The sequence below is a fragment of the Anaerolinea thermophila genome, from assembly GCF_020723905.1.
In the GTDB taxonomy this organism is placed as follows: Bacteria; Chloroflexota; Anaerolineae; order Anaerolineales; family Anaerolineaceae; genus Anaerolinea; species Anaerolinea thermophila_A.
This window is the reverse complement of sequence record NZ_DYHZ01000003.1, coordinates 57,672-115,342: the sequence shown is the minus strand read 5'-3', so window position 1 is coordinate 115,342 and position 57,671 is coordinate 57,672. Positions and strand designations below refer to the sequence as shown.

At 47.9% G+C, this 57,671-nt stretch carries 45 protein-coding genes (2 of these 45 cut by a window edge); 18 read left to right on the top strand and 27 right to left on the bottom strand.

Annotated features, from left to right (window positions below; translation table 11 throughout):
* The 7 genes from alaS to LHF31_RS05265 all read right to left on the bottom strand — a co-directional run.
* On the bottom strand, window positions 1-1,891 hold the 5' portion of the coding sequence (gene alaS, locus LHF31_RS05295; RefSeq protein WP_298009106.1) for an alanine--tRNA ligase. Its footprint begins 845 nt before the window's first position; only the first 1,891 of its 2,736 coding nucleotides appear in the window; its start codon is at window positions 1,889-1,891; its stop codon lies off the left edge, out of view.
* 155 nt (window positions 1,892-2,046) lie between these two features.
* Entirely contained in the window at window positions 2,047-4,674 is a 2,628-nt protein-coding gene (locus tag LHF31_RS05290) for a C25 family cysteine peptidase (protein WP_298009103.1), read from the bottom strand.
* The gene (locus tag LHF31_RS05285) at window positions 4,671-9,965 is read right to left on the bottom strand and encodes a tetratricopeptide repeat protein (RefSeq protein WP_303773761.1); all 5,295 of its coding nucleotides are present in this window, start codon (window positions 9,963-9,965) and stop codon (window positions 4,671-4,673) included. Before LHF31_RS05285 ends, LHF31_RS05290 begins: the two co-directional genes overlap by 4 nt.
* A 9-nt stretch (window positions 9,966-9,974) precedes the next feature.
* Window positions 9,975-10,298: a hypothetical protein gene (locus LHF31_RS05280; protein ID WP_298008581.1), complete on the bottom strand. Its 324-nt coding sequence runs from the start codon at window positions 10,296-10,298 to the stop codon at window positions 9,975-9,977.
* Window positions 10,299-10,360: 62 nt separating this feature from the next.
* Entirely contained in the window at window positions 10,361-11,530 is a 1,170-nt protein-coding gene (locus LHF31_RS05275; RefSeq protein WP_298008578.1) for a sigma-54 dependent transcriptional regulator, read from the bottom strand.
* Window positions 11,527-13,404, bottom strand: coding sequence for a nitrogen regulation protein NR(II) (locus LHF31_RS05270; protein ID WP_303773760.1), 1,878 nt, complete (start codon window positions 13,402-13,404; stop codon window positions 11,527-11,529). Before LHF31_RS05270 ends, LHF31_RS05275 begins: the two co-directional genes overlap by 4 nt.
* 85 nt (window positions 13,405-13,489) lie before the next feature.
* Window positions 13,490-14,893 carry an RNA polymerase sigma-54 factor gene (locus tag LHF31_RS05265; RefSeq protein ID WP_298008573.1) on the bottom strand — a complete coding sequence of 468 codons (1,404 nt, stop codon included), beginning with the start codon at window positions 14,891-14,893 and terminating at the stop codon, window positions 13,490-13,492.
* 101 nt (window positions 14,894-14,994) lie between these two features.
* On the opposite strand from LHF31_RS05265, the gene trmFO reads away from it, so the two are divergent.
* The 6 genes from trmFO to LHF31_RS05235 are packed head-to-tail and all read left to right on the top strand — an operon-like array spanning window position 14,995 to window position 21,338.
* Complete coding sequence (trmFO, locus tag LHF31_RS05260) at window positions 14,995-16,362, top strand: methylenetetrahydrofolate--tRNA-(uracil(54)-C(5))-methyltransferase (FADH(2)-oxidizing) TrmFO (RefSeq protein ID WP_298008571.1); 1,368 nt, start codon at window positions 14,995-14,997, stop codon at window positions 16,360-16,362.
* Window positions 16,359-17,270, top strand: coding sequence for a M28 family peptidase (locus LHF31_RS05255; protein WP_298008568.1), 912 nt, complete (start codon window positions 16,359-16,361; stop codon window positions 17,268-17,270). Before trmFO ends, LHF31_RS05255 begins: the two co-directional genes overlap by 4 nt.
* A gap of 46 nt (window positions 17,271-17,316) precedes the next feature.
* Entirely contained in the window at window positions 17,317-18,558 is a 1,242-nt protein-coding gene (locus LHF31_RS05250; RefSeq protein ID WP_298008566.1) for a sensor histidine kinase KdpD, read from the top strand.
* Between the two features lie 31 nt (window positions 18,559-18,589).
* On the top strand, window positions 18,590-19,765 hold the full coding sequence (locus LHF31_RS05245) for an LL-diaminopimelate aminotransferase (protein ID WP_298008563.1): 1,176 nt from the start codon (window positions 18,590-18,592) through the stop codon (window positions 19,763-19,765).
* 5 nt (window positions 19,766-19,770) lie between these two features.
* Entirely contained in the window at window positions 19,771-21,126 is a 1,356-nt protein-coding gene (hflX, locus tag LHF31_RS05240) for a GTPase HflX (protein ID WP_298008561.1), read from the top strand.
* On the top strand, window positions 21,126-21,338 hold the full coding sequence (locus LHF31_RS05235) for a hypothetical protein (protein WP_298008558.1): 213 nt from the start codon (window positions 21,126-21,128) through the stop codon (window positions 21,336-21,338). The genes hflX and LHF31_RS05235 overlap by 1 nt, the downstream gene beginning before the upstream one ends.
* 71 nt (window positions 21,339-21,409) lie before the next feature.
* Here the strand turns inward: LHF31_RS05235 and rpmF are convergent, their stop codons facing one another.
* Complete coding sequence (gene rpmF, locus LHF31_RS05230; RefSeq protein ID WP_298008556.1) at window positions 21,410-21,598, bottom strand: 50S ribosomal protein L32; 189 nt, start codon at window positions 21,596-21,598, stop codon at window positions 21,410-21,412.
* A 177-nt stretch (window positions 21,599-21,775) separates the two neighbouring features.
* On the opposite strand from rpmF, the gene LHF31_RS05225 reads away from it, so the two are divergent.
* The 6 genes from LHF31_RS05225 (at window position 21,776) to LHF31_RS05200 (ending at window position 29,533) form a co-directional block, all read left to right on the top strand.
* Window positions 21,776-22,762, top strand: coding sequence for a D-glycerate dehydrogenase (locus LHF31_RS05225; RefSeq protein ID WP_363324784.1), 987 nt, complete (start codon window positions 21,776-21,778; stop codon window positions 22,760-22,762).
* Between the two features lie 64 nt (window positions 22,763-22,826).
* Window positions 22,827-24,284: a glycoside hydrolase family 13 protein gene (locus LHF31_RS05220; protein ID WP_303773757.1), complete on the top strand. Its 1,458-nt coding sequence runs from the start codon at window positions 22,827-22,829 to the stop codon at window positions 24,282-24,284.
* A gap of 8 nt (window positions 24,285-24,292) precedes the next feature.
* Entirely contained in the window at window positions 24,293-25,141 is an 849-nt protein-coding gene (locus LHF31_RS05215; RefSeq protein WP_303773755.1) for a fumarylacetoacetate hydrolase family protein, read from the top strand.
* Between the two features lie 26 nt (window positions 25,142-25,167).
* Window positions 25,168-27,171 (top strand): beta-galactosidase, encoded by a 2,004-nt coding sequence (locus tag LHF31_RS05210; RefSeq protein ID WP_303773753.1) that lies wholly within the window; start codon window positions 25,168-25,170, stop codon window positions 27,169-27,171.
* 15 nt (window positions 27,172-27,186) lie between these two features.
* Window positions 27,187-28,164, top strand: coding sequence for a DMT family transporter (locus LHF31_RS05205; RefSeq protein ID WP_298006476.1), 978 nt, complete (start codon window positions 27,187-27,189; stop codon window positions 28,162-28,164).
* A complete protein-coding gene (locus tag LHF31_RS05200) occupies window positions 28,124-29,533 on the top strand; it encodes an alpha-amylase family glycosyl hydrolase (RefSeq protein WP_298006478.1) in 1,410 nt (469 codons plus the stop codon). The genes LHF31_RS05205 and LHF31_RS05200 overlap by 41 nt, the downstream gene beginning before the upstream one ends.
* On the opposite strand, the gene LHF31_RS05195 is transcribed toward LHF31_RS05200, so the two are convergent.
* From LHF31_RS05195 to LHF31_RS05180, 4 genes are read right to left on the bottom strand one after another with little or no spacing between them, the layout of a single operon-like run.
* Window positions 29,530-30,669 (bottom strand): DegT/DnrJ/EryC1/StrS aminotransferase family protein, encoded by a 1,140-nt coding sequence (locus LHF31_RS05195; protein ID WP_303773750.1) that lies wholly within the window; start codon window positions 30,667-30,669, stop codon window positions 29,530-29,532. The two genes, LHF31_RS05200 and LHF31_RS05195, sit on opposite strands and share 4 nt — an antisense overlap.
* Complete coding sequence (locus LHF31_RS05190) at window positions 30,648-31,382, bottom strand: sugar phosphate nucleotidyltransferase (RefSeq protein WP_298003727.1); 735 nt, start codon at window positions 31,380-31,382, stop codon at window positions 30,648-30,650. The genes LHF31_RS05195 and LHF31_RS05190 overlap by 22 nt, the downstream gene beginning before the upstream one ends.
* An 11-nt stretch (window positions 31,383-31,393) precedes the next feature.
* Window positions 31,394-32,392: a GDP-mannose 4,6-dehydratase gene (locus LHF31_RS05185; protein WP_298003724.1), complete on the bottom strand. Its 999-nt coding sequence runs from the start codon at window positions 32,390-32,392 to the stop codon at window positions 31,394-31,396.
* Window positions 32,373-34,040, bottom strand: coding sequence for a sugar transferase (locus LHF31_RS05180; protein ID WP_298003722.1), 1,668 nt, complete (start codon window positions 34,038-34,040; stop codon window positions 32,373-32,375). The genes LHF31_RS05185 and LHF31_RS05180 overlap by 20 nt, the downstream gene beginning before the upstream one ends.
* A 217-nt stretch (window positions 34,041-34,257) precedes the next feature.
* Here LHF31_RS05180 and LHF31_RS05175 point away from each other — a divergent pair, with 217 nt between their 5' ends.
* Entirely contained in the window at window positions 34,258-36,021 is a 1,764-nt protein-coding gene (locus tag LHF31_RS05175) for a polysaccharide biosynthesis tyrosine autokinase (RefSeq protein ID WP_303773747.1), read from the top strand.
* Window positions 36,022-36,080: 59 nt separating this feature from the next.
* Here LHF31_RS05175 and LHF31_RS05170 read toward each other — a convergent pair whose 3' ends face one another.
* From LHF31_RS05170 to LHF31_RS05140, 7 genes are all read right to left on the bottom strand, one after another.
* Complete coding sequence (locus LHF31_RS05170; RefSeq protein ID WP_298003885.1) at window positions 36,081-36,269, bottom strand: hypothetical protein; 189 nt, start codon at window positions 36,267-36,269, stop codon at window positions 36,081-36,083.
* Window positions 36,270-36,350: 81 nt separating this feature from the next.
* Window positions 36,351-37,553, bottom strand: coding sequence for a sugar ABC transporter permease (locus LHF31_RS05165; protein WP_298003888.1), 1,203 nt, complete (start codon window positions 37,551-37,553; stop codon window positions 36,351-36,353).
* A 25-nt stretch (window positions 37,554-37,578) separates the two neighbouring features.
* Window positions 37,579-39,114, bottom strand: coding sequence for a sugar ABC transporter ATP-binding protein (locus LHF31_RS05160; RefSeq protein WP_298003891.1), 1,536 nt, complete (start codon window positions 39,112-39,114; stop codon window positions 37,579-37,581).
* A 79-nt stretch (window positions 39,115-39,193) separates the two neighbouring features.
* The gene (locus LHF31_RS05155) at window positions 39,194-40,318 is read right to left on the bottom strand and encodes a D-xylose ABC transporter substrate-binding protein (RefSeq protein WP_298003894.1); all 1,125 of its coding nucleotides are present in this window, start codon (window positions 40,316-40,318) and stop codon (window positions 39,194-39,196) included.
* Window positions 40,319-40,415: 97 nt separating this feature from the next.
* Window positions 40,416-42,026 (bottom strand): ATP-binding cassette domain-containing protein, encoded by a 1,611-nt coding sequence (locus LHF31_RS05150; protein ID WP_298003897.1) that lies wholly within the window; start codon window positions 42,024-42,026, stop codon window positions 40,416-40,418.
* The gene (locus LHF31_RS05145; protein ID WP_298003900.1) at window positions 42,023-43,033 is read right to left on the bottom strand and encodes a sugar-binding protein; all 1,011 of its coding nucleotides are present in this window, start codon (window positions 43,031-43,033) and stop codon (window positions 42,023-42,025) included. The genes LHF31_RS05150 and LHF31_RS05145 overlap by 4 nt, the downstream gene beginning before the upstream one ends.
* A gap of 5 nt (window positions 43,034-43,038) precedes the next feature.
* Window positions 43,039-44,076 carry an ABC transporter permease gene (locus LHF31_RS05140; protein WP_298003903.1) on the bottom strand — a complete coding sequence of 346 codons (1,038 nt, stop codon included), beginning with the start codon at window positions 44,074-44,076 and terminating at the stop codon, window positions 43,039-43,041.
* 88 nt (window positions 44,077-44,164) lie between these two features.
* Between LHF31_RS05140 and LHF31_RS05135 the strand changes: the two genes are divergently transcribed.
* Window positions 44,165-45,232, top strand: coding sequence for a response regulator transcription factor (locus LHF31_RS05135; protein ID WP_298003905.1), 1,068 nt, complete (start codon window positions 44,165-44,167; stop codon window positions 45,230-45,232).
* Here the strand turns inward: LHF31_RS05135 and LHF31_RS05130 are convergent.
* The 4 genes from LHF31_RS05130 to LHF31_RS05115 form a co-directional block, all read right to left on the bottom strand.
* Complete coding sequence (locus LHF31_RS05130) at window positions 45,224-45,604, bottom strand: MoaD/ThiS family protein (RefSeq protein ID WP_298003909.1); 381 nt, start codon at window positions 45,602-45,604, stop codon at window positions 45,224-45,226. The genes LHF31_RS05135 and LHF31_RS05130 overlap by 9 nt on opposite strands.
* Window positions 45,601-45,846, bottom strand: a complete 246-nt coding sequence (locus LHF31_RS05125) for a MoaD/ThiS family protein (RefSeq protein WP_298003912.1) — start codon at window positions 45,844-45,846, stop codon at window positions 45,601-45,603. The genes LHF31_RS05130 and LHF31_RS05125 overlap by 4 nt, the downstream gene beginning before the upstream one ends.
* A gap of 9 nt (window positions 45,847-45,855) precedes the next feature.
* Window positions 45,856-47,043, bottom strand: coding sequence for a tungsten cofactor oxidoreductase radical SAM maturase (locus LHF31_RS05120; protein WP_298003915.1), 1,188 nt, complete (start codon window positions 47,041-47,043; stop codon window positions 45,856-45,858).
* Between the two features lie 75 nt (window positions 47,044-47,118).
* Window positions 47,119-48,882, bottom strand: coding sequence for an aldehyde ferredoxin oxidoreductase family protein (locus LHF31_RS05115; RefSeq protein WP_298003918.1), 1,764 nt, complete (start codon window positions 48,880-48,882; stop codon window positions 47,119-47,121).
* Window positions 48,883-49,254: 372 nt separating this feature from the next.
* Between LHF31_RS05115 and LHF31_RS05110 the strand changes: the two genes are divergently transcribed.
* A complete protein-coding gene (locus tag LHF31_RS05110) occupies window positions 49,255-50,370 on the top strand; it encodes a LysM peptidoglycan-binding domain-containing protein (RefSeq protein WP_303773741.1) in 1,116 nt (371 codons plus the stop codon).
* A gap of 75 nt (window positions 50,371-50,445) precedes the next feature.
* On the opposite strand, the gene trxB is transcribed toward LHF31_RS05110, so the two are convergent.
* Together trxB and LHF31_RS05100 are read right to left on the bottom strand one after the other, a co-directional pair.
* Complete coding sequence (gene trxB, locus LHF31_RS05105; protein ID WP_303773739.1) at window positions 50,446-51,420, bottom strand: thioredoxin-disulfide reductase; 975 nt, start codon at window positions 51,418-51,420, stop codon at window positions 50,446-50,448.
* 63 nt (window positions 51,421-51,483) lie between these two features.
* On the bottom strand, window positions 51,484-52,836 hold the full coding sequence (locus LHF31_RS05100) for an aminotransferase class III-fold pyridoxal phosphate-dependent enzyme (protein WP_298008140.1): 1,353 nt from the start codon (window positions 52,834-52,836) through the stop codon (window positions 51,484-51,486).
* A 77-nt stretch (window positions 52,837-52,913) separates the two neighbouring features.
* Here LHF31_RS05100 and LHF31_RS05095 point away from each other — a divergent pair, with 77 nt between their 5' ends.
* Together LHF31_RS05095 and fabL are read left to right on the top strand one after the other, a co-directional pair.
* Window positions 52,914-53,354 carry a DUF309 domain-containing protein gene (locus LHF31_RS05095; protein ID WP_298008142.1) on the top strand — a complete coding sequence of 147 codons (441 nt, stop codon included), beginning with the start codon at window positions 52,914-52,916 and terminating at the stop codon, window positions 53,352-53,354.
* On the top strand, window positions 53,351-54,127 hold the full coding sequence (gene fabL / locus LHF31_RS05090) for an enoyl-[acyl-carrier-protein] reductase FabL (protein ID WP_298008144.1): 777 nt from the start codon (window positions 53,351-53,353) through the stop codon (window positions 54,125-54,127). Before LHF31_RS05095 ends, fabL begins: the two co-directional genes overlap by 4 nt.
* Window positions 54,128-54,133: 6 nt before the next feature.
* Here the strand turns inward: fabL and LHF31_RS05085 are convergent, their stop codons facing one another.
* Window positions 54,134-55,810 (bottom strand): CapA family protein, encoded by a 1,677-nt coding sequence (locus LHF31_RS05085; RefSeq protein WP_298008197.1) that lies wholly within the window; start codon window positions 55,808-55,810, stop codon window positions 54,134-54,136.
* A 2-nt stretch (window positions 55,811-55,812) separates the two neighbouring features.
* Entirely contained in the window at window positions 55,813-57,477 is a 1,665-nt protein-coding gene (locus LHF31_RS05080; RefSeq protein ID WP_298008150.1) for a CapA family protein, read from the bottom strand.
* Between the two features lie 116 nt (window positions 57,478-57,593).
* Here LHF31_RS05080 and LHF31_RS05075 point away from each other — a divergent pair, with 116 nt between their 5' ends.
* Window positions 57,594-57,671: the 5' end (the start) of a thiolase domain-containing protein gene (locus LHF31_RS05075; RefSeq protein WP_298008152.1), read on the top strand. Its footprint extends 1,080 nt past the window's final position; the window shows 78 of its 1,158 coding nt (coding positions 1-78); the start codon lies at window positions 57,594-57,596; the stop codon falls past the right edge of the window.

The following is a 57,671-nucleotide window of genomic DNA, read 5'->3' as shown; positions in this document are numbered from 1 at the left end:
GATGGGTGAAATCAAAGCGCAAACGATCTGGAGCAACCAGAGAGCCTGCCTGGCGAGCATGTTCACCCAGTACTTCCTGCAATTCTGCATGAAGCAAGTGGGTGGCCGTGTGATTGCGCATGATATCCCGCCGACGTTGAACATCAACCCGGGCAATAGCGATATCCCCAACCGAAGGAGTCCCTCGGACAACTTCTCCAACGTGAACAATCACGCCCGCCGCAGGCTTCCGCATATCGGTAACACGAATTTCCCAGCGCGGCTCGCTGGCAGATACAATCGTGCCTGCATCTGAAACCTGTCCGCCTGCCTCCACATAAAAACCCGTACGGGGTAACAGGACTTCGACATGATCCCCTTCAGAGGCTGAGGAAACTCGTTCACCTTCGCGGAAAAGTGCCAGGAGTTCACCTTCCACTTCCAGCCATTCATAAGGGTTGTATTCGACCCCTTCTTTCCCAATCTTTCCTTCGGCTTGCAGTTGCTCCAGGGCAGGACGATACAGATCAACATCTTCTCCACCAAGAGGTCCAAAGGCTTTACCAGCGCCAGAAGCAAGACGATGCTCTTCCATTGCATCTCGGAAGCCCTGTTGATCCACATCCAGCCCCTGCTCTTGAGCAATATCTCGGGTTAATTCGAGCGGCAAGCCGTGAGTGGCATACAGGTCAAAAGCCTTTCTACCGTCAAGAATTTTCTCGTTCTTTTGCTTCAATTCGTCCAGACTCGCCTGAAGTTCTCTCATTCCTGACTCAAGCGTTCTCTGGAATCGCTCCTCTTCTCGGGTCAAACCATCCAGAATGGCATTGCGATTCCGCACCAGTTCCGGATAAAAATCCCCGTAGTTTTGGATAACCACTTCAGCCACTTTAGCAAGGAATGGTTCCTTCAACCCAATTTTTCCGCCAAAGCGCGCCGCACGTCGGATGATCATTCGACATACATAATTTCTTCCCGTATTTCCCGGAACCACACCATCCGCAATCAGGAATGAAGCGGCACGAGCATGATCTGCGATCACCCGGTACGGGGTAATGTTGGCTTCCCGTTCCGCATCGGTATGACCTGTTAATTCCTGCGTTTTAAGCAGAAGAGGCCAGAGTAAATCGGTTCGATAGTTGGAATTTACCCCTTGCAACAGGGAAACCAGCCGCTCAAAACCCATCCCTGTATCCACATGACGAGAAGGTAAAGGTTCCAATTCAGATGGGCTCAAGCGATTATATTGAATGAAAACCAGATTCCAGATTTCCAGGAAACGTTTGCAATCCCCATTAACCCGGCAGACATGCCCAGGCACCCCTTTTTTATCGCATGCTTCAGGTCCACGATCAATATGGATTTCGCTGCAGGGACCACAGGGACCGGTATCAGCCATTTCCCAGAAGTTATCTTTTCTTCCAAAGAAAAGAACATGCTCGGGATTAAAGCCAGGTTGAGAACGCCACACCTCGGCGGCTTCGTCATCCGTTGGAATTTCTCCTTTTTCGTCCTTAAAACAGGTTGCGTACAATCGAGCAGGGTCCAGTTGATACACCTGAGTCAGCAATTCCCAAGCCCAGGCAATCGCTTCTTTTTTGTAATAATCACCAAAAGACCAGTTTCCCAGCATTTCAAAAAAAGTGTGATGGGTATCATCCCTTCCCACATCATCCAAATCGTTGTGTTTACCGGCAACCCGCATACATTTCTGGGAATTGACTGCTCTGGAATATGGACGATGGTCAGTACCTAAAAACACGTCCTTAAACTGAACCATTCCAGCGTTAGTGAATAAAAGGGTTTGATCACCACCCGGTACCAACGAAGATGAAGGGACAAAGGTATGCCCTCTTTCCACAAAGAAATCAATGAAAGTCTTTCGAATTTCAGCACCAGTCCATTTTTTCATAAAAACCCTGCTCCTGATATGGGTATTACCTGGAAGAGTATTATAAGCGAGCGTGCATGCCTTGACAATAAAATCTTTTTCCATTTAAGTCAGTTGGGCGAAAGTCAATGACTCTCGCCCAACAACCAAGAGAGGAGGCAACCCGTATTTTCCTGTTATCGAGACACTACCAGCTTAATGACTTTACCCTGCGAATCAATTGTGGCTTTAGCGTAGTGGCGATGGATAGATCGGGCATATGGAATTTCTTTGGACATGGCAACCACAAATTTTTCGCTTAACCGCGGTCCAGATCCTCCATTTTTGCTCTTTTGCGCGGGCAATTCCTCAGGAAGGGTGCAGGAGAGAATCTTCACTTCCGCACTCTCAATTCCCGGCAGGTATTCACGCACCATCTGTTTAACCTGAGCAACCACCTGCTCATTAACAGCAAGAGTTGTCCCGAAAATTTCAGTCTCCCCGGCAGTGCGAATCAGGGGGGATTTTTTCAAACGGAAAGCCGACTTTCTTCGAGGACTGGCGGCTTGCAAACGAACCAGTGGATCACCGTATAGGACGAAGGAGAGCAAAGTCTTCTGGTCTTCCGGGTCAAGGTATCCCTGACGTCGATTCATTTCCCGGGCAAGTTCAATCTTGGCTAACATCAATGCTTCTCCTACAGTTCTTCCATTGCGTAGTTCCTGCCAGAAGTAATTCCCCAGAAGATCAGCCGCGATTAATGGGGTATTGACCGAACCGTATGAAATCGCGGTTGAGGCAATCACAGCCAAAGTTCCCACAGAAAGGAATTTCAAAGTCAGTGCCTGATCCTCCGTTTTCCCCAAAATGTGTCCGCCGTAACACGCTTCGCTGAAAATCACCCGCGGAGCATGTCCATTGCGCTTCAGCAACGCAGGAGAAAGGGCTACCGGGTAATCCACATATTCGCCGGTCTCAAATGGATCCCGTTGCCCATACCATTCCCCGGTATCTTCCAAGCCATGAAGGTTATAGTACACCAGTTCAGGCTTGAGCAGGCGATCCACATTCAGACTGGTGGCATCCTGGGGCGGAGAAATGAGAATATGTTGAGGATTGCCAACAGGACGGAAAACAGCCACAGAGGATCTGCGCCATACAGCGGCTGAATACCCAATATTGGGTAAATTCTTCTGAATACCTATGAACCGCAGAAACGTTTTCCAAAAAGCCAGGAACGATGAACCATTTCCATTCGAGTTTCCACCTCGCTGATGATAGGCAATCAGGCTTCGGATTGAATCAATCAAAAGTCCAGCATCGGCTGTGGTATCAACTCCCGGTAAACGTCCAACAGGCCACTCAGGAATGAAATAATTAGAATCCAGGGTTCCATATGGATTGTCCGAATAAATGACCTGATCATAATCATCCGTGGGATTGGGCAAGGCATGGAAAGGAACGATATTTGCCCCTCCAACAATCAAGAGGGCGCCGATCATTTCACCTTTTTTTGCTAAAGCCTGGTCTAAATCGTGAAGCGCCAGTTTTAATGACCAGGGATCCCGGTTGGAAACAGGTTCCATCCCTAATGATTTTACCGATGGGGAATGATCGGGATAAAAAACTAAAAATCGCCAACCAGTTCTTTTCTGGATGACTTCCCCCAACCGATGAAGTTCCAGATCAATAATTTTTGTGGTCTGGGTGCCATATTGTTGCTCCAAACCTTTCCACGAAGAAAATATGACATACAGTGGAAACCGCCCATCTAACCGTGAGATCCCGCTTTTCTTTAAACGCCTGGCTACCCGATCCAGTTCCTGTTCAATGGCCTGTAATTCCTGATCCTGAAAAACATGCTCCCGTTCTTGCGAGGTGTGGTATTCGACTTTCTCTTCATGTGTCACACGTTTGTTCTCAGAATCCCTCTGGAAATAACTGGATTCCTCTACCTTTTTCTCTTCATCCTGTTCACATTGCTCTGCTACTGTCTCAGAAGAGGTATCTTTCATGAGAGTACCACTTTCGAGCCAGTTTCCGCGAAACCGCACAGCAACCCGAGCAGGAACGGGTAAATCAAATGGGATAGAAAGTTCACTCAACCAAAGGGAGCGGTAAGGGTGGTCATTTCCCCATAAGCGCTTAACGGTCTGCCCGGCAATATCCAGAGCCACACAGTGATGAAAAAGGGTTATGGCGTCTTCTTCTTTCCCTTGCTTCATCCATAAATCCGCTAAAACCAAACCAATCGGAACGCATTCTTCAAACTGTTGATGGTAATACTCCAACAAGGCTGTGGCAGTTTCCTGAGGGACGGCAGAAAGCAAGGTTTTCAAATGCATCCAGATTGCAATCAGGGGTAAACCTGCATGACGAAAGAGAACGCTTTGAGCCTCTTCACCGCCCAGTTTTGCCCCTTCTCCCATTTTGAGCAGGCTATAAGCAGGTAAAGCCCACTCCGCCAGTGGAAGAGAGGAAGGAATTTCATCTCCCAGTAAGTACAAAGCCGATACCGCTTCCCGGTATTCATCCGGGCTTTTATTTGCAGTGATCCGAGCCATTTCCCGATATGCTTCAAGGAACTCAGGATCAATGAGAACCAGTTTTTTCAACAATCCTACCGCCTGGTCAGTTTTTCCTTCCCCTGCCAGCATTTTGGCGTAAAAAAGGCGCACTTCCAGGTCACCCGGATAAACAGAAAGCCAGTGCAATGATGCCTGACGCCCAAACTGGTATGCTTCTGCATCCAGCGCAAGACGAAGTAAAAAGAGAAAAGTTGAACGTTGAACGATTTCAGGATTCCCATTGACGGTTGAGTTCATAAGGCGGCTCCTGCTTCCTGGGATTTATGAATGAGATTCAGTGCCATGACACTCACCAGTTGTCTGTGAATGGTGACATCATCTGGGGCTAGTTTTGCGGCATGTTGTAGCATCATTTCAGCGCCGGCAAAGTCCTTTCCATCCCGCAAGATCAATGCCGTACGGTAGTAACCGCGTGGATCCTGAGGAGCGATCCGGATAACATGGTGGAAAGTCTGCAAAGCAAGATCGTACTCACGCCGTTCAGCGTAAATCTCTCCAAGTTCGATGTAAAGGTCAATATTTTGTGGATCGAGTGTAATGGCTTGTGTAAGCAGATGTACTGCCTGATCCAGTTGTCCACCGTTTCTCTGCATCCTGACCAGTGAAAGGGTTAATTCCGGTTGGTTCGGTTCCTGCCGCAATGAACGGAATGCAAAACGCTCTGCCTGTTTGATATCCCCTAAGTCCGCTAAAACCCGGGCATGTAAAGCCAAACTGGCGGCATCCTCAGGAAACTCTGTTACCAGACGCAGAGTAAGCGGATATGCCGACTGTGCACCACGCAGTTGGTAAATGAGAGAAGCCTTTTCCAGATCAAGTTCCAGTACAGGCGGCATCTTTCCCTGCATGCTTTCCAGCATAGATAAACTTTGTTCGTCTTTTCCAAGGTGATGATAGACTTTCACCATTGCCATCAGGGCTTTCGGGTTCAACTCGTCCCTCTCTAAAGCCTTTTCAGCGTATTTCCGGGCGAGGTCTAGGTTCCCATTTTCCAGGGACAGCTCTGATGCCAGAATAAACCCCTGTATATGCGTCGGATCGACCTCGCTGGCGCGCAAAGCACATGTAATAGCGTCTTCAAAACGGGAAAGATGTTTATATACCTGGGCAAGATTGAACCAGATAGATGAATTAGAGGGTTCCATCTTTGTGGCTCGTAGCAAAATGGCAGCGGCTTTTTCATAGGATTCGCTCATCATGTATGCCCAACCCAACTCGAGCAGATAGTCAGAGCGTTCAGGTCGGAGAGAAACTGCTTTTTCCCAGTGGCTAACTCCATCTTCAAAATTCCCCAACTCAATTGCCAGTTCTGCCGCGAGAGCATACCATTCCGGTTCGTCCGGGTATTGAGCAATGGCGGACAAAATTGCCTGATAGGCTGAATCTGTCTCTCCCGCATCTCTGGCAAGGAATGAGAACAAAGCCTGATAAAGCGGGTGTTGTGGTTTCTCCTCAATTAATCCCCGGGCAATTTCAAATCCTTTAGATACGTCCTTACCCATGTAACAGAGGGCTTGCTGAAAACGAACAGCCTCATTTTTCAAATAAGGATGAGCAATCTGAAGAGCGGTTTGCAGGTTCCCTATCGCTCGCAATCCCTGGATCAGACAGGAAGCCTCTTCAGCTGAATGGACTGTCCCGGCAAGCATTTTCAGATGTTCTGGAGTGGGGTCGAAGGCTACCTTCAAGCGGATTGACCAGCCACGAAGTTCTTCTGAAACTACCAGCCCGGTCAACTTTTGAATCATCTGATCGGCTTTTTCCCAATCCAATTCGTCAACAATTGGAGAGAGTTCTCCACCAGTTTTCAACTTGAGCATCCGGCTCAATTGACTGATTTCCTTTCCAATGGTCACACACTTTACAAATTCCAGCATTCCCCATAAGTGCTCAGGATGCTCCTGAACAAATTCGCGAGCATGCTGCAAAGCAGTGGAGAAGCACAGACTCTCTCGTTCGGCGCTGATCTTCCATAAATTCCATTCTTTGTCCAATTCTGGCGGGATTGTTGACAGGATGTGTCTTGCCTCGTTGTATTGCCCGGCTTTTGCCAGGTAGCGGCTCTTAAGAAGTTTATACTCTGGCGATGTAATCCCGCCTTCTTCCAGCAATTGAAGAACCTTTTCCGTCTCCGCAGGTTGTTGAGTGAGAGAGAGATGTCCTTTGAGGATCAATGAGCTCACTCCATCCGTCTCAGAGAGCCACTCTTTTTCCAGAGGTACTGCCTGTACCCATTGCTGGGCTTTCTCCCACTGCAGGAGTGCGGTTGTCAGGAGACCTTGCAGATATTGCAAAGAAATCGACTGTGGATTCTCCAATAACCCCATCTCTGCATACATTAAACCGTTTAAAAAGTCTTCCTGCTTCCAGCAAATCTGGGCTAACTCTTTATGTATCGCCGAACGGAGGATGGGGTCACTGGCAGTTGGTAGCGATAACGCATGGAGAAGAGTGGTTTGAGCAAGCGTGTCTCGACCTAAGCGAGATAACAGGCGAGCATACTCAAGATGAACTTCAGGATCATCTTTGCCAGCACGGACTGCCATTTCCCCTGACCTGACGGCGTCATCCACTCTGCCCACCTGTTCATAAACCCTCATCAGAACTTTTAATAATTCAGGAGAAGGGTCAAGTGAGACTGCCAGCGCTTTTTCAAATGCCTGGATTGCCTGTGGTAATCTCTCCATGCTCAAATATAAATAGCCTGCTTTTCGTAAAAGGTCATCATCCAGGGTCTCGGCTTGAACCACACTTTCCAGTACTCCTGAAGCCTGATCAATCGCTCCAGTTTTTACCTGTAAACCTGCCAGGGCAAGTTTTAAGTCAAGGCGATGGGGTTCCACTTCAATTAACTGGGTGTACTTTTCAATGGCTAAAGTGGGCTTCTCCAACTGAATCGCCAGCCGGGCAAACCATTCTCCATTTTCCACGTCATTTGGGGTCAAACGACAAACCAGTTCTCCTACATTGATTGCCTCCTGATAAAGACGAGCCTTTACACAGGCTTCTGCATAATCTTTGAGCAGGATTGGATTCTCTGGTTGTCTGGTAATGGCATCCTTCAGGAAAACTACTCCGGCTTCGTGATCACCCATCTCCAAAAGAGTGACACCCAAACCATATAACACTTTCCATCCCAGGGCACTTTGTATAAATTCCGCGTTCTCGGCAAGTTGCGAGAATATGGCATGGGCTTCTTCCGTTTTACGGTTACGAACCAGCACTTCAGCCAGCAGGAGAAGCGTGAGTTCATCCGATGGAGACTGAGAAACCAAATTCCTGAGCAGAGTCTCGGCTTGCTCCAGCCGGAAATGGATTTGTTCACCGGGTAAATCAGCATGATCCAACAGAAACCGTGCATATTCAAAGATCCACTCTTTTTGAGGGTGTTCTGTGCGGACTGCCATTTCTAAAGCATCCAGAGCATTTTCATGGTCTTTTTGCTCAACGGCAATCCGGGAATACTCATAAGCCATTTCAGGGTGAACATTCCATTTCCCTTTCAAATTCTCCAATACCCGGCGTGCTTCCTGGAGATATCCCAAGCCATGGAGCGCCTGACACAACCGAAGAGCAATTTCTGGATTTTCCGGATGCAAAGCGGAGGCTTTTCTGAGATAAATCAATGCTTCAGATGTTTGATGTTGATGTAAAAGCAAATTACCCAAGTGGTAATAAATCGAACCACTTTCAGGAACTGCCATCACAGCAGACTTTAATGTGTTCAATGCGGATGGAATATCCTGTTTCGACAACCAATATTCCGCAAGAGATAGCCACCACCGCTCATCTTCAGGTAGCAACAGGGTGGCACGAGTGAGACAGGCAATACCATTTTCCCCGTCCTCCAGTTTTAAGTACGCCTTACCCAGCCAGCCATAAGCCTCACCACAATCCGGATATTGCTCAAGAATGACTTTACAGGTCTGGATAACTGTCTGGTGATCATCCGCAAAGAATGAGGAACGAACAAAAGAAAGATACAGATTGAGATTCTTGTTATCCACTGGAGCACAAGCAATCAACTTTTTCCACAGGGCTTGTGCTTCCTGCCATCGCCTCGTAGTTTCACAAACCTGTGCGAAGTGACGACATAAATCCACCTGGCCAGGCTCCAGTTCATAAGCCATTTTGCCAGCCTGGTAGGCTTGATCCTCATTCATCAGTCTGATGTGAATATCACTGACAAGCCGCAACAATTGTGTGTCCGCAGGACGTAAAGCCAGAAGTCCTTCGGCACAACGCAAGGCTTCGCTGGTAAGCCCCAGCTGGATCAGACCTTGTACGAAAACCTGCCAGTCCAGAGCAGAAAAGGAAATCGGGTGCTTTGCCCACGATTCCTTTAAGAAATTTTCAAATTGTTCAGTAGCCAGCCTTCCCAGTTCAAGCGCAACCGAAAGATTGCCTTGAGACAACTGTTTCTGTGCTTTTAGTAGCAGTAATACGGGCTCTTCAACATTTTCCAACGAATCGACAACTCCAAAGTGTTCTGCTTCAGGATGACTGAACAAAATACCGCCTAAAATTTGTTTTAACTTTTTTGAGGAAAGATTGGCAGAAAAAACTTTTTGAGCCAGATATTCCACCTGGGATGGATCGAGATCTTTGTGGCTCAAAACGACGTGTTGAAGAGTGCCTTCTAACTGCCAGTATTGCATAGCATGCTGAGCGGCTCTCAAAACCGATTCGGAAAGAGAATTGTTGCCAGCGAGAGAGGATAAAGTTGCTAATTGTTGAAGAGATAATGCGTACTGCAACAGTCCGGTTGATGTGAGACGATCCAAATCCACTTTGGAACGATAGCGAGACAGGAGCGGATGATTTTCTAATAAAATCCCCGCGACCTTCTGGCTCCATCCCTGATACCCCCTGGAAGAAAGACGTTGTAAAACCTCTATCTGAACTACCGCCGAGGCTTTTTCCAGTATCTCTGCGGTGATTTCAATCTTTTTATCCAGTGGCAGAAAACGCACGGATAGCCAGTGGATTCCCCACCCCAAAATTAACGGGTCGTCAAACTCAACAAAAAGGGTTTGCACCCATTGGAGAGGGTTTTCCTGCAAATCTCCACTGATCACAACGGCTGTCTTCCAAGAATGATAAAAATCGCGGATATCCCTGTTAAGGATTTCTTCAAATGTTCCTTTCCAGCCTTTGATCTCAGCGAGGTTTTTCAAGGCGATACCCAGCAATGCATACTCCTCAAGTGAGACAGGCTTTTTTCTTCTGGCGATAACGTCCTTGAGTAATTCCTCAGCACGATTGGCTGAATTCACGATCAATGATTGGAAGTCACTCTGACCAGAATTCTCTGTGAATTCCTGCCGGTACAGAGAGAATAAGGCAATTTTTCCAATTGACCAGGTTGTCGGGTCTTCCCCAAGAACATTCCTCAATAAAGGGAAAACATCACTGCCCTGCAGGAATTGTTCAAGCCATTCATCCTGACGAATTGCTGCCAAGACCCATGGAATTTGTTCCGCCGGGATAAATTGCTTTAGCCCATCAATGAATTGAGCATTATTCATGGGATCCTCCTAGGGCACCATGGTGACCAGTGAGTAAGCAGAAGCGAACAGCATAAAGCCAACCAGAATGAGAAAAACCCCCACACCAGATGTCGTGCGCACCAATTGATTGAGTGCTTCCAGAAGTGCAGAAGCGTTCCCCACCAGACCAGCGATATCCTCGGCAATCCCTTTTTGAGCCATACGTGCCGTCTGGCTGGCAAGTGTATGAATATCTTTTCCACCCACTCGAAAAGTCAGGATGAGAACCCCCGCCGCAAGAGAGATCACCCCCAGGACGAGCAGACTGACAGCCATAAGCATCAAGAACTGTTCGACATTGAGTTGAAACATGTTGCCTCCCGATTGAATACTCTCGGGAGGCAACGTTGCAAAAACTATGCCAGATAATTTTTTCAGGAAGAATGAATATTCAAGTCGGGAAGGTCGGGAAGGTCGATCACTTCACCATTACAGAATAGCATTGCTCGCTCAATAGAATTACTCAATTCGCGGATATTTCCGGGCCAGTGGTATTTCATGAGCACTTCCATCGCTCGTGGTGTCACATCACGAACGTTCATTCCCAATCTCATATTGTTTTGGCGAATAAAGAAAACGACCAGTTCTGGAATGTCTTCTTTCCTTTCTCTCAATGGTAATAAATGCAAATCCACAACCTTTAACCGATAATACAGGTCTTCACGAAAATGCCCATCTTTAATCATTTGGGTGAGATCGCGATTCGATGCGGCGACAATTTGAACATCCACTTTCACCTGATTCAAGCCCCCTACCCGCCGGAAAGCACGTTCCTCCAGCGCACGGAGCATTTTGGCTTGAATATCCATCGGCATAGAAGAAATTTCATCTAAAAAGAGAACCCCTTCATCCGCAACCTCCATCAAACCGTGTTTGCGTTTTTCTGCACCGGTAAACGCACCAGGTTCATAACCAAACAATTCCGCCTCCAGCATGGTATTCGGAATTGCCGCACAGTTAATCGGAACAAAGGGTTTATTCGCTCGAGGACCGCTCGCGTGGATATACTTTGCCAGTACTTCTTTGCCTGTTCCAGTCTCACCGGTAATGAGAACCGAAACGGATAATTCAGCGGCTCGCTTCGCCATCGCCAGAACAGATTGCATCTTTGGGTTCTTCCCAACAACAAAATTTTGGCTCTTTTGAGCCTGACGCAAGTGAAGTAACTCTCTCCGCATGGTTACAATTTCACTTGCCCGCTGAATTGATTTTTCTAACTGGTTGTATTGAACAGGTTTTGTCAGAAAATCATGGGCTCCATTGCGCATGGCATCTACAGCCATATCAATATCCCCGTATGCAGTAATGAGGATAATTGGCGGACGGAATGCCATTTGAGCAGTTTCGTAAAGCAGATTCGGCCCATACCCATCGGGCAATTGAACATCCAGCAGAACAATATCTGCCACGCCCTTGACCAGTGTCTCACGGGCTTCCTGTAAAGTGGAAGCGCCGATGACTTCATAACCTCGCGTTTCAAGGTAGCGCTCGGTATTCACTCGAAAGTTCTCTTCATCATCCACAACTAATATTGTCAGACTCATGTTGACTCTCCTGAATATGCCTGCAAAGTAACCTCAAAGACTGTGCCGCCAGGGAAGGAATTGACTTTGATGCTTCCATGATGGGCGGTAACAATTCTTTTTGTGATCGCCAACCCTAAACCGGTCCCGCTGGATTTCGTGGTTACAAAAGGCTCAAAGATACGGTCACGAATTTCATCAGGAATGCCCGGTCCATCGTCTAATACCGCAACCACAACCTCATTCCTTCCCGTAGGTCCAACTTTGGGCGAAACCTGAATGGTCAGGTGCCCGCCTTTTTTGCTCATTGCATCCACTGCGTTACTGACTAAATTGGTAAATACCTGCTCCAACGACCGGGGATCAGCAAAGGCTTTGGGAGTACCTTCCTGAACAAATAACTGGGCTTCCACATTCACCTTCCCAAAGCGCGGACGCCACCGATCTAAAATGCGTTGAAGGAAATCTTTTAAGTCTACAGGTTCAAATTTGTACTGGGTGTTCCTTGAGAAGTTGAGAACGGATTCCATTAAGTTATTCAATCGAACGCAATCCTGCTGTAAACGCGCCAGATGTTCCTGGGTAGCGTCTTCAGGTGGAAGCGTAGCCGAAAGCACCTGCAGCCCCGTGTAGAGATTATTAATGGGATTGCGTACTTCGTGAGCAAACACCGAAGTCACCTCTCCAAGCAAAGCACGCTGTTCCAGTTGTTGAGTACGAATTCTAATCGCTTCTCCTTCACTGATATCTGTAACCAGCACAACCAGGGCATTTACTTTTCCCTCTGCCGGCACCCTCACCACCTGAACGACCGCCGGGAAGGATACCCCATTCCGGCGATGAAGGGATAAATCCCCAATGGTGTGAATGGGGATCCCCTCCAACGCCGCCTCTAAAGCCGGGCGAAGGCGATCCGAACCGATCAGCACATTGTCAACAGGTACACCAATAATTTCATATTGGGCATAGCCGAACAACCATTCAGCGCTCTGATTTATCTTATCAATGCGCAGGTCAGGTTTGAGAATGAATATGCCTTCCTCCACTCCATTAATTGCGGCTTCCAGGACATCGAACTCCTGCTGAATTGCAAGTAAACGTTCCTGAATCACCTCAACCTTGAGATGATTTTCTAAAAATGCGCCAATCTGGCGTCTCAGCATCCGGAGGGTGGATAAAACCCTTTCTTCTCGAACTTCGCCTCTCCCTCCCAGGACCAGAAGACCAATCGCTCCGCCCGCATTTCCCAATGAAGCACTGGCAACAAAAGTAAGCCCCTGCTCCTGTCCATAACGATGAACCAGTGTTAAGGCGCGTCGTCCAGGAGTCCAGATTTGGATCCCCGTAAGACGTACCAGATCCGCCAGAGTCATGACTGGGGGAAAGATTTCTTGCACCCCACTATCGCAAATTTTGACCATTTGGGGAGAAAGCGGACTGACCTGATACAAAGCACAAGCCTCGACTTCGAGCAGACGAGAAACCATTGCGCAAATGTACTTAAGAGAATGCTGGAGAGAAGTTTCCAGCGAAATGCTGGAAATTTTTTCCATTACATCCAGCAAGCGATCCTCAAATTTCCTTTCTCGTTCTGCCCGGGGAGATGATTCGGGGGAAAAGAAGGCAATGGTATATCGTTTGCCATCGTGATCAACATCTGTCAGACGAACACGCGCAAGGTGTGGATCACGATGTTTACAACGGATATGAGTGAGGAAACCCTCTTCCCCATCACCCTTAGGAATGGTGGTTTCATTTAACAGCCAAATCCATTTATGACTCAGAATGTCTCCCAGGTCCCACCCGGTCCATTCCAGAAATGCGGAGTTGGCAAACAATAACTGTCCCGCTGGCTGAATGAATAAAACAGAGGGTTGATAAACCAGACTCAACAATCGGGTTAAATCTTCATAACCCTGGAGAGATTTTCCCCAAGGTGGACTTATGCGAAATCCTTTCTCGCTTGAATTCATACTTGTGTCAATAACACGCCCTTCTAAGGTTGGCTGGCAGTATTCCTTCCATTGCCCGGTACTTTGCAACGGTACGACGGGCGACCTCATAACCCCGTTGCGCCATCAGTTTCACCAGTTCTGCATCACTGAGGGGTTTGGTTTCGTGCATGATTAATTCTTTCAGAACTATTCGTGCTGAAAGACTTCGATCAAAAAAATCTGCCAACGGGATAATTTTACCTGAGGGCAATTGTACAGCCTTATTGGCTACGGCTCTCGAAACCGTAGATTCATGCACGCCTAATTCTTTGGCAATCTGCGCCCGGGTCAGGGGTTTTAAGAACTTGTCTCCCTTCAAGATAAAATCTTTTTGCCAGGCAACAATCCGCTGCATCAATCTTTGCATGGTGTGATTGCGCTGTTGAAGGCATTTCACAAAAAGAGAAGCGCGTTCCAAATCCTGACGCATATCTTCTTTCAATTCTTCATCAACTTCCTGGATTGCCTTACGATACAAGGGATTCACACGCAACGTTCCCCACAGTGGGAAGAGAATTTCGACAACCAGGACTTCTTGATCACCATTTGTGGATAAAGTAATCAAAATATCCGGTTTGTAAAAAACCTGCTGGTTGGCAATTCGTCCTCCTTTAGACTCTCCCCACGAAGATCGCCCCGGGTAAGGATTCAGATTCTTGCTGATAAAAGAGGCAATGCGTTGAATTTCCCCTACCGACACTTTCATCATGCGCGCCAGTTCATGGAACTGATGACGAGAGAGCAAATCCAAACCTTCCTCAATCATTTTTCGAGTCAGAGCCGGAACGGGTTGAGTCTCTTCCAGGAGACTGAGTTGCGCGAGAAGAGCCTCTTTAGGGTCAACACTTCCCACACCAACCGGATCAGCGCGTTGAATAACCCGCTGAATGTTTCGTACCCGTTCCACAGGAATGTGGTGATATGAGGCAATTTCTTGAAGAGAAATCGTCAACAGGCCATCCTCATTCAGATGGGTAAGCAGAAAAGCGGCGATTTTCCGATCTTCGGAAGGAATATCTGGAGCGATTTGACGAAATACATGTACGGCTAAACTTTCTTCTTCCAATGCTCCGTTATCTTCTCGATCCTCATCGTCCTGTGGCTCGCCAAACCCGGTGTACACCTCACGAGTAGAGACGAAAACCACTGCTTCTTCCCCCTGACTCAGCACAGGCTGACTGCAAACCGGACAAATTCCCTGCCTGGGAAGTTTTCTATGACAAACGGGACAACGCAGTTCATCCAGCATCTCCAGCGCCGGATTCGAGGCAAGTTCTGCCTCAATCTGTTCCTGTAATTCAGCGGCGGTCAAGCTCAACAGACTCATCGTCTGAGCCAGGTGTGCCGTTGTAAGCGGTTTAATGGTTTGCAGGGGAAGATGGTGAAGCATAGGTTTTCCCTCTTTCAGAGAGTATATATCATTTCTTGAAGGTTGCAAGTTTTATACCAGGTCCAATTGTTTTTTCTTCCTGCTTTGGTAAAATACATCCTATGGCAGATATCATCATCATTGGCGGCGGACTGGCAGGGTCAGAGGCTGCCTGGCAGGTTGCTCAGGCAGGTTTTAAGGTAGATTTGTTTGAAATGCGTCCCAGGCAAAGCACCGGGGCTCATACCACCCCATGGCTTGGGGAACTGGTGTGTTCAAATTCCCTGGGATCTAAACTGATTGATCGCGCTTCAGGACTGCTAAAAGAAGAGTTAAGGCTCCTGGGTTCTTTACTGCTTCAGATTGCTGAAGAATGTTCTCTCCCCGCTGGGGGCGCGCTGGCTGTGGATCGGGACCTGTTTGCCAAAACCATTACTGAAAGAATAGAGTCTCATCCCAACATTCGGCTCATCCGTGAAGAATATACCGACATCCCTTCACAGCCAGCCATTATTGCATCGGGTCCCCTGACCTCCCCGGCACTTTCGAAGGCAATCCAGGAACTGGCAGGAACCGAACACTTATTCTTTTACGACGCCATTGCGCCAATTGTACGCGCAGAAACGATTAACATGGAGAAAGCCTTCCGAGCCTCTCGATACCAGCGTGGAGTGGTTGAAGAAGGAGATTACATCAACTGCCCGCTGACCCGGGAAGAATATGAACATTTTATTGAAGCCCTTCTCTCTGCAGAACGGATTCCTCTCCGCGCATTTGAAGATGAAATCAATCTGGGGGTTCGAGCAGGCGCCCATGAATATTTTGAAGGGTGCTTGCCCATTGAGGTACTGGCATCACGTGGAAAGGAAGCGCTTGCCTTTGGTCCTATGCGTCCCATTGGACTGCGTGATCCCCATACAGGCAAACGCCCCTATGCGGTTGTTCAACTGCGTCAGGATAATGTTGCTGGAACTCTGTATAATCTTGTTGGTTTTCAAACTAATTTGACGTTCCCTGAACAACGTCGCGTCTTCAGAATGATCCCGGGACTGGAAAATGCCGAGTTTGTCCGCTATGGGCAGATGCATCGCAACACATTCATGGCTTCTCCAGTTCTTTTACACCCAACCTTACAATTTCATCAGAGATCGGATCTTTTCTTTGCCGGGCAGATCACGGGCGTAGAAGGGTACATGGGAAATATCGCAACGGGCTTACTGGCAGGAATCAATGCCGCCCGAGTCTTGAAAGGGGAGACTCCAGTCCCGCTCCCGGAAACAACTATGCTGGGAGCACTCTGCCACTATGTGACTCACGCTTCTCTTAAGGACTTTCAACCCATGAAAGCCAATTTTGGTATCCTACCTCCATTGCCTTCCCCGGCACCAGGAAAATCACAACGTGCGCTACAATATGTAGAGAGAGCATTAATTGATTTGAAAGTGTGGGCAGAAGAAAACCAGATTGCTCTCACAGACAGGGAGCCATGAATCAAAAAAAATTTCGCATCCTTCTGACCATCTTGCTTGCCACCCTTAGTATGATTTTGTTGCTGTGGGTGTTCCGCAAGCCTGTGCTCGCCCCAACCACATTTAATGCCGAGCGTGCATACCAGGATGTCCTAACCCAGGTCTCATTTGGAGCACGTCATCCAGGAAGCGATGGGCATCAACAGATGCTCACCTGGCTGAGCGACGAACTGAACCGGGCAGGCTGGTCTGTAGAAATTCAACAAGAGGGGACGCCAGAATTTCCTATCCTTAACCTGATTGCTCACCGTAATCAGGGTGAACCGCTGATTCTTTTAGGCGCTCATTATGATACCAGGGAATTTGCCGACCGCGATCCAGACCCCCAAAAACAAAACCTGCCCGTTCCTGGTGCAAACGATGGGGCATCTGGGGTTGCCGTATTACTCGAACTGGCAAGAGTCATCCCACCTGATTTACCCGTTGAAGTTGTTCTGGTGTTTTTAGACGCTGAAGATCAAGGGCAAATCCGTCAACAAGACTGGATTCAAGGCTCAACAGTCCTTGCCGAAACCTTATTGGAGAATCCCCAGGCAGTGGTCATTGTGGATATGGTCGGCGATACTGATCTGCGTCTTCCTCTTGAGCGAAATTCCACTCCAGAATTACAACAAACATTGTGGGAAATAGCACAGGAATTAGGTTACGGTTCTATTTTCGTTAACGAGCCGGGTCCGAGTCTGATTGATGATCACATTCCATTCATCCAAAAAGGCATTCCTGCTGTGGATATCATTGATTTTGATTATCCATACTGGCACACCACCAGCGATACCCCTGATAAAGTTTCCCCTAAAAGTCTTAAGGCGGTAGGAGATACCCTTCTGGAATGGTTAGTCAAATATCATGGAAATTTCCGTGAAGAATAACACATCAAATTGGCAAAACCAAAATCTGGGGGTAAACTATACCTGTATGCAAGAGATTGAACTGCTTCATGAAATCCGGCAACCCTGGGTGCAACGTTCACCCCAAGCCTTAGCGCGGGCAGCAAACATTCGGGAAGATTTACGTGAACAACTGGAGCAGTTCTTTGACCGGTTAGAAGTTTCACTGGAAACCGGGACTCATTCCTGGATGGATCCAATTCTCTCTGCATGGGCAGAGGCTTTACCCCAAACTGAATCACCAGATGTATCCAGCAGTCTGGTAGATTTTATCGGGGATTTGCTTCTCTTCACCAGTAAAATTTGCGAAGAACACTTAAAACCTGAGCAATCTATTGTCGTTCTTAGTGGTTTATTACCGATATTTCTGTACTGCTTTCGGCGCGCCTTCCAAATGGAAATGGAAGTACGGATTCGAGCCATATCCGAACAGTTACAACAGGTTCAACAGACTCTGGAAAAACTGGACCAGAGCAAGTCAGATTTCATTGCTGTTGCAGCGCATGAATTGAAAACCCCTCTCACACTGGTAGATGGGTATGCTGCCATGCTGAGAGACGCTTTAAACAGTCGCAATTTGACTGCTTATGAACTCGATTTATTGAATGGGATTCATAATGGAACAAGGCGTTTGAAAGCCATTATTGACGACATGATTGACGTATCGCTGATTGATAATAATTTGCTTTCCCTGAATTTCCAGCCTGTGTGGATCAACAGGATTCTCCATGTACTGGAAAATGAACTTCACGGTGTGCTTCAGGAAAGACAGCAAACTCTTACCATTCAAGACTTCCCCGGCAGTGGGGAAATGACCTTCGGAGATCCAGAACGCCTATTACAGGTCTTCCGAAATGTGCTTACAAACGCCATCAAGTACACCCCGGACGGTGGATCCATTACGGTAGATGGCAGAAAACTCCCTGGATTCATCGAAGTGATCGTTAAGGATACAGGGATTGGCATCGATCCTGAAGATCAGTTGCTCATATTCGATAAATTTGCACGGCTGGGAAAAACCGATCTTCATTCCAGCAGTAAAACCAAGTTTAAGGGAGGGGGACCCGGGCTGGGTTTGCACATTGCCCGGGGAATCGTGGAAGCCCACGGTGGAGCAATCTGGGTAGAATCTCCGGGATTTGATGAAAAAACCTGTCCCGGGTCGACGTTTCATATTCTTTTGCCGTTAATCACCCAACCACCCGATGAAAAAATGGCACGCCTTTTAGCCCCGCTCACAAATAAACCTGTAAAAAAATCGCTCTTTTAGGAATTTACTTACCATGACAGGATTCACACAAATGATGTTTAAACCGGCAGATCGTATTGCATCTTTCAAACCGTACTTCTTTGCCCAACTGAACCAAAAAATCAACGAACTTCGAGCCAAAAACGTCGATGTGATTCGCCTGGATATGGGGTCTCCGGATTTGCCTCCTGCCCCGTTTATCATTGAGGCACTGGTCAGTTCTGCACGACGCCATGACACTCATGGCTATACGCAAATGGGAGGTTCCCTTGCTTTCAAACAAGCCGTGGCTGACTATTATCAACACCGCTTTGGTGTATCTCTTGAACCACAATCCGAAATTTTGGCGCTGATCGGTTCGAAGGAAGGGCTATTCAACCTGGCACAGGTTATTCTGAATCCGGGTGATGTTTCTCTGGTTCCCGATCCTGCCTATCCGGTATATTCCAGCGCGAGCATCATTGCCGGAGCAGAGGTTTATCCTCTGCCTTTACTCGAGGAAAATGACTTCTTACCCGATTTGGATCGAATTCCTGAAGAGGTGCGGAAAAAAGCCAAAGTTATCTGGATTAATTACCCAAACAACCCCACCGGGGCAATTGCTCCAATGGAGTTTTATGAGAAACTTGTAGATTTTGCGCTCAAATATCACATTCTGATTGCCAATGATGCCCCTTATATGGATATTTGTTACGATGGGTATCAAGCCCCCAGCATCCTGCAAATTCCTGAAGCCAGGCAGGTTGCGGTAGAGTTCAACTCGCTCTCCAAAACCTATAACATGGCGGGGTGGCGTCTGGGCATGGCGGTAGGCAATCCTCAGGTGATAAAATACCTGCACACATACAAGAGCCAGGCGGATTCGGCGCATTTTCAACCGGTGATTGATGGAGCAATTGCCGCTTTATCAGGGGATCAATCCTGGCTGGAAGAACGGAACGCCATCTACCTGCAACGCAGAGACTTAATTGTTTCTACCTTGCGCGAGATCGGGTTCGAGGTTACCCCTCCCCCTGCTGCCATTTATGTCTGGGCAAAACTACCCTCTCCCCACCAGAATAGCGTGGAATTTTGTAATCGGCTTCTTGAAGAAACCGGGGTAAGTACTACGCCTGGAATTGTGTATGGAAAATACGGAGAGGGCTATCTCAGAATTTCTTTGGGAACCCCAACCGAGCGCATTGAAGAAGCCATGAAGCGATTAAAAAACTGGCTTGGAAAACGGTAAAATGCATGGCTAAGAAAGTTCCAGAACCCACTTCTCCACCTCGTGAAAGAGCATTCCTCGTCGGCGTAGAGTTGCGAAACGAGCGTTCTCTTTTACCTTTAGAAGACTCTCTTGAAGAACTGGCTCTCCTGGCAGAAACTGCTGGACTGGAAGTCGTAGGGCAGACAACACAGAAGCTGGATGCTCCTCATCCTGATACCTATATTGGATCAGGAAAAATTGAGGAAATCAAGATTCTGGTTGAGGAAACACTTGCCCAGGTGGTTTTGTTTGACAACGAGCTCTCTCCCCGTCACCTTCGAGAACTAGAAGAAAGGCTTGGTCCCAATGTGCGCATTCTGGATCGCACAGCCCTGATTCTGGACATCTTTGCCCAGCATGCCCGCACACGAGAAGGCATTCTACAGGTCGAACTTGCGCAATACGAATATCGTCTGCCTCGACTGACCCGCGCATGGACCCACTTGGCCCGCCAGGCTGGTGGAGGCGGTGGGAGAACTGGAAGCATGGGGGGAGTTGGTCTGCGTGGCCCGGGCGAAACCCAACTGGAGGTGGACCGGCGCGAAATCCGGAAACGGATTGCCACACTGAAAGCAGAACTGGAAAAAGTACGGGCGCACCGGATGCGCTATCGCGCACAACGACAGAGGTCTCAAATTCCTGTGGTTGCGCTGGTTGGGTATACCAACGCGGGTAAATCCACCCTGCTGAACCGACTGACAAATGCAGATGTTTACGTTGCAGATCAGTTATTTGCCACCCTTGACCCGACCACTCGCCGGGTGGAATTACCCGGAGGACATTTAGCCCTGTTTACGGATACGGTAGGCTTTATTCAAAAGTTACCCACCCAACTGGTAGCAGCCTTTCGGGCTACTCTGGAAGAAATTGCCGAGGCTGATTTGCTGTTGCATGTGGTAGATATTACCCATCCCAACGCTTTTGAGCAGGCGCAGGCAGTTCATGATACGCTGAAAGAAATCCAGGCAGACCATATCCCTGTCATTACACTTTTGAATAAAATTGACCGTCTACCTGATCCGAAAGCCGCAGAAGAAGTTCTCAAAAACTTTTCAGGTTCTGTATTAGCCATATCAGCCTTGAAAGGGATCGGCATTAACGAAATGCTTTCCCTCGTCAATCAGGAACTCTTTGAGACTTACCAGCCTGTTAAAGTTCGTATTCCGTATCAGGAAGGGAATCTCATCTCTCTGTTTCACGATCAAGGTCAGGTAAAACGAATTGAACATACTCGAGGTGGTGTTTTAATTGAAGGAAATTTACCGGGCAGGTTATTAGCCCGCTTCCAACCCTATTTATTCAACGAGGAAAAGCCTACGGCTAAAGAGGAAACTGTTTGATGTTGAACCTGTTTTCTAAACTGCTAGACCGTCTTTCCGAATTTCTTGCACCCCGTAAGGGACTTTTACCCCTCACAGGCATCTTGCTCATCGTATTGAATTTCCTTCTTAACGTCCTTGTACCTTCGGGATGGCTTGCACAGACCAATTTATTCCTGCACCTCGGCATCATTCTGGCGATTTTTGGGATTATGCTTGCCTGGGCACTGTAATGAATTCCTTAACACGAGCAAGCGCGGATAGTTTCTCCGCGCTTGCTCGTATCAGGAGGAAAAACGCCAGGCTATTTCTTGCTTTCCCGAGCGACCACTTCCACGCCTTTATAATGTCCGCAGTTTGGGCATACGGTGTGGGGGAGGCGCAGTTCACCGCAATTCGAGCAGGCAACCAGATTGGTGCTCTTCAACGTATCTTGTGAGCGACGACGATCGCGGCGTCCTTGTGAGTGTTTTCTTTTTGGATGAGGAACCATGCCAACTCTCCGATTTCTCAAATCTTTGGTCAATTTCTATACAAAAGCCGTCTAATTCTACCCGCCCCGTTTCCAGACGTCAAGGGGGAAAAACAATTCGCACAAAATTACATCGAGACCCGTAAAAAAATCTGGTAAAAATTCCCGAACTCTGAATGAATGGTTATAATCAACCTTATGGAAAGAGCGCGCATATTTATGACCCGAAGAATCCCGGACATCGGATTGGAAATGCTTTCCGGTCAGGTCGAAATTGACCTGTGGGAAGGCGAACTCCCTCCGCCTTACGAAGTCCTGAAAGAGCGCATCCAAAACGCTCAGGGATTGCTCTGCTTACTCACGGATCGCGTGGATCGTGAATTGATAGAGAGTGCCCCCCACTTGCGGGTGATCAGCCAATACGCTGTGGGAGTCGATAACATCGATTTAGAAACCGCAACAAGACGCGGGATTCCCGTTGGACATACTCCGGGGGTACTCACCGATGCAACTGCTGATTTCACATGGGCACTGCTCATGTCAGCAGCAAGGCGTGTGACCGAAGCCGATACATATACCCGAAAAGGGAACTGGAAAACCTGGGGACCGAGCATTCTTCTGGGGATGGATGTTTCCCACGCTACTTTAGGAATCATCGGATTTGGTAGGATTGGTCAGGCTGTAGCCCGGCGAGCAAGAGGGTTCGACATGCGCGTACTTTATACTGACACCAAGAGGATTCCAGAAATCGAAGAAACCCTGGGAGTAGAATACGCTTCTCTGGAAACTGTGCTTCGAGAGGCTGATTTCATCACATTGCACGTACCTCTTACCCAAAGCACTTATCACCTGATCGGGGAAAGAGAATTTTCCCTGATGAAAAAGGATGCCATCCTGATCAACACAGCGCGCGGTGGAGTTGTGGACCCAGACGCCTTATACCATGCTCTTAAGACCAGGCAAATCCGTAGCGCAGCGATTGATGTGACCGAACCCGAACCGATTCCAATGGACAGCCCACTTCTGGAACTTCCCAACCTTATCATTACCCCCCATATTGCCAGTGCAAGTGTCCAATCAAGGAATCAGATGGCGGTTATGGCTGTGCAGAATCTAATTGCCGGGTTGAAAAGGGAACGGTTACCTTTTTGCGCAAACCCGCAGGTGTATAACCAACAATGGTAACCCCCCTTTAGATTTATAATAAAATCTGCAAAAACTAAATTCAGCATCATCTCAGGAGGGGATTTTGGATACTCAGTTCGCCACACCTCAATGGGTTCATGACGCGGTATTTTATCAAATTTTTCCCGACCGATTTGCCAGCAGTATTCAGGTAGAAAAACCAGCCAATTTAGAGGACTGGAACGCTCCCCCCACTCCACATGGATTTAAAGGCGGCGACTTAATGGGAGTGGTTGAACATCTGGATTATCTTCAGGATTTAGGGATCACCGCGATTTATTTCACCCCCATTTTTCAGTCTGCTTCCAATCATCGTTACCACACTCACGATTATTTCAAAGTAGATCCTCTCCTGGGAGGAGATAAAGCCTTTCAGACTCTGCTCAAAGAAGCCCATCGCCGAAATATCCGCATTGTACTGGATGGAGTTTTTAACCATGCCAGCCGGGGTTTTTTTCAGTTCAACCATATTTTGGAATGCGGAAAACAATCCCCTTACCTGGACTGGTTTAAAATCCACGGCTTCCCGCTGAACGCCTATGAAGGAAAACCGCGTTATGAATGCTGGTGGAGCATCGCCGCTTTGCCGACCTTCAATCATGCTAACCCCCAGGTCCGAAAATTCATCATGGATGTCGGTCGTTACTGGATTGAACAGGGAATTGATGGCTGGCGTCTGGATGTGCCCTTCGAAATCAAGGAATCCGGATTCTGGGAAGAGTTTCGCAATGTAATCAAATCCGTGAATCCAGATGCTTACATTACCGGAGAAATCCCCTGGGATGCCCGGCCCTGGTTACAGGGAGATCAATTTGACGGGGTAATGAATTATCTCTTTACTTATGCACTATGGAGTTTCTTTGGAGGAGAACACCTCCAAGAGGATTTAGTTGGACACTGGCGAGGACATGGGCCTGAATTTTTTGTCAAAGATGCACCATCCTTTGCCCGGCAAATTACTTCACTTCTGAACCTCTACCCCCTTCCCGCTGTGCAGGCACAGATGAATTTGCTTGATAGTCATGACACTGCTCGCTTTCTCAGTCTGGTGGGAAGACGCAAAGAAGCACTTCGCCTTGCAGCATTGGTCATGTTTACCTATCCAGGCGCACCTACCATCTACTACGGTGATGAAATTGGCATGGAAGGTGGAAAAGATCCGGACTGCCGGCGTGGTTTCCCATGGAATTCCTCGCAATGGGATTTGGAATTAAGGAATTACTTTAAATCTCTGATTGAAATTCGCAAGAAGCACCCAGCCCTTCGAGATGGAGAATGGGAAATTCTCGAGGCACAAGATCAATGGTTAGCCTATGCCCGGAAACAGGGAAAGGACTATCTCGTAGTACTGGTAAACAATAGCCCTCGAACACAAACCATTGAACTTCGTATCCAACAATCGGTTCTGGAGGGAAAACGGTTTAAGAATCTCTTCAGTGGAGAGATAATCCATCTAACGGAAGAGTTTTTCCTGAAATATCAACTAGCACCGTTCACTGGCACTATTCTTTCCATGCAATAGACACCAATATGAAACTTGCTACTATTCAACAGGGAGATCACAAGCAGGTCGGTATCGTAGAGGGAGAGCAAGTTTTTCTGCTTCCACTGCAAAGTTTCCCCTCCATTGAATATATTATTCAAGGAGGGAAAAATCTCCTGTCAGAAATATTGGCCAGGAAAACCTCTTTTCCACAAAAAAGGTTTTTTGAGGTCAAATTAAAAGCACCACTATCCAACCCTGGGAAAATTATTGGTATTGGGTTGAATTATCGAGACCATTGCCGCGAGCAAAATGTTCCCATTCCCGAGCGTCCTGTGGTTTTTGCAAAGTTCTCCTCCTCGATCATTGGAACCTGTGAGGACATTTGCTGGAGTGTTGAGGTGACCCAACAGGTGGATTTCGAGGTGGAACTGGGGGTAGTCATAGGAAAGACTGCCCGGAACGTTGCACCGCAGGAAGCATTAAACTTTGTGTTTGGTTACACTATTGTCAACGATGTCTCTGCACGGGATATTCAATTCCGGGATCGTCAATGGGTACGCGCAAAGAGTCTGGACACTTTTTGTCCGATGGGTCCCTGGATCGTCACCTCTGATGAAATCCCGGATCCACAGCGCCTTCACCTCTCCACAAAATTGAATGGGGTCACCATGCAGGACTCCTCAACCTCGGAAATGGTTTTCAGTGTAGCGGAATTAATTTCTTTCCTCTCCCATTCTTTTACCCTGCAACCGGGAGATGTTATTGCAACCGGCACTCCGGATGGCGTTGGCGTTTTCCGGAAACCACCCGTATTTCTCAAGGATGGCGATTTTCTTCACATGGAGATTGAAGACATTGGCGTTCTCGAAAACACCTGTAGAACAAATCTCTGAAACAAGGTAGAGAAGAGGAGAGAATCATGAGCACACAAAGTCCATCTCGAAAAGTCCTTCACATTGGCGCGGCATACTACCCGGAACACTGGAAATCTGAACAATGGCTCAATGATATCCGCCTCATGCAGGAACTCGGGATCAGCGTGGTTCGAATGGGCGAATTTGCCTGGTCCAGTCTGGAACCATCTGCAGGAAACTTCCAGTTTGAATGGCTGGATCATGCCATTAGCCTTCTTGCCCTGCACAATATTCGCACGGTGCTGGGAACCCCAACGGCTGCACCTCCCGCGTGGCTGGTGAGTGAACATCCGGAGATCCTGGCAACCAATGAGGAAGGCAAAAAAGTTCAGTTTGGAAACCGTTGCCATTATTGTGTCAACTCCAGTGCATTTCATGAGGCAACCGCCAGGCTGGTTAAAGCCATGGCTGAGCACTTTGGAAGTAACCCGAACGTAATTGGCTGGCAAATTGACAACGAGTTCAATCGGATTTGTTACTGTGAACACTGTCACTCCCTTTTCCAGGAATATCTCAAAGATAGATACAAAACCTTTGATGAACTCAACCGTCGCTGGACAACTGCTTACTGGAGCCAGACCTACAGCGACTGGAAACAAATTCCAATCCCAATTGGTCCTCACAATCCCGGTTTGATGCTGGAGTGGAAACGGTTTGTCACTCAGAGTTATCGAAAATTCCAAAAATTACAAATCGATCTTCTCAAACCGCATTTGAACGAACAGGTCTGGGTCACCCATAACTTTATGGGGTGGTTTGACGGGCTTGATCATTATGAAATGGCTGCGGATCTGGATATGGTTTCCTGGGACTGGTACATTGGCATGGGACATAACGAACCTGTTTTTTCCAGTGCCACCCATGATCTTACCCGGGGATTCAAAAAGAAAAACTTCTGGGTCATGGAAACCCAACCCAATACCGTTAACTGGGCAAAAATCAACAACCCGCTTTATAAGGGCGAAGCCAGAACAATGGCGTGGCAGGCTATTGGCAAAGGGGCTGATGCAGTTCTGTACTGGCAATGGCGTTCTGCCTTGAACGGGCAGGAACAATTTCACGGTACGTTAATCGATCAATCGGGGCAGCCCAGACCTTTCTTCGAGGAAGTGAAACAAATTGCCAGCGAATTCAGGCAACTATCCTCTTTGTTTGAAAATACGCAGGTTGAATCCCGGGTTGCTGTAATGAATGACTATGAAAGCCGCTGGTCCATTTCATGGCAAAAACATCACCGGGATTTTGATTATGTAGCCCATCTGATGGCATATTATCGTCCTTTTTGCCAGTTGAACATCCCCGTAGATATTATTTCTCCGGATCAATCTCTGGAAGGATACAAGATTGTCCTGGCTCCCTCACTGACCATTGTTGACGAAAAACGGGTTGCCCACCTCAAGGCGTTTGTGGAGAACGGAGGACATCTGGTACTTGGCTCCCGCACCGCCGTGAAAAACCGCGATAATGCTTTCCATCCATTGCGCCCGCCTGCATTCCTGACACCCCTTACAGGCGCCGAGGTGGAAGACTTTTATGCCATCAACGAAGACGTCCCCGTGATCGGGAACTGGTTTACCGGCAAGGCACGAATCTGGGCTGAACGGATCAGAATCATAGACCACGATTTCACCCTTCCCGTAGCGACATATGGCTCCTCCAATGGATGGCTTGATGGACAGGTTGCCATCACAGTACACAACCATCAAGCCGGAATCGTATATTACGTTGGCGCTTATCTGGATGAAACCGCCATGTTCGCATTTCTTAAGAGGGTTGCCTCAAGTGCGGGCGTGAACGGAATGTTTGAAGCGCCGGTTGGAGTCCACGTGTACCGCCGCGTAAGAACGTACGACCGCAAAGAAGTTTTTGTCATTGTCAATCATACCCAGGCGGAACAACTGGTTAAACTGGACAACAACACTTACGATGATCATATCAGCGGGAAGCGTATCGCCGGTCAGATTCGCCTGTCTCCTTATGGAGTTGCCGTTCTTACGAAAACCATTTAAGCCAAGGATGTTTCTTTGAAAACCCCACGCTCTAAAGGTTATAGCATTGCTCTGGTAGGCACACTGCTGTGGTCTGCCACAGCAGTGTTTATTCGTTACTTAAGCCAGGAGTATCAAATCCCGGCACTGATTCTGGCATTCTGGCGGGATTTATTTACAGCCGGGATTGTACTGCTGGCTGTCACCATCCTCAAACCAGCCCTCCTCCAGATTCAACGATCTACGCTTTTATTCCTCACCGGGTATGGAGCACTCCTCGCTGTGTTCAATTGCCTCTGGACTTACTCGGTTTTTTTGAATGGAGCCGCAATTTCTACTGTTCTTGCTTACAGTTCAGCGGCATTTACTGCGATTTTTGGATGGCTCATCTGGCGGGAAGACTTGCGTCTTCCCAAAATTATCGCTATTTGCTTCAGCGTGATCGGTTGTATCCTGGTATCCGGGGCACATCAGGTTCAACACTGGAATTCCAATCCAGTCGGAATTCTTACAGGGCTATTGTCGGGTGTTGCCTTTGCCGGTTACACTCTGTTTGGACGTTTTGCCTCAAAAAAGGATATTCCAACCCCAACCGTACTGGGATACACTTTTCTCATTGCCGCTATTTTTCTCCTTGGCACCAACCTTCTATTCCCCATTAACTGGGTTGGAAGCCGTAATCTTCTCTGGCTGGGAAACCAATGGGATGGCTGGACAGTTCTGTTTCTTTTAGCCCTGATCCCTACAATAGGAGGGTATGGTTTGTACACCTATAGCCTGAATTACCTGCCCGCCAGCGTTGCAAACCTCATAGCCACCCTTGAACCGTCTTTTACCGCTTTACAATCCTATGTGCTGCTTGGAGAACGATTTACTTTCGACCAGGTACTTGGAAGCCTGTTAATTCTTTCAGGTGTGATCTTGTTGAGAATCAATGATATTCAGCAAATTCATACAGAAAAAAGGAGAGCAAATGAAATCTCTTCCACCCAAACCCCTGCTATACGAAATTAACACGGCTGTCTGGCTTCAAGAACTTTCTCTAAAGACCGGAAAATCCATCACGCTTAACACCGTACCTGAAGAGGAGTGGAATCGATTGCAAGGATCAGGATTCCATCTAATCTGGTTAATGGGTGTCTGGAAGCGCAGTCCTTTAGGAACACAAATTGCCTTACAGAACCCTCAACTGGTGCAGGAATTTAAACAGGTCTTAAAGGATTATTCCCCATCTGACACCATTGGATCGCCTTACTGCGTACAGGATTACAAAGTAGACGAACGATTTGGAGGGACAGAAGGAATCCTGAAGGCTCGGAAAGAACTCCATGACCGGGGAATGAGCCTCATTCTCGATTTTGTTCCCAATCATGTAGCACCCGATCATCCTTGGACGCAGGACCATCCTGAATATTTTATTCAAGGTACAGAAAAGGATCTTCGTCAAAATCCTGATGCCTATATTCGGATTGGGAAATCCATCTTTGCCAGGGGAAAAGACCCCAATTTCCCCGCCTGGCAAGATGTTGTTCAGTTAAATGCCTGCCATCCCGGTCTCAGACAGGCCACCATCCAAACGCTGATAGAAATTGGTCAAATCTGTGACGGTGTTCGTGTGGATATGGCTATGTTGATGCTGAATTCAATTTTCCCACGAACCTGGAGCCATCACCACATAGCCCCACCAGACAAAGACTACTGGGAAGAAATTCTCCCTGCAGTAAAGGAAGTTCACCCTCATTTCTTTTTCATGGCAGAAGCGTACTGGGACACGGAACCCGAACTTCTGGCACAGGGATTCGACGCCTGCTATGACAAAAGACTATATGATTTCATTAAAGGGCGCGCCCCCAAACAAATTCGTACCCAACTGGCAAAACCGGTCCATTATCAAACCCATCTGGTGCGTTTTATTGAAAACCACGACGAAATGAGAGCGGTGATGGCATTTCCTTCCGGTCAATGGAAACTGGCGGCAATCATGACCGCAACCACGCCGGGAATATTTATGCTCCACGAAGGGCAAATGGAAGGGCGCTCTATTCGATTGCCTGTATTTCTGGGGAGACGTCCTGAAGAAAATCCTTCTGAAGAGGTTTTAGCATTTTATAAAAAATTGCTGGTTTTGCTCAACCGCCCTGAATTATCCGGACATTTTGAAGCATTACCCACCAGTCATCCAGTCATGTGCGGGTGGCAATGGCATGGAGAGGAACAATCCCTTCTCATCTGGGCAAATCCTACAAAACGGTTTGCCAGGTTAAAACATGATAACCTTCCCCAACACAGCCCCATCTGGGCAGAAGGATACAAGACCCGAGAAAACCAATCAGGGAATGATTTATTCCTTCCTTTTGGATTTGCCATCTGGGAAGTTCATTAATCCTGGGCTTTTCTCAGTGCAGTTCGAACAGCCTCTACCACCAACATCACTTTTTCTTCCCCCATCGTAGGATAAAGAGGGAGAGTTACCTCTCTTAATCCAGCCTGTTCTGTATTCTGCAAAACAACCTGATTGTATCGTGAACGATAATACGAGAATTGATGAATCGGTGGATAGTGAATGGAAGTCTGTACACCCTGATCTTTCATAGACTGCATGAAGCGCTCACGGTTTACAGCTCGTGGCAGAATCACTGGAAACAGGTGGCATGCAGATTGTCCATTACTTTTCGCAAACGGGAAAATGAGGGGTAAATCGGCTAACTCCCTCCAATATAACTCTGACCATTTCTTTCGCAGAGCATTGTTCCTGGAAAGTTTTTTTAACTGTTCGATCCCTAATGCGGAATGAATTTCGTCAATGCGGTAATTGTATCCAAGCGCCAGGACATCGTAACTGAAAGCGTGTCCTCGATGACGGTCATAGGTGAGAGTGGTCATTCCGTGGGAACGGAGCAGCCGGATTTTTTCGGCTAGATCTTCCCGGTTGGTGAGAATCATGCCTCCTTCACCCGTGGAAAGATTTTTATTCGAGAAGAAACTGAAACACCCCACGTCTCCCCATACTCCCAGAGATTTTCCATTCAAACTTGCTCCGGGAGCATGAGCAGCATCCTCAATGACGTAAAGATGATAGTCATGGGCAATGGTTAAAATGTCCTCCATCCGGCATGGATAACCGCCATAATGCATCACCATAATGGCTCTGGTTTTTGGGGTAATTTGCTTGCGAATTTCCTCCGGATCAATAGTTAATTCATCCAATCCGATAACATCAGCAAAACGAACCTCTGCCCCTGTATAAAGCACTGCATTGGCGGTGGCAACAAACGACAGGGATGGAACGATAACCTCATCTCCAGAATGGATATCTAATGCCAGGCAGGCAAGGTGTAACGCTACCGTGGCATTGGTAACTCCAAAAGCAAACCTTGCACCATGTGCCTCAGCAAAGGCTTTTTCAAAGGTTTGGGTTACCTCTCCCATCGTAAGCCATTTTCGTTGCAGTACACCTAAAACGGCATTGGCTTCTTCCTGGCCATAATCAATATCGGCTAAAGGCACTCGCCATTCCATGAAGTTTCCTCCGGTAATAACTGATTGCGGATCTGTTCAAAATCGAGGTTGGCTTGCTCGTAATCATCCGGTCGTCCCAAATCTTTCCAGTAGCCATCAAAGGGATAGGCAACCACCTTTTCACCCACAGCAAGCAAGGTTTTTACCAGATCGGGAAAGTCAAGATATTCTCCTTTAGGAATGTAGCGCAGAACACGGGGCTCAAATACGTAAATCCCCATACTCACCTGATATTCCAGAGTAGGTTTTTCAATATAATCCACAATTTCATGTCCACCATTGACATGAATAACCCCTAAGTCAATGAATACCTTTCTTCGGTGCGTGGCAATTGTTGCTATTCCACCTGTACGAGCATGAAACTTCAACAAATCCTGGAGATCCAATGTTGTTAAAACATCTCCATTCGTGACCAGAAATGTATCCTCCAAGCCTTCCACCATTGCCAGCGGGCCTGCCGTTCCAAGTGGGCAATTTTCGTAACTGTAACAAATGCGTAAACCCAGATGCTGACCATCTTGAAAATAAGCCTTCATTAACCCAGAAAGATGCCCTACTGTCAGAATAACCTCCTGGATGCCGGCACGTTTCATCTGAAGCAACAGAATTTCAAGGATGGCTCTATCTCCAACAGGTAACATGGGTTTGGGGATAATACGAGTATATGGCGCAAGACGGGTCCCCTTACCCCCAGCAAGAACAACCGCTTTCATCTTTTACCCCCCTAGCGTTGATAAGTATGAACTGGATAACTGGATAAGTTCTCGCGAATCCATTGTATGGTTTGTTTCAGCCCTTCCTCAAACGACCATTTGGGAGACCACCCTAAACTTTCCCGAGCCTTCGAAAAATCCGAAAGCAAGCGCATCACCTCCGATTTTTCCGGCCTAAAACGCTCTGGATCTTGCTCCACCATCAATTCTTTCCCAAGTATCCTAGCAGTCAGAGTAATGACTTCCCCTACACTGATCTCTTTACCGGTTCCGAGGTTAAAGGTTTCCCCTTCTATTCCTGGAATACTTCCCGCCATGAGGAATCCTCGAACTGTATCCAGCACAAAAGTAAAATCTCTCTTTGTAGTGAGGTTGCCAATACGAATTTTTTGCCCGGCAAGTGCTTGAGAAATGATTGTAGGAATCACAGCCCTGGCAGACTGTCGGGGGCCAAAGGTATTGAAAGGACGGATGGTTACGACAGGGAGATCATAGGTGCAAAAAAAACTTTCCGCCAGTTTGTCTGCGGCAATTTTACTTGCCGCGTATGGCGATTGGGCTTGAAGCGGGTGTCCTTCATCCATCGGAACATAACGCCCTGTCCCATACACTTCACTGGTTGAAGTATGAACCAGACGCTCCACTTTATTTTCCCGACAGGCCTGTAAAATGTTGAATGTACCCAACACATTGGTTTCAACGACTTCACGAGGGTGTAAATAGGAATACGGAATTGCGATCAGTGCGCCAAGATGAAAAACAATATCCATGCCGCGCACAGCATGAAGAATGGCGTCATAGTCCCGAAGATCGCCAAAACAAATTTCCACTTTTCGGAGTGTCGGCTCGGGAATATACCGGAGCAACCCGTAATCTCCTCTTGAGTTATACCGCACAAATGCCCGAACGGATGCACCTTGAAACACCAGTTGTTCGACCAGATGACTGGCAATAAAACCTCCTGCACCCGTCACAAACACACGGGCACCTTCATAAGGACTTTTTTCCATGTTCCTCCTCTGCGATGGTATTTTGTAGTTGGGCTAACTGGTTTCTGGCTTCGGTTATGTCTCCCCGTTCCAGGAGAGCATCGATTTCGGCAATTTTGCTGCGCAGATTGAACACATCCTGCTGAACAAATTTTTTCGTCCATCCCGCAGGTGTGTTTTCCTGACGAATAAAATCCCATACTGCAGACATCAGATCAGGGAAAATGATCAGCCTCGCAGATGTTTTTCGGCAAATTTCCAAAATTCGCTGTTTTTGTCCGGGAGTAATTTGTTGAATAGCAAACACTATCAATCCCACATCAAACTTTTGTGACAGATCGGGTAGAGCCTCAGTAGTACCCCATACTCTCTTGCCACTCACATTCATCTCAATTTTACGAGGATCATCATCCACAAAGCCGATCACATGATAGGCTCTGGCTAATTCACCTCGTTCGAAAAACCACTTTGCCATTTCGCCCAATTCGCCTGCTCCAATGATAAGCACTCTTTCACCCAAAGACCTGGGTTTGGTCAGGGTCATCCAGCGACTGGCTAACCCGGTGATTAACCTCTCACGATAGCGAGCCACGATAAAGCCGCCGAGTGCCAGAGCACCGGAGACGAAAAGCACAGGAAGGGGTAATTTTTCTGCAAAGCCCCCAACAATACTGAGGCTTGCCAGGAGAACCAGAGCAATACCTGCTGAAGCCATCAGTTCAAAAACCGCCGAAGGCGGCGCTTTTGACCAGGAGATTTGCGTTAAACCGAACAAAGAATTTGTAAGAGTAAAACATAATGCCATGCCAAACGACAATGCCAGAGCATATCCCCACCCCAGATTCAGGGGACCCACGAATATTCTCCATCCCACTGCTGTGATCCAAACAGCGAGTAAGGAAATGAAGAAATCCAATACACTCCAATTTAATGCCCGGCTGAACAAACGAGCAAAAGGTCCCCAGTACAGAAGATGGGTAGGAATTTTTACCTTGCGCAATCTCGGGAGTAAAGCAACAAGAGTCCAGAAGATAACATCTACATCCGTAAATACAGTACGATACCGCAGATACAGTTGATCTAATCTGAGTTTGGATGGAAGAATCTCCTGAAAGTACTGCTCCAAAACCGAAGCACTCTGCAACAGGGATTCTTCGTCCCGGTATAAAACAGAAGCAGGACTGGTAATTCCGGGCCGAACCGATAGGAGTTGTGCTCTGACTTCTGGATCCCAGGAATGAACCAGTTCAGGATCCTCCGGGCGTGGACCAACCAGGCTCATTTCTCCGACCAGAACATTCCACAATTGCGGAAGTTCATTGATTTTCGTATCCCGGAGCCATCTCCCAAAGGGGGTAACCCGATTATCCCCCCTGGCTGTGATGGGTAACCCCGAATACGTCACAGGCGTCTCGTACATTGTCCGGAATTTTAGAATTTTGAAAATTTTCCCATGCCTTCCAACCCTTTGTCCCCGATAAAATACTGGACCCGGGCTGTCTCGCTTAATCATAAAAGCAATCATCAGGAAGAATGGCGCAAGGGTGATTAAGCCAACCAGGGAGCAGAAGATATCTAACCCACGGCGGAGAAACTCATCTATCCAGCGAAAAACTCCGGAACGAGAGGTGTATACGGGAAAAGTATCATGAATTGCCGTTTCAGCCATAGTTCCCCCATCCTTTGGCAAGTCCTATTTATTATCCTAACACAAAAAATAGAACCAGTTTCCCCCTTGCAGATTGCAGGATAATTACAAGATGAATGAATGCGATTAGGCAGACAAGGGATAGCCCAAATTGTATCACAATTAATACTCTTATCAGGGAAAATGTTTGATATACTAAATCGACGGGGCAAGAATTTAGAAGGGGATTATTTTTTCCATGGACGAATTTTTAGAACCGACTCAACAACCATCTACCGATTTGCGTCAATATCTCTGGCTGTTATGGCAATGGGGGTGGTTCATTGTACTGGCTGGAGTCCTTGCAGGAAGCGGAGCCCTGATCTTCAGTTTGCTTCAAACACCGGTATATGCTGCATCAACCACTATCCTTGTCAATGAGGGTAGATCTGGTCAGTATTACGATTCCACAGCAATTATCCTCACCAACGAAAAACTCACTCGTACGTATGCCGAAATGATGACCAAACAGCCTTTGCTGCTCAAGGTCACGCAAAAATTAAATCTACCTTACACAATCGACGATGTTAAGGTAACACCTGTTCGCGACACTCAATTAATGCAAATCACCGTTGAGGATGTGAATCCCATCTACGCCTCTGATTTCGCTAACGAACTGGTTAACGCCTTTGCAGAACAACTTCAGGAAATGCAAATTTCCCGATTTAAGGCATCCAAGGAAAATTTGCAAAACCAGTTGTCTTACCTGGAACAACAAATACAGGAAAATTCAACTGCCCTGGAGAAAATTCTGCAAGAGAATGTTTCAGAAGTCAAACGGACGAACCCTGATGCAGCAAACGGTTCCTTAAGCGAAACCGCCATTGAAAATCTTGCACGTCAAATCAATCAGGCAGAGATTGACCGTCTGGAAACAAGGCTGGCGCAATACCGCCAGATTTATGCATCGGTTTTAGCCAGTTATGAACAAATTCGTCTGGCAGAAGCCCAAAACATCACCAGCATTATTCAGGTAGAACCTGCTACCCCACCAGAGAAACCTGTACGTCCACAAACTTTCAGGAATACGGCTCTGGCGGCACTGGTTGGGGTTTTTCTGGCAATAGGCATTGTCTTTACAGTCGATTTCCTTGACGACACGATTAAATCTCCTGATTGGATCACCTCACAAACCCGACTCCCGGTTATTGGCACTATTCACACCTTTGACCCGAAACAGGGAGAGCCAATAGCACTGAGTGCACCTCGTTCACCCGTCACGGAGTCTTTCCGATCCCTGCGTACCAATGTTCGTTATGCCAGCGTAGATCACCCCATCCGCGTGCTTATGGTCACCAGCCCTACCCCAGAGGATGGGAAAACCACCGTGGCAATCAACCTTGCAGTGGTTATCGCTCAAAGCGGCAATCGCTGTGTTTTGATTGATTCTGACTTACGACGCCCACGAATCCACAAAATAATGGGACTGGACAACCGGCAAGGCCTTTCAGGGCTCTTTATTCAAAACCCGTTGTCTTTGAACGGCACAATCCAGCAAACCCGATTAGAAACCCTCAAAGTCATTCCAAGCGGCGGCACCCCACCCACTCCTTCGGAACTCCTCGGTTCCCGGAAAATGAAAGAAATCGTTGAGGCTGTTGCAAATGACACGGACATGATCATCCTGGATACTCCGCCAGTGCTTTCAGTAACCGATGCAGCGGTGCTTTCGCCTCTTGTTGATGGCGTCCTGCTGGTGGTTAAAGTAGGGACGACCAAACAATCAGCCTTGATTCAAGCCGTGGAACAACTTCAACAGGTAAATGCAAGGATTCTCGGTGTGGTCGTCAATGGGATTAGCCCCAAGAACTCCCATTATTACTATCGGAACTACGCATACTATCAATACTACTATTATGGGGATGGAGGAAACGTAAAGAAAAAACGGAAATCTGCCGTCTCCGAGCCATCCTCCCAGCCCGCTTCCATCAATCCACCCTCAAAACCAATTTCCCGGCAGTGATCAAAAAAACGGGGGTGCCATATGGTGCACCCCCGTTTTTTTTTTGTGGTCATCCGGGTTTAATGGTCATGCCCCTCTAAATTTTCTACTCCGGGCAATTTCCCTTCCAGCATCTGAGGGTTATGAATCAGCACCGGCAAGTGTTGCGGACAGATAAAATAGGTTTCGTCTCGATATCGCAATGAAATCAGCGGCACAGTCTCATGATCAACACCACAAAAAACACATTGCAATTTTGATTGGATCATCCTGATTTCTCCTGATTGTTTTTCAGGGAATTGTACACCGGTCTTAAATTATCCTTTTTGCGCTAGATCAATCAGGCAATATCAACGATTCTTCTTGAAGTAAACGTCAGCATAAACTGCCAGAATCAACACAATCCCTTTAAGCAAATACTGCCAGGCGGGCTGGACGTTCATCATCTGAAGTCCATTAGTCAGACTGGTCATAATAAGGGAACCAATCATGGCACCGAAGACAGTACCTACACCACCCAGCGTAGAGGTACCGCCCAAAATACAAGAGGCAATTGCATCCAACTCATAACCGGTCCCCGCCGCAATAGTGCCATAGCCAACGTAGGAAGCCAGGACAATGCCTGAAACTCCCGAGAGGAACCCCATCAGAACAAAAATCATGAAAATATTTTTACGGATGTTGATACCAGAAAGCCGCGCCGCTTCACGGTTGCCACCAATCGCATAAGCATATCGTCCAAAGCGCGTATTGCTGGAGATATAAGACATCAGAACGGCTGTAATTGCCAGCAAGAGCACCGGCGTTTGAACGCCATTGTACATATTGACGATATACACATAAACGATCACCAGAATGGAAAAGAATGTCGTTGTCAAAATATCTAAAGAAAGACTGGACAATTCAAACCCGTACTGGCGCTTTCGCTGTCGGCTTCGCAACATAGAGTAGAAGAGCAAAATGACCACCCCAATGGCCAAAACCCATCCAAGCCATGAAGGAAGATATCCCTGAGCAATCTCTGAAAACGCTGGCTGGTTTGCCGGAATGGTTTTCCCTTCAGTGACAATCAAAATCCCACCGTTGAGGATCCACATTCCTCCCAGAGTAACGATGAAAGAGGGTACCTGCAAATAAGAGATGATATAACCTTGGATAACTCCAAAAAGGGTACCGACGCCTAAACCAACCAGGACCGAAAGAGCAGCAGCAATGAGAGGTTGATTGGGTAACAGATGATTCCAGATATTTGCCTGAAAATACGCTACCACTACCGAAACAAAACCTGCCAGTTTTCCGACGGAAAGGTCAATGTTTCCCGTCACAATGACCAGAACCATCCCTGCCGCAAGGAACGAGGTTACGGTCATTTGACGGAAAAGATTTGAGAAATTTTGAGGTTTTAAATAGGCACCGCCGGTCAAAATTGTGAATAGAATCCAGATTGCCACCAATGCCAGAATTATGGTGTAGGTCTGAATATTGAGACGAAAGCGTTTCAGAATCTCTTCCCAGAGATTGATTCGTGATTTGGTTTCACTTATTGTAGCCATAGGTATTCCTCGTTTCGGTAGAAATTTATACCATCTCAGCAATGCCAGTAGCCAGAGTCATGATTTTCTCCTGGGTAGCCTCATGAATGGAAAGACACCCATTGGAACGTCCTTCGTGCATAACTACAATCCGATCACTCATCCCCAGAACTTCCTCTAATTCAGAGGAAATCATGATAATTGCCACGCCTCTCTCTGCCAGTTCATTCATTAACTTGTAAATTTCGTACTTTGCCCCAACATCAATGCCCCGTGTAGGATCATCCATAATCAGGATACGCGGAGAAGACAACAACCACTTGGCAATAACCACTTTCTGCTGGTTACCCCCAGATAGAGAATCGCAAGGCGCTTGTAAAGTGGATGCTTTAATGGCCAAATTTTTAGCCTGGGTAACAGCCGCTTTCAGTTCTGCCAGTTCATTGATGCGCATGAACGAGGCAAAACGATCTAAATTGGGAAGGGAGATGTTTTTCAAAATGGATTGCATCAGCACCAGTCCCATACCTTTCCGGTCCTCCGGTACAAGGCTGATGCCATGTCTCATTGCATCTCGAGCGCTGTGAATTTGGATCTCTTTTCCATCCAGCCGAATCTTTCCTTGAGTAATTTTTCCATACTCGCCGAAAATTGTGGTCACAAGTTCAGTACGCCCAGAGCCCATCAGTCCGGCAATTCCAAGAATTTCTCCTTCGCGTAAATCAAAACTCACGCCATTCAAGATTTTCCTCTCAGGGTCATTGGGATCAATGGCGTGCAAATTTTCAACTTCAAAAATGACTTTCCCCGGATGACGATTGCCTTTAGGGAAACGCTCCTTCATCTCTCTCCCAACCATGTAACTGACCAGTTTTTCCAAATTAAGTTCCCGGGTTGGGGCAGTGATGATGGCTTTTCCATCTCGCAACACCGTAATGGAATCGGTGATGCGGAAAAACTCTTCCAGTTTGTGCGTAATATAGATACAGGTAACGCCATGCTCCTTGAGCGTCTGGAGAATCTCCATGAGTTTATCTACCTCGGCTTCGGTTAAGGCGCTTGTGGGCTCATCCAGAATCAAAACCTTGGCGTTTTCAGCAAGCGCTTTGGCAATTTCTGCCATTTGCATTTTCCCTACACCTAGGTATTTCACAATCGCCTGTGGCTGGATATCTAACCGGTATTTCTCCAGAATTTTCGCTGTTTCCGCGTAAAGCCGGTCCCAATCAATGGAACCATTGGGCAAAAGGGGTTCTTTACCCAGAAAGATATTTTCCCCTACGGTCATATTCGGAACGAGAGTCAATTCCTGATAAACAATCGCAATCCCTTCTTCAATGGCTTGACGGATGGAGCGATCTTGAAGGCGCAGTTCTTTCCCATCGTATAGAATCGTTCCCTCATATGTCCCATAAGGATATACCCCGGACAAGATTTTCATCAGGGTGGATTTTCCAGCCCCGTTCTCGCCACAAATGCCGTGAATCTCCCCACGTTTAATCGTGAATGAGACGTCATTCAAGGCAACGATACCCGGGAATCGTTTGGTTACATTGCGAAATTCCAGAATATTATCTTCCACAGGCTCTCTCCTCACTTGTTCTGCTAAAAGTTACCCCCGGCTCCCCGAAGGGAGCCGGGGAAGGTATCAGTCAGTTAACTTATGGTTTGGGAGGACGCTGATCCTCAGGAATGTCGCGGTAGACATCTTCGTATTTCTGGAAACCGCTCTTCACAACCAGTTCGTACACATTATCTTTGGTGACCTGGGAAACCGGCAGGAAGTAGCAGGGTACCTCACCGGTCTTGCTGGGATCATTGGTGAGTTCAGCCATAGTGTAATTCTTCAAGCCTTCGATTTTCTCACCTTTGATCAGTTTGTCTGCCAGATCCACTGCCAGCGGCGCCAGATCGCGGATATCCTTCAAAATGGTGACCGTCAATTCGCCTTTGACAATGCTATTGCAGCCATCTGCCGTCGCGTCCTGACCGGAAATCGGTACCACACCAGCCAGTTTTTGAGCCTTCAGAGCCTGCAATGCACCTAAAGCCGTACCATCATTGGACGCCACCACTGCATCAATGTCATTCTTCTGTGCGGTCAGGATGTTTTCCATGATCTTCAGAGCATTGGCAGGATCCCAGTTATCCACCCATTGGTCCGCCACAATTTCGATCTTGCCTTCATCGATGTACTTCTGGAGGATTTCATCCTGCCCTTTGCGGAAGAGGATCGCGTTGTTATCGGTCGGGCTACCGCCGAGTTTCACCACACGAGCCTTCCCTTTGGAAGCCACGTCCCAGTTGTCGATGTCCAGGGCTTTCATGACACCCAGAGCCTGCTGGCGTCCCACTTCCACATTGTTGAAGGAAATGTACGCTGCAATGCTGGTGCTCTTAATCAAGCGATCGTAAGCAATAACCTTTACGCCGGCTTTTGCGGCCTTCTCAACTGCCGTGACGATGGCATCACCATCTTCTGGAACGATGATGAGGGCTTTTACGCCCTGGCTGACCATGTTATCAACCTGATCATTCTGCAGTTTGACATCATGGTTGGCTTCCTGAGAGAGGACCTCGTATCCCTTCTCTTCCAGAAGTTTGCGCATCAACTGCTCTTCATTCTTCCAGCGTTCGGTTGCAAAATCGGAGAACGAAAGGCCGACTTTGATCTTCTCGGTTTTTCCGCCACCAGTGTTTGCCGGGGCAGAACACCCCAACAGGGTGGTGAGCGCCATGACGATCACGACGATCACAATCAATGAGCGATAGAGTTTGCTTTGCATTTTTCCTCTCCTTCAAGTGTTAATATTATACGAATCTTGACAAAGGTTGTAGCAGATGGGCAATATTTGAAATCTTGTTTCCTGAGCATCACCTCCTTTAGACATCGAGTTGATTCAACATTACGGTTTCGACACGGGGGTGAGGAATCTCTACCTGTAACAGGGTTCCACCTCCCGGTTGATGCTGAAGGCGAAAACGTCCGCCCAGCAATGCGACTCTTTCATTAATTCCCAGCAATCCATAATGGCCATGAGCGTTCAATTCATTCAGATCTAATTGTTCCGGAATTCCCTGACCATCATCCATAATTGAAACCAGCAATGTACGTGGGGACGTATGTTGAACTTTTACTTCAACTCTCGTGGCATGAGCATGTTTCCAGACATTATTCAACCCTTCCTGAATAATTCGGAAAATGGAAAGTTCGGTTAACTCTGGCAAACGCCCAAGATTGGGATCCAGATCCAGATGGACTTCGATACCTGTACGATCAGACCACTCCTGAGCATATGATTGTATAGCAGCGCCTAACCCTAAAGAGTCAATAGTAGGCGGACGAAGGTTTCCACAAATCTGTCGAACTTCTCCCACCAGACGCCGGATCTGTTCTCGAATTTGAGCCAGATCTCCCTTTAAACTGGTTGAATTTTCTTCAATCTCTTCAAGACGATAATTGACACTCAACAAATCCTGAATGACATCATCATGGAGTTCACGCGCAAGCGATTTTCTTTCCTCTTCTCTTTCCGAAAGTAAACGCCGATGGGCTTCCTGAAGGGCTAAATTGGCTTGATCCAGGGTGCGCAATTGTTCAGATAATTGCTCAAACAACTGACGGTTCAACGAATCCTGTGCCGCAAGATCTTTTTCCAGCAACATCTGGTAATAACGCAAGCGTTCCATCGACTCGCGCGTCCGATAAATGCCATCTAAAGCCCAGAGCGCTGGTGTTAAGTCACGCCCATCATCATACCCAAATAAAGCGGCTACAACCTCTTCCCGGGATGTGTGATCGGTATCCAGTTCAGCCACTTTTCGTCCCTGCCGAAGGATCAGGATGCGGTCACTGACCTGAAACAGATGATCGAGATTGTTACTGCTGAACAGCACAGCCACCCCTTGGTTTCTCCAGGATTGGACAAGACTCAAGAGACGCTGCTGATTGGGATAAGACAGGAGAATGGTAGGCTCATCAATAATAACCAGTTTCACAGGGTGGGTCAGTAATCTGCCAATTGCAATCATCTGACGTTGTTCGCTGGATAGTTCACCCACCCGTTGATGCAGGTTTGAAACTTTTATATCCAATTGCTGAAGGATCTGGCAGGCTTTTTCATCCATCTGTTTTCGATCCGGAATGCGCCACCAGCCCAAGAACGAAGGCATACCCATTTCGTGTCCCAGGAACAAATTGCTGGTAATATCCAGACGATCTGCCAGTTCAGGTTTTTGGTGAATCACACCGATTTGATAATCTTTGGCATGGAAGGGCCAGTGCAGTCGCTGCGTGCCAAAATAAACATCCCCGTTGTTCGGCGAATACAATCCCGCAAGCATCAGAATCAAGACTGATTTTCCAGAACCGATGCTACCAGCCAGTCCAACCACTTCTCCAGGGTAAAGATCAAAACTCACATTCTGGACAGCAGTCAGAGTGCCGAATGTTTTGGTCAGGTTAATGACCCGTAACAACGGTTCCTGGCTCACGGCTTCCCTCCGGCAGAAGGAAAATCTCCCGATCCCCACATTTTCATCATGGCTTCGACATCTTTTTGCGTCACCACACGTAAGCCGGCATCAATGAAAGCAGGGGTAGATTTTCCATGAACTAATTTATCGTACAGAACCTGGACTGTATCGTATCCCCATGCCCAACAATTTTGATCGATTAATCCGGATACGTATCCATCCCGGAGAAATTCCAGTTCTTCGGGCATGGTATCCCAGGAAACGGTTTTCAGATTGCCGTGTAACGCAGCCTGTTCCCATAACGGCATTGCTCCTCTGCCAGCCAGCAGGGGCCACATGCCCACAAAGAACCATCCGTTTAAGTCAGGATAGGCTTGCATGGTTTCTTCAACAACCTGCACACTCAAGTTAATATCATCGTTGGTGGAACGAACGGCAACTACTTCAATGCCAGGATATTGATCAATGACTTCACGAAAACCGCGAATACGCTCTTCCAGGTTATAGGCTCCGGGTACGCCGGTGAGGATGGCAATCTTGCCCGAATCACCCATTACCTGAATTAACAATCTTGCGGCTTGCTTACCGCCTTCTACATTATCCACTCCCAGGTATGCAAACCTTTTGCTTTGGGGGGAATCCGAATCCCATGTCATCACCGGAATGCCGGCATCAACCGCCTGGTTGATTGGATTAATACAGGCTACGGGGTCATTACAGGAAATAGCGATAGCATCCACCTTCCTGGCTATCATATCTTCAACTACCCTTGCCTGTTCCATGGCATCTGAACTCACCGAGCCGGTGTAGATCACCTCAACTTTTACATCCCCAAAGGCAGACAGTTCTTCTGCCCGCTGAAAAGCACCTTTCCTTCCCAGTTCAAATACGGGGTTATCCAGGGCTTTGGGGATCCAGGCAATTCTTATCGTACGAACCCCACCATCCTGATTGGAACCAGAAGGCTGGCAGGCAGATAAACCCAGAAGGAGCAACAGGAAGAGAGGCATGATACGGAAGCGCATTTTGCTCACTCCTCCTGGAGAATCTTCCTGCGTCTAAAGTAATCCGCCAGTAAGGCTACCAGAGCCGCAACACCAAGAGCGGCAGTTTGCCAGTGTGCCGCAATTCCTAACAGAACCAGGGCATTATTCAGCACCTGGATAAAAGCCGCGCCAAGTAAAACTCCAATCACCCCACCCTCGCCGCCAAACAGGCTCGCACCGCCGATCACCGCAGCAGCGATAATACTCAACTCATACCCTTCGGCGGCGGTAGGGGCGGCAACGCCTAACCTGGCAGTTAGTAATAAACCGCTTACCGAAGCAAGTACTCCGCTCATCACATAAACCAGGGTTTTCACCCGAATATGATCAACCCCGGCGACGACCACTGCCCGCTCACTGTTTCCAAGGGCAAAAATATACGTACCTAATACAGTATTGTTCATCACAAAGGCAACCAGCAACGCTAAAACCAGGGCTATCACCAGAGAGACGGGGATGAGAAAATTACCAAGGACAAAATCAAAACCCAGCGCACGAAAAGACGCGGGTAAGTCACGAACGGGCCAACCCTGTGTCAACCCGAAGATCATCCCCCGGCTGATGCTCATGGTAATTAACGTGGTGATAAAAGCAGGGAGACGAACTTTAGCAATAAAGAAACCATTGACCAAGCCAATGAACGCACCAACCGCCAGCCCCAGCGTTATAGAAAGGCTTACCGGAAGCCCTCCGGTTAAAGCAAACGCGGTGACCACACTGGCAAGTGCCATCACCGCGCCCACTGACAGGTCAATCCCTCCTGTAATGATGACGATACTCTGTCCCAGAGCCGCCAGGGCAATCCAGGCAAAATTTCGCATGAGGTTTAGCCAGTTATTGCGGGTCAGGAAGGTCTGGGTTGAAAAAGACAAGATCACAATTAAGAGAACCAAAACCGTTGCTAAAATGACATCCTGACGAACAAGGAATGAATAAAATACTTTCCTGAAGGACAGTTGTCCCAGACGTTTGATCCACATTCTCATCGTCTCTGTCTTTGAAAGGAAAACCATGTGATTCATAAAATACCTTCCCAGGGCTTTGAAAACAAGTAAGGAATCCCCCAATAGACACAGGGAATTCCCCTAAAGGGGTATTATAATCATTTCCATGAGTGCGTACCGGGTCTTACTTGCTGATGATCACGAAGTAGTCAGAGCGGGTATTCGCCGTGTTCTAGAAGAAATCGAGCATCTTCAAGTGGTTGCTGAAGTCGGGGACGGAAAATCGTTACAGGAGGAAATCAAGAAACATCTCCCCGATCTGGTATTAATTGACGTGACCATGCCGGACTTTGACCCCATACCGGCAATTCATTCTATTCGGTTAAATTATCCCAATCTCAAGATTTTAGTGGTCAGCGCCTATGATGATAATGTGTATGTGCAGGGACTGTTGAGCGCCGGTGTTCACGGTTATCATCTCAAAGATCAACCGCTCAATGACCTGAAACTTGCGGTGCAACGGGTTTTGAATGGCGAACACTGGATTTCGAGCCCTCTGATTGGCAAACTTGTGCATGCGCTATCCAATTCTTCCACCCCAGGCCTAACCTCAAGACAACAGGAAATTTTGTTGTATCTGTGGGAAGGAAAAGATAATCAGCAAATTGCCCGGCTTACAGGATTATCAGTAAAAACCATTGAAAATCATCTGACCCGCCTGTACCGTTTATTGAACGTCCAAAGCCGCCTGGAAGCGGTAAATTACCTCAACCAGCACCCCGAATTACTAGGACACCACACCCCCTCTTCTCCCAATGCCCCTGAACGCCCATCCAAAGCAGATTTTCCTATTGGGGTATTAATTGTGGACGACAACCCCCGTTTTCGGCAACAACTGGCACATGTGATCGGGAAATTAAACGCCCAGATTTCCATTTACGAAAGCGGTGATATTGCATCAGCAGTCATGATCGCGCAGAAAATCAAACCCCTCGTGGCTTTCATAGATGTGGTTTTGAGGGGGGAAGAAAACGGCATACAGTGCACCCGTCGTGTCCGGACAGTTTCCCCTCAAACCCGGACAGTTTTAATCAGCGCCTATCCGGATCGAGAGTTCCATCGGTTAGGCATGGAAGCCGGTGCGATAGCCTTTATCGATAAAAAAGATTTAGACGTGAAGACCTTGAAAACGATTCTGGAAGACTGTATTTCCAGCGCTATGGCATTATCCTGAGCGTTCATGCCGATAATCGTGGTGTATTCCCTTGTCCTCTCTGCTGGTTAATTCCTGAGCCAGTTCGCCGATCATACTGGCTCCATGGCGATACTGGAAGGGCCACATACTGCGCAGGTGGAAAAATGCTACCCTGTCACCGTCATGAAGCACATGGGCTAAATCTGGTTGCACACCCGGCATGGCACTGAGCAATCCATTAATGAAAGTGATGCCCCGTTCCTCTGTGGGCATCTTCATTTGCGTGAGAAGATCGGCTACCGTTGCTCCTTCAGGAAGGTTTATCTGAAGATTGGCAAACCCGGCCTTTGCCTGTTCCCCTCCGTACTTTGCCAGTTCGCCGTACAGCCACACATCTATGCGAATTGTCATGATTTTCCACCTCCAATCGGCGAAAAAATCCCCACTTCATCACCATCTTTCAGTACCGTATCCCATGGACAGGCACGTCCTGCCACAAAGGCCACTTTGACCTCTTCTTCTGGAATTTTTAATACCGTTAGAACGTCCCGGATTGTTGAACCTTCGGGCAAATTTAAAGAGATTGGCTGTCCTGCACGGATACCTTCCACGTATCGGACCAGCGTCGCATACAACTTAACCCTGACTTCCACCCTACCCTCCTAAGGACAACGAACAATATCCTGTGCCCACAAACAATCTGCGCAGGAAGGGTTCCACCCCCAGCATCCTTCATTTCTTTGACGCAAGTCGCAAGTTTCTCTTAAGTCGCAGTCAGGACAGGAAGGAAAATGAAAGCCCATCACTTCACTTCGAAAGCGCACGTACTCTTCACTCATCCAGATTTCGTCCAGTGGGGTTTCGTTCACATTACCCAACAGGTATCGAGAAACCTTTTTTCGCAATCCATCAATGGCAAAGTAATGGTAATTATGCGAAAAAGCATAGCAGGGAGACACTCCGCCATCCCATCCCACCACCACTGCACGGTCATAGACAAAACGACAACGTCGCTCTGCTCCCCAGTGCATGCGGGGCATATCCAGGGTTCCCCACATCACCCATCCGCTGGCACGCACAGGACAGGACCCTCCTTTCAATGGTGCCTGAGGTTCATAGCCATACAAAACTTCGTGAAGCATTTCTTCAGTATAGGGTAACACATTGGTGACCAGAATGCGAGCCGCATTCAAATGGGAAGCCAATCCAGCCAGATGAGGTAATTCCTCTACATTGCTCTTTAAGGCAACAAATTCGATCCCTAAAGCCGGGGTCACCGTTGCCATCTGGCTCTTAATCTGGTTAACGCGGCGAATGTTTTCCAGTACCTGCGCCAGCATCGCGCCTCGCACACTGGAATAAGTTTCCGGTTTCACCCCATCTACCGAAATGACAAGTCGGTCCACCCCTGCCTCTACCAGTTTACGCGCCCTGTCCTCGTTCAATAACAAGCCATTTGTTCCAACCGTTACTGCAATTCCCCGACGGCGAATTTCCTCGATCATCTCGAAGATATGTTTATGGGTGAGCGGCTCGCCAAAACCGGTAAAGACCACTCTCTTTAATTCCGGTAACCGATCTATGGCTTCCAAAATCCGTTCAAAGGTTTCCATGGACATCTGGGCTTCTTCATCTTCCCAGACATTCCGAATGCAGGTCACACAATGTAAATTACAACCCGTAGTCGGCTCAATGTAGAGTTTTCTCACGTCGGGTCGCCGGGGGTGGAGAATTAAATCTCCATCGCGTTCATCCAGCCAGTATTCCGCTCCCGGAGGCATTTGACGGCGTTCCAGAAACGAAAGAGGGAGTTGAAGCCGTCCTTCTCCATCCGCTACGACTTTGGGCATAATATCCTCCCGTTGAGAAAATGGGGGGGCAAAGAAATCCTCTGCCCACCCCATTTTCTAACCAATCAAAAGAGACTAGAGTTCCGCGTACACAGCGTCAAGCACCTCATCAGGAATATCAAAGACCTGATTGTGCGGTGGTAACGGCTCGCGCTTCATGAACTCCGGCACGCGATCATGGGCTTTAGTGAAGCCAGCGGCTTCATTGAAGGCCCGTTCGACTTTGAGGATTTCTCCCCCAATGCGCAGAACATCATCCGCCGTCCACTTGGTGCCTAAAACGCCATTGCATTCATCAATCATGCCCTGATACCCGCTGGCAATATCCAGAATGGGGAAGGCAATGAACAGACAATGCCCGGAAGAGTCAATGAAGGCCGTAGTAGCCTGGAAGGCGCGGCTCAACGCGGCTTTCCCCTCGTTGGACAGCGGATCTGCCTTGCCACCCACACTCAGAATTTCAGGGGCAATGGTATATCCAGCAGTATGGTCTGCTCCCATGGTAGTGGTCGCATAGGTCACGCCAATGCCTTTCACTGCGCGTGGTTCATAGGCAGGCATGCTTTGACCTTTCACAGTCGGAACACGTGTCACTCCCAGAACTTTCCCGGCTGTTTCAGTGCCTGCGCCTAAAATGCGTCCCATGTGAGTGCCTTTGCCCATTTCATGGATCAACTGGATCGCTCCTTTTGCATCACCAAAGGGAATCACTCCGGCTTCCATAGCCACGGCAATGGTGCATCCTGTTTCAATGGTATCCAGACCATAGGCATTGCACAATTGCACCATCTCACCAATGGCATCCAGATCATCAATGCCGCAGTTTGCGCCCAGAGCCCAGTCCGATTCATACTCAACACAGGATGTAATCTCCTTACCATTCTCGTCGTAGAGAGTGTTGGAGCATTGAATGATGCACCCTGGACTGCAAGCGTGGTTGTATAACTCTTTTCCGAGACGCTGTTTATTGGTCTCAAACAGGGCTTCTCCTGCAATCTTTGCTGCACCTTCGAAACGTCCGCTGGAGAAGTTACGCGTGGGCAAACCGCCAGCCTCATTGAGGATATTGATGAGCACCGCCGTGCCAAAAGAGTTCAAGCCGCCTTTCGGTTTGGTAATGTCATGGGAGCGGATAGCGTCAATCATCTTCTTGCGCCCTTCATCAAAGAGGGCTTTGTCTACAATTTCAACTCCTGGCGCTCCTTTTGCGTCAATCACGATGAACTTGACGCGTTTGCTCCCCATTACAGAGCCCAAGCCACCACGTCCGGAGTATCGGCTCGGCCGCTTTGCCAGATCATTGTAGACAATGCCGGCATTCCCATAACCGTACTCGCCAGAAACCCCGCAACCGGCAAAGGAAATGCGATCCCCAAAGCGTTCAAACAATTTCGGCGATACCTCATAGAGATCTTTTCCGGTGTACTCAGTGGCATCAAAGAATTCCACCCTGGGTTTCCCTGCGTCAGCATCCCAGGAAAGATGAATACCCCAGAATGTCTTCTTATCTTCCGGGAGCCCCTCAAGGATTAACGCCTTGATCCGCATCACTGCCAGATCATGCGCCCAGGGTGACCCTGCATTAGACTCCTTGATACCGCCAGTCAAGGGAGATTTACCGCCTGCAGAGACGCGTGCGGAAGTAGGCGCGGATGTTCCGGTGACTATCCCAGTGGCAAAAACCAGTTTGTTGCTTGGTCCCAATGGATGTGCCAATGGAGGCACTTCATCATAAATGATATGAGAGGTCAATCCTCGCCCTGCCAGGTATTTATATTTCTCTGGCACATCTTCAAATTTGACGCTCCGATCCGTCATATTAATTCTGACAATCCACATAGTCCGTTCCTCCTTTGGATGTTAAAATGCAAATTGGTTTGAGATTTTTCTGCAGGAAAATCCTCTCTTTACACACCTCCTTGTTATATTCAATAACCGGTCGGAAATGAACTTAATCAGCAGTTTTCCAAATTCCCCTTTATCCGGAAAACGCCAGGTCCACACCACATTATGATTTGTACTTATAAGGGGTTTTTCCAGTAAAACTATTTCAAAATTAAAATTATATGATTTTTTCTATTGAGTCAATGATGCAAAATATCACTTTTTTCTTCTCCTTTCCAATCCAAAGGGATTGGAAAAACTGAAATTTGAGTATGGTATAATGCCAGCAGTCGGGAGTACCCGTTCATTCTGGTAAATAAGGAAACTATGACTGGCGAAACCCAATCACCAAACACAAAAATTTGTCCCACCTGTGGGACTCGACTGGCAAACAATGCACCCCGCTGTACAGTTTGCGGTACGGTGCTCATTGAAAGTGAAGGGAAATCAACACAAGAGAGGGGCATTCCTGAAATTACTCTCAGCCTTCCTGCCCTTCTGGGTCTGATTATTCTGCTCCTGGCAGTGGGTGCAGGAACGGTTTATGCTGTGTATCAATTTACTCAGCCAGCCCCTCAAGCGGCTACGTTGCCCACCCTGACACCTTCTATCACACCGACACAGACTCTGACACCGACACCCTCCCCAACGGCAACTCTGGAGCCAACCGCTACAGAACGTCCGCCGTTTGAATACAAAGTAGCCCCTCTGGATACGTGTATTTCTATCGCCTCTACTTTCAATGTATCGGTGCAAAGCATCATCATCCTCAACAAACTTCCAGCGGCCTGTGATACACTGGTAGTTGGACAGACCCTTCTCATCCCCTATCCAACGGTAACCCCTACTCCTCTTCCGACAAACACGCTGGATCCAACTCAACAGGCCGAAGCATCCTGTGAAAAACTGGAGTACACCGTTACCGAAACCGATACGCTGAGCAAAATTTCGGCAAATTACGGAGTGAGCGCTCAAGCCATCAGAGATTACAATGGATTACCCGGTGACATCATTTTCCCGGGACAAAAATTGATCATCCCGTTGTGCGAGCGTGGACCAAAACCCACTCCTACACCCACCCCTATTCCCCCTTACCCGGCCCCTAATCTGTTGCTTCCAACCGATGGTGCTTCATTCCTGTCTCAGAATGACATCATCACCCTGCAGTGGGCAGCCGTCGGCGAACTGAGGCCCAATGAAGCCTACGCCGTCACCCTGATTGACGCAACCGATAGCAGTAAAGGGAAATTTGTGGCATACGTAACCGACACAAAGTACATCATCCCTGAGGAATTGCGTCCAACGGATGGGAAACTTCATATTTTCCGCTGGTCCGTCCTGCCGGTCCGCCAAACCGGAACAAATAAAGAGACCAACGAACCCATTTGGGAACCTGCAGGAAGCGTGAGTGCCGAGCGAGTGTTTGCCTGGGCAAGTAAATAAGGAAATGTGAGAATATAACAAAACAGGCTGTCAGCAATATGAACTGGCAGCCTGTTTTGTTCAAACTCACATTTTTTATTCGTGTTCCTCCAGGAAGCGCGCAGCTTGCATTGCCGCCGCAGCCCCCATCCCGGCAGAGGTGATGACCTGCCGATAAATCGGATCAGCCGCTTCACCAGCCGCATAAACCCCGGGAACACTGGTTTGCATCTTCTTGTCGGTGATGATATAACCGCCTTCATCCATCTCCAGTTGCCCCATAAAGAGCTGAGTATTCGGCTTATGACCAATGAAGATGAATACGCCATCTGTTGGGAAGGTACTCTCTTCTCCGGTGACCACGTTCTTCAACCTTACACTTTTTACCGCATCCTCCCCCAGAATTTCTGTAACCACCGTGTTCCAGATAAATTGAATTTTTGGATTGGCTTTGGCACGGGATTGCAAAATGGCTCCAGCCCGTAAAGTATCCCGACGATGGATAATGGTCACTTTCGTTGCGTAACGGGTGAGGAAGAGCCCTTCTTCCAAAGCGCTATCCCCCCCGCCAATGACCACAACCTCTTTATCTTTGAAGAACCATCCGTCGCATGTGGCACAGTAAGAAACGCCTTTGCCAGTCAGTTCTTTTTCACCCGGCACGTTAAGATGATTGGGGCTTGCTCCTGTAGCAATGATGAGGGTCTGGGCTTTTATTTCCTGTCCACTTTCTGTTTCAATGACAAAGGGACGCCGGGATAAATCCACCTTACTGGCAATATCAAACTCAATCCGAGCGCCAAACCTCTCGGCTTGTTTTTGAAACAGTTCACCCAGTTGAGAACCGCCTACGCCATCTGGAAAACCCGGGTAGTTTTCAATAGTGTGGGTCAAAGCCGCCTGTCCTCCCAGTTCCATCCCTGTCAGCACCAGTGGATTTAACTCTGCGCGAGCGGCGTAGAGCGCCGCAGCAAGCCCGGCAGGTCCTGAGCCTAAAATCACCACTTTATAAGGATGGTGCTCTTTCTCTTCTTCGGCATGTGAAGTCAAATTGATCAGGTTGAAGTCCATAATTCACCTCTTGTTCAGGATTCAAAAATACACCTTTTATTAGACGATGTCTCACCCTAAAAGTTACACTTCACCAGTGGCTCGATCCGTAATCTCGAGAGCACGATCAATCACCTCAAACCCCTCACGTAGTTGATCCGGCGTAATAATCAATGGCGGAAGAAGCAATACAGTATGCCAGTGGGTATACAAAAATACCCCGTGATCCAGAAGATATTTACGGAGAGCTGTCATTTCAGGGCTGGAACCATTGAATGGAGCCATCGGTTCCCGCGTTTTACGATTTTTCACCAGTTCGATGGCCCCAAACAAACCAATCGAACGAACTTCTCCGACGGAGGGATGCCTTTCTACCAGTTCATCCAGCATTTCTTTCATAACGGTTCCCATTTCGGCGGCATGTTCAACCAGATGCTCATCTTTCATTACTTCGATCACCGCCGCGGCTGCCGCTAAAGAGATGGGGTGTCCATTGAACGTTAACCCTCCCACATATTCACGATCCCTGAAAAACTCGAAAATCTCTCGTCGCATGGCTACAGCGCCTAAAGGGGCATACCCTGAAGTCAGCCCCTTTGCCATGGTCATTAAATCGGGTTTAACGCCCCAATGATCCACAGCAAACCAGCGCCCTGTTCGCCCAAATCCGCTCATCACCTCATCGCAAATCAATAAGATTCCATACCGATTACAAATGGCACGCACCCCTTCGAGATATCCTTTTGGAGGCACAATCACGCCATTGGTTCCGGTTACGGTTTCCAGCAAAATGGCCGCAATGGTATGAGGTCCTTCATACTGGATGATTTCTTCCAGATGATTAAGGTAATCCTGCGAGAACTGTTCTTCAGTCACTTCTGGATGATGGGTGTGAAATGTGGAGCGATAACGATACGGATCCAGAAAATGAACCACTCCAGGCATCACCATCGGCTCCCAGGCTATCCGCCGGGGATCACCAGTCAAAGCAAGCGCTCCATGGGTCGCTCCATGATAGGAACGATAACGGGTAAGAATTTTGGGGCGCCCGGTGTATGCCCGGGCAAGTTTGATGGCATTCTCATTGGCATCTGCCCCACCAAGGGTATAAAGAAAATGGGTGAGCCCTTCGGGGACAATTTCTCGCAATAATTTTCCCAGAACTGCCCGAGGACGGGTTGCCATCCCTGGACCTGCAAAAGCAAGTTCCCTTGCCTGGGATGCAATTGCCTCAATGACCCGCTGATTTCCATGTCCAATATTCACACACATCACCATGGAGTTGAAATCCAGATACTTCTTCCCGTGAACGTCCCAAAAATAAACCCCTTCAGCCCGTTTTACTGGAATTGGGTTGACTTTACCTTGAGCGGACCAGGTCCAAAAGTTGGTTTCCAGAGAGGCTGAAAGGATATCCTCATCCGAGATGTTTATCATATTGGGTTTCCTTTCTGTTGGAACTTGCCAATGTTATTGTATTATAATCTCTGCAATCTATCACCCGGTGTGTAAACGTGAATAACCTGACTGATAAAGAATCACCCTGTACCCCACAAGAAGCCATGGAAGCATGCAAAGGGAAAATCCATCCATCCGCCATTCGCGGGATTCAAGCATTCAATCAAAAGCAATATTTTGAAGCCCACGAAGAATTAGAAATTGCCTGGCGGGCAGAAAAAGGAGCACTTCGACATGTGTATCGCGGTATCCTCCAGATAGGGCTAGCCTATTATCACATTCTAAGGGGAAATTACCGGGGAGCGGTAAAAATGTTTACTTACAGCCGATACTGGCTATCTCCGTTCCCTGATATCTGCTGTGGAATTCAACTGGGGAAATTGCGACAGGACGCCCTACAGTCTGAAAACACTCTTCTCCAGTTGGGAGAGGCAAAGATGTCTCAATTCCCTCTTGAACTTTTTAAACCTGTTTTAATGGAGCAATCAGAAGAATGAGCAAAGAACTTCTCTTTTTCAATAAAAATTTTCTGGTAACCGGTTCTGGTAGAGGAATAGGGAAAGCCATTGCGCTTCATCTGGCTCAATTAGGGGCAAATGTGGTAGTGAACTTCCATCGAAATGAATCGCCAGCCCAGGAAGTTGCCAGTCAGATCAAAGAAATGGGAAGGCAAGCCCTGGTTATTCGCGCCAACCTGGCAAAGCCGGAAGACATTGACCTGCTCTTTGACACGATAGAGAACGAGTGGGGTGCACTGGATGGTTTTATCAGCAACGCGGCTTCCGGCTTCAATCGTCCTGCCCTGCAACAGAAAGTTACTGGATGGGATTGGACAATGAATGTGAATGCACGAGCATTCCTTTTTGCAGCCCAAAGGGCTGTGCCTCTGATGGAAAAACGAGGTGGCGGCAGTATTGTCGCAATTTCCAGCCCCGGCTCCCATCGTGTTTTGCCCGATTACGTGGCTGTAGGAGCCAGCAAAGCAGCATTAGAAGCACTGACTCGGTATCTGGCAGTGGAATTAGCCCCCAGAAACATTGTTGTGAACGCCGTTGCTCCCGGACTGGTTCTGACGGATGCATTACAGCATTTTGCATCGTTAAGCAACCCGGAAACGATACCCCATGCAATTGAAAAAACTCCCGCAGGACGGTTAGTCACCCCGGAAGATGTTGCAGGCGTGGTAGCCTTCCTGTGTTCTCCGGAAGCCTTCATGATTCGCGGGCAAGTGATCATTCTGGATGGGGGTTACACTTTACCTGTTCCCTAAATGAGTTCACCAGCCACTGGCACTAAAAATTTCTCGAAGAAATTCCGTTCGTTCTTCATCTGTCATCGGGCGGGGACGGGCATAATCTTCCAACATGGCCGTTAACAACTGGGTATTGATATGTTTTCCCTGATAAAAAACATGCCTGTCTAAAAACTCGCGTCTGGTTCCGGGGACAGGAATATCCATCTGATCAAAAAACAAATTGCCCAAGCCATAATGGATAAAAGCACCGTGATAAAACTCCAACGCCTGAGGGAAATGTGCCTGACTTCCGCTGAGAATCACCGCACCTGCCTGTGCCAGCCTTCGGAAATCCCTTTGTTGCGTCTCAGAGGCAGGAGATTGATAAACTTCCGTATGCTGAAGGGTAACTACAGGAAGAAATCCCTGATCCCGAAGGGATTGAATCTGCCCTTCTAAACGGTCAAAATCGCACTTTGCTGCTCCAGGTTCTTCGTCAGTCGCCCATACGGAAGGTGGACCTGCGTAATTACACCCCAACAGGGCAATCCGATTGCCATGGTGTTCAATTAACAGCGGCTGTGAGGCTTCTCCGGCATTCCATCCCCCGGCATACCACATCCAGCCCTCTTTCTGGAATTGCTCCAGGGAATAAGCAAAGGCATCCCTACCCCAGTCGGTATTGTGATTTCCACTCAACTCGATTATTTCCACATCAATGGCACGGAATAACTCCAGATATTCCGGACGGCTACAAAACATCAAACTGGTCTGGTTGGGGTTTGCTGGCGGACATTTTGGGTTAAAGGAGACTTCATTGCTGATGTGAAGGAAATCTGGCTCAAGCAACCAGTTCAAAATATCCTGAGCCGGGTACGTCATTCCCAGTGTTTCCATTTTCCATCCAATGGCTCTTACTAAGGCAGTGGTCCCGGTCAGCATTAAGGTGGTCATGAATTGTGGATCACGATTGGTACGATGTTCTACCAGCCATTGAAACATGTCCTCCGGAAGCGGAGTTTCGCTCTTAATTGAAAAATTTACCGTTAACGGGTAACCTTCCAGAGCCCCTTGTTGTAAGGGGGATTTTCCATCAATGCTCAGAACTTTCCATTGGGGGATGATTTCTTCAAACGGCACTATTGCCCAGGATTGATCCTGCCAGGCGCGATTCAAAAGTTCATCTGGAGCAACCTGAGAAACATTCTCCCCACAATTTCCTAATAACCAGAACATTGCATGATATGTAGATGGTGATACCAGTAACGAACGTGAATCTTCGCCACGCCAGATTCGAAGTAGAACATCCAGAGAGATATCATCCTCAATTGTCGGGAATGGTGCTACCAGGGCATAAACCCATGTTATCGTACCATCCATGGATGGAACAACCTGAACTGCAGACGAATCCGGGTGCTCAGAGATTTGCCAGCCGGATGGATATGGAACGCTGCTGCGGAAAAACTCTGGAACTGCCGGAGAAAAGTACACTGCCTGAAAACTTGCCGGTTTCAGCGGAGAGTCCTCCAATGGAGGAATGGGGGTATCCGCAGGTAGGAGCAAATTTGAAGCCCTTCCATTTGTTGGCTCTACGGGTTGAAAGGGCGTCAATGTCGGTTGTGGTACAGACAATGGCTTTGATGACTGAACTTTTCCTGTGCAGGAAGAAATCAGAAGCACCATCAAGAGACACAGCAAAATGTATAGATTCTTTCTCATCACTACCACAGGCTTGCCTCAAACACCTTTTTTAACAACGAGAGAGATTCATCTTGCGTCATGAGACGCGGGCGAGAATAATCTTCAAGGCGAATCGGGATCAACCACACACCGAGATATCTACCCTGGTAAAACACATGCCAGTCAATGAAAGCCTGACTGGTAAGAAAGGTATCAGTTTGATCGAAGAATAAATTCCCTAATCCAAAATGAATCAGGTTGTTTTCTATGAACGAAAATCCCTGCGGCGCGTGAGACTGGCTTCCACTCACAATAACCGCACCTGCCTGAGCCATTTGCAGATAATCTCCCGGGCGCTGCATGGGGGCTGGACGATAATCCTCGGTTTCAACGGACTGGAATGTTACAATCGGAAGAACTCCCTGAGACCGTAGAGAAGACACCTGTTCTTTCATCCAGGATAAATCACAGCGTGCCGCACCGGGGGAATTTTCACCTGCCCAGGCTATTTCTGGACCAGCCTGATTACAACCAATGAATGCCAACCGGTTTCCATGGTTTTCAATGAGGAGCGGCTTGGACGCCTGTGCCTGTGCCTCGCCTCCGCCAAAAACCTGCCAGCCCCGCTCTTGATATAACGAGAGAGAATAGAGATACGCCTCTACTCCCCGGTCCAGGTTGTGATTTCCGGTCAATTCCACAATGTCAGTCCCCACGGCTTCCAGAAGTTGGATATATTCCGGAGGACTGCAAAAAAGAGCTTCTCGCAACTGGGCTTTTTCAGGAGGACATTCCGGGTTAAACGAAACCTCATTGCTGATATGGGTTAAGTCAGCAGAAGAAAGCAGTGCACCGATATTCTCCTGAGGGTATAAAACGCCCTTTTCATTCATCCGCTGTGCTGTACGACGGGATAAGGCAGTTACTCCTGTCATTGCCAGAAAAGTGATCTGTTCCCTTCGATAATGAGCAAACAGGTTCTTATCAGCCTGTATGCTCAGGGTAATCGGTTGCTTCATCACCATACGGACAGGGACTCCAAGAGAGTAACTCTGGGGAAAAAAATTTGAATCAAAGGGAGAAATACCATCTACAGGAAGCGCACGCCATCTGGATGTCAGATGATCAAAAGGAAGAATAGCCATGGCACCAGGAGTCTTCCAGACTTTTTCCAGCATCAAAGACTCCTCCATTACCTCGATGCTGTTCGAAGTTGGCTCTCCCCAGTAAGCGTTAAACACCTTGAAAGTTTCGGGGCTCATTAACAGGGGAAAAGAGAGCGTTCCCCACCAAATATCTTTGAGAGTCTTAAGGCTTTCAGACATCTTTGGCTCTGGAAATGCGACTGCCAGAGAATATACCAACACGCCTGCCTGTATTGCATTAATCCCCTCTGGAGCCCCAATTTCAAAAACCCCAATCGAATTTTCCGGGTTATCAGCCACAGTAAACAATTTATCCTGCAGGATTAACTCTCTCGCAAACGGAGGAATTGCCCCATCAAACCAGATGGGGAATGCTCCCGCAGTGGGAACGTCCGTAGCCACTACTGTAGGGGTGTTTTCAGAGAGGGAAAAAACCTTCGTCGTTTCCACCGGAAGGGAATTCTCGGGTTGGGTGGGGGAGACCTCAACGGTTGAAGGGACACAACCGGAGAAAAGCAGGAAAATCCATCCAATGGAAAACCACAAAGATATTCGAGACACGCCCTAATTATACTCTGCAGGTGATTTTGCCTCCCTTTTTCACAAGCCTGTACAATTTGATGGTTTTTGATAGGGAACACCGGTAGAATGAAAGTATCAAAAGCAGGAGATAAACTATGCGTGAAGTGGCAGTTCTGGGAATCGGACAAACCAAAATTGATGAACAATGGGAAAAATCCCTGAGGGAACTGGCT

Coding starts and splice junctions, on each gene's coding strand:
- LHF31_RS05290 (WP_298009103.1), bottom strand. CDS start 4,674: ATGAACTCAACCGTCAATGGGAATCCTGAAATCGTTCAACGTTCAACT.
- LHF31_RS05285 (WP_303773761.1), bottom strand. CDS start 9,965: ATGAATAATGCTCAATTCATTGATGGGCTAAAGCAATTTATCCCGGCG.
- LHF31_RS05280 (WP_298008581.1), bottom strand. CDS start 10,298: ATGTTTCAACTCAATGTCGAACAGTTCTTGATGCTTATGGCTGTCAGT.
- LHF31_RS05275 (WP_298008578.1), bottom strand. CDS start 11,530: ATGAGTCTGACAATATTAGTTGTGGATGATGAAGAGAACTTTCGAGTG.
- LHF31_RS05265 (WP_298008573.1), bottom strand. CDS start 14,893: ATGCTTCACCATCTTCCCCTGCAAACCATTAAACCGCTTACAACGGCA.
- trmFO (WP_298008571.1), top strand. CDS start 14,995: ATGGCAGATATCATCATCATTGGCGGCGGACTGGCAGGGTCAGAGGCT.
- LHF31_RS05255 (WP_298008568.1), top strand. CDS start 16,359: ATGAATCAAAAAAAATTTCGCATCCTTCTGACCATCTTGCTTGCCACC.
- LHF31_RS05250 (WP_298008566.1), top strand. CDS start 17,317: ATGCAAGAGATTGAACTGCTTCATGAAATCCGGCAACCCTGGGTGCAA.
- LHF31_RS05245 (WP_298008563.1), top strand. CDS start 18,590: ATGATGTTTAAACCGGCAGATCGTATTGCATCTTTCAAACCGTACTTC.
- hflX (WP_298008561.1), top strand. CDS start 19,771: ATGGCTAAGAAAGTTCCAGAACCCACTTCTCCACCTCGTGAAAGAGCA.
- LHF31_RS05235 (WP_298008558.1), top strand. CDS start 21,126: ATGTTGAACCTGTTTTCTAAACTGCTAGACCGTCTTTCCGAATTTCTT.
- rpmF (WP_298008556.1), bottom strand. CDS start 21,598: ATGGTTCCTCATCCAAAAAGAAAACACTCACAAGGACGCCGCGATCGT.
- LHF31_RS05225 (WP_363324784.1), top strand. CDS start 21,776: ATGGAAAGAGCGCGCATATTTATGACCCGAAGAATCCCGGACATCGGA.
- LHF31_RS05215 (WP_303773755.1), top strand. CDS start 24,293: ATGAAACTTGCTACTATTCAACAGGGAGATCACAAGCAGGTCGGTATC.
- LHF31_RS05210 (WP_303773753.1), top strand. CDS start 25,168: ATGAGCACACAAAGTCCATCTCGAAAAGTCCTTCACATTGGCGCGGCA.
- LHF31_RS05200 (WP_298006478.1), top strand. CDS start 28,124: ATGAAATCTCTTCCACCCAAACCCCTGCTATACGAAATTAACACGGCT.
- LHF31_RS05195 (WP_303773750.1), bottom strand. CDS start 30,669: ATGGAATGGCGAGTGCCTTTAGCCGATATTGATTATGGCCAGGAAGAA.
- LHF31_RS05190 (WP_298003727.1), bottom strand. CDS start 31,382: ATGAAAGCGGTTGTTCTTGCTGGGGGTAAGGGGACCCGTCTTGCGCCA.
- LHF31_RS05185 (WP_298003724.1), bottom strand. CDS start 32,392: ATGGAAAAAAGTCCTTATGAAGGTGCCCGTGTGTTTGTGACGGGTGCA.
- LHF31_RS05180 (WP_298003722.1), bottom strand. CDS start 34,040: ATGGCTGAAACGGCAATTCATGATACTTTTCCCGTATACACCTCTCGT.
- LHF31_RS05175 (WP_303773747.1), top strand. CDS start 34,258: ATGGACGAATTTTTAGAACCGACTCAACAACCATCTACCGATTTGCGT.
- LHF31_RS05170 (WP_298003885.1), bottom strand. CDS start 36,269: ATGATCCAATCAAAATTGCAATGTGTTTTTTGTGGTGTTGATCATGAG.
- LHF31_RS05165 (WP_298003888.1), bottom strand. CDS start 37,553: ATGGCTACAATAAGTGAAACCAAATCACGAATCAATCTCTGGGAAGAG.
- LHF31_RS05155 (WP_298003894.1), bottom strand. CDS start 40,318: ATGCAAAGCAAACTCTATCGCTCATTGATTGTGATCGTCGTGATCGTC.
- LHF31_RS05145 (WP_298003900.1), bottom strand. CDS start 43,033: ATGCGCTTCCGTATCATGCCTCTCTTCCTGTTGCTCCTTCTGGGTTTA.
- LHF31_RS05140 (WP_298003903.1), bottom strand. CDS start 44,076: ATGAATCACATGGTTTTCCTTTCAAAGACAGAGACGATGAGAATGTGG.
- LHF31_RS05135 (WP_298003905.1), top strand. CDS start 44,165: ATGAGTGCGTACCGGGTCTTACTTGCTGATGATCACGAAGTAGTCAGA.
- LHF31_RS05130 (WP_298003909.1), bottom strand. CDS start 45,604: ATGACAATTCGCATAGATGTGTGGCTGTACGGCGAACTGGCAAAGTAC.
- LHF31_RS05120 (WP_298003915.1), bottom strand. CDS start 47,043: ATGCCCAAAGTCGTAGCGGATGGAGAAGGACGGCTTCAACTCCCTCTT.
- LHF31_RS05115 (WP_298003918.1), bottom strand. CDS start 48,882: ATGTGGATTGTCAGAATTAATATGACGGATCGGAGCGTCAAATTTGAA.
- LHF31_RS05110 (WP_303773741.1), top strand. CDS start 49,255: ATGACTGGCGAAACCCAATCACCAAACACAAAAATTTGTCCCACCTGT.
- trxB (WP_303773739.1), bottom strand. CDS start 51,420: ATGGACTTCAACCTGATCAATTTGACTTCACATGCCGAAGAAGAGAAA.
- LHF31_RS05100 (WP_298008140.1), bottom strand. CDS start 52,836: ATGATAAACATCTCGGATGAGGATATCCTTTCAGCCTCTCTGGAAACC.
- fabL (WP_298008144.1), top strand. CDS start 53,351: ATGAGCAAAGAACTTCTCTTTTTCAATAAAAATTTTCTGGTAACCGGT.
- LHF31_RS05085 (WP_298008197.1), bottom strand. CDS start 55,810: ATGAGAAAGAATCTATACATTTTGCTGTGTCTCTTGATGGTGCTTCTG.